The sequence below is a fragment of the Siphonobacter curvatus genome (genome assembly GCF_002943425.1).
GTDB lineage: Bacteria > Bacteroidota > Bacteroidia > Cytophagales > Spirosomataceae > Siphonobacter > Siphonobacter curvatus.
In genome coordinates this window covers 230,685-288,355 of sequence record NZ_PTRA01000002.1, presented here as the reverse complement: position 1 = coordinate 288,355, position 57,671 = coordinate 230,685, and the positions used below count along the sequence as shown (strand labels likewise).

42 protein-coding genes (2 of these 42 cut by a window edge) are annotated in these 57,671 nt (G+C 47.9%); 19 read left to right on the top strand and 23 right to left on the bottom strand.

The window, feature by feature from the left end:
• The 3 genes from C5O19_RS16375 to C5O19_RS16365 form a co-directional block, all read left to right on the top strand.
• Positions 1–2,132, top strand: partial view of a PAS domain-containing hybrid sensor histidine kinase/response regulator gene (locus C5O19_RS16375; RefSeq protein WP_104714479.1) — the 3' portion only. Its footprint begins 1,018 nt before the window's first position; 2,132 of the gene's 3,150 nt are visible here — the last part of the coding sequence; the start codon falls outside the window, past its left edge; it ends in the stop codon at positions 2,130–2,132.
• 605 nt (positions 2,133–2,737) lie between these two features.
• Positions 2,738–5,314: a cation-translocating P-type ATPase gene (locus C5O19_RS16370; RefSeq protein ID WP_104714478.1), complete on the top strand. Its 2,577-nt coding sequence runs from the start codon at positions 2,738–2,740 to the stop codon at positions 5,312–5,314.
• Between the two features lie 586 nt (positions 5,315–5,900).
• Positions 5,901–6,296 carry a barstar family protein gene (locus tag C5O19_RS16365; RefSeq protein WP_104714477.1) on the top strand — a complete coding sequence of 132 codons (396 nt, stop codon included), beginning with the start codon at positions 5,901–5,903 and terminating at the stop codon, positions 6,294–6,296.
• A 117-nt stretch (positions 6,297–6,413) separates the two neighbouring features.
• On the opposite strand, the gene C5O19_RS16360 is transcribed toward C5O19_RS16365, so the two are convergent.
• A complete protein-coding gene (locus C5O19_RS16360) occupies positions 6,414–6,791 on the bottom strand; it encodes a hypothetical protein (RefSeq protein ID WP_104714476.1) in 378 nt (125 codons plus the stop codon).
• 68 nt (positions 6,792–6,859) lie between these two features.
• Positions 6,860–10,306, bottom strand: coding sequence for a ThuA domain-containing protein (locus C5O19_RS16355; RefSeq protein ID WP_104714475.1), 3,447 nt, complete (start codon positions 10,304–10,306; stop codon positions 6,860–6,862).
• 315 nt (positions 10,307–10,621) lie between these two features.
• On the opposite strand from C5O19_RS16355, the gene C5O19_RS16350 reads away from it, so the two are divergent.
• The 3 genes from C5O19_RS16350 to C5O19_RS16340 all read left to right on the top strand — a co-directional run bounded on the left by C5O19_RS16350 (position 10,622) and on the right by C5O19_RS16340 (position 15,257).
• Positions 10,622–11,341 (top strand): NUDIX hydrolase, encoded by a 720-nt coding sequence (locus C5O19_RS16350; protein WP_104714474.1) that lies wholly within the window; start codon positions 10,622–10,624, stop codon positions 11,339–11,341.
• Between the two features lie 230 nt (positions 11,342–11,571).
• On the top strand, positions 11,572–12,366 hold the full coding sequence (locus tag C5O19_RS16345; protein ID WP_104714473.1) for an SDR family NAD(P)-dependent oxidoreductase: 795 nt from the start codon (positions 11,572–11,574) through the stop codon (positions 12,364–12,366).
• 362 nt (positions 12,367–12,728) lie between these two features.
• Positions 12,729–15,257 (top strand): PAS domain-containing protein, encoded by a 2,529-nt coding sequence (locus tag C5O19_RS16340; RefSeq protein WP_104714472.1) that lies wholly within the window; start codon positions 12,729–12,731, stop codon positions 15,255–15,257.
• Positions 15,258–15,317: 60 nt separating this feature from the next.
• Here the strand turns inward: C5O19_RS16340 and C5O19_RS16335 are convergent, their stop codons facing one another.
• The 7 genes from C5O19_RS16335 to C5O19_RS16305 form a co-directional block, all read right to left on the bottom strand.
• The gene (locus tag C5O19_RS16335) at positions 15,318–15,692 is read right to left on the bottom strand and encodes a hypothetical protein (protein WP_104714471.1); all 375 of its coding nucleotides are present in this window, start codon (positions 15,690–15,692) and stop codon (positions 15,318–15,320) included.
• 125 nt (positions 15,693–15,817) lie between these two features.
• A complete protein-coding gene (locus tag C5O19_RS16330; RefSeq protein WP_104714470.1) occupies positions 15,818–16,093 on the bottom strand; it encodes a hypothetical protein in 276 nt (91 codons plus the stop codon).
• Between the two features lie 35 nt (positions 16,094–16,128).
• A complete protein-coding gene (locus tag C5O19_RS16325) occupies positions 16,129–17,457 on the bottom strand; it encodes a hemolysin family protein (RefSeq protein ID WP_104714469.1) in 1,329 nt (442 codons plus the stop codon).
• Positions 17,458–17,647: 190 nt separating this feature from the next.
• The gene (locus C5O19_RS16320; protein WP_104714607.1) at positions 17,648–19,105 is read right to left on the bottom strand and encodes a TolC family protein; all 1,458 of its coding nucleotides are present in this window, start codon (positions 19,103–19,105) and stop codon (positions 17,648–17,650) included.
• Complete coding sequence (locus tag C5O19_RS16315; RefSeq protein WP_104714468.1) at positions 19,095–22,265, bottom strand: efflux RND transporter permease subunit; 3,171 nt, start codon at positions 22,263–22,265, stop codon at positions 19,095–19,097. The genes C5O19_RS16320 and C5O19_RS16315 overlap by 11 nt, the downstream gene beginning before the upstream one ends.
• Positions 22,266–22,475: 210 nt before the next feature.
• Entirely contained in the window at positions 22,476–23,624 is a 1,149-nt protein-coding gene (locus C5O19_RS16310; RefSeq protein ID WP_104714467.1) for an efflux RND transporter periplasmic adaptor subunit, read from the bottom strand.
• A gap of 150 nt (positions 23,625–23,774) precedes the next feature.
• Positions 23,775–24,179, bottom strand: a complete 405-nt coding sequence (locus C5O19_RS16305; RefSeq protein ID WP_133163380.1) for a hypothetical protein — start codon at positions 24,177–24,179, stop codon at positions 23,775–23,777.
• A gap of 277 nt (positions 24,180–24,456) precedes the next feature.
• On the opposite strand from C5O19_RS16305, the gene C5O19_RS16300 reads away from it, so the two are divergent.
• The gene (locus C5O19_RS16300; RefSeq protein WP_104714466.1) at positions 24,457–24,963 is read left to right on the top strand and encodes a DUF4269 domain-containing protein; all 507 of its coding nucleotides are present in this window, start codon (positions 24,457–24,459) and stop codon (positions 24,961–24,963) included.
• A 99-nt stretch (positions 24,964–25,062) separates the two neighbouring features.
• A complete protein-coding gene (locus C5O19_RS16295) occupies positions 25,063–25,488 on the top strand; it encodes a response regulator (RefSeq protein WP_094808500.1) in 426 nt (141 codons plus the stop codon).
• A gap of 280 nt (positions 25,489–25,768) precedes the next feature.
• On the opposite strand, the gene C5O19_RS16290 is transcribed toward C5O19_RS16295, so the two are convergent.
• A complete protein-coding gene (locus C5O19_RS16290) occupies positions 25,769–27,046 on the bottom strand; it encodes a sensor histidine kinase (protein ID WP_104714465.1) in 1,278 nt (425 codons plus the stop codon).
• Between the two features lie 433 nt (positions 27,047–27,479).
• On the opposite strand from C5O19_RS16290, the gene C5O19_RS16285 reads away from it, so the two are divergent.
• The 7 genes from C5O19_RS16285 to C5O19_RS16255 all read left to right on the top strand — a co-directional run bounded on the left by C5O19_RS16285 (position 27,480) and on the right by C5O19_RS16255 (position 40,268).
• The gene (locus tag C5O19_RS16285) at positions 27,480–29,060 is read left to right on the top strand and encodes an ABC-F family ATP-binding cassette domain-containing protein (protein WP_243406420.1); all 1,581 of its coding nucleotides are present in this window, start codon (positions 27,480–27,482) and stop codon (positions 29,058–29,060) included.
• Between the two features lie 482 nt (positions 29,061–29,542).
• The gene (locus C5O19_RS16280) at positions 29,543–29,956 is read left to right on the top strand and encodes a hypothetical protein (protein ID WP_104714463.1); all 414 of its coding nucleotides are present in this window, start codon (positions 29,543–29,545) and stop codon (positions 29,954–29,956) included.
• 157 nt (positions 29,957–30,113) lie between these two features.
• Complete coding sequence (locus tag C5O19_RS16275; protein ID WP_104714462.1) at positions 30,114–31,196, top strand: efflux RND transporter periplasmic adaptor subunit; 1,083 nt, start codon at positions 30,114–30,116, stop codon at positions 31,194–31,196.
• 25 nt (positions 31,197–31,221) lie between these two features.
• Positions 31,222–34,389, top strand: coding sequence for an efflux RND transporter permease subunit (locus C5O19_RS16270; protein WP_104714461.1), 3,168 nt, complete (start codon positions 31,222–31,224; stop codon positions 34,387–34,389).
• The gene (locus C5O19_RS16265; RefSeq protein WP_104714460.1) at positions 34,382–35,818 is read left to right on the top strand and encodes a TolC family protein; all 1,437 of its coding nucleotides are present in this window, start codon (positions 34,382–34,384) and stop codon (positions 35,816–35,818) included. The genes C5O19_RS16270 and C5O19_RS16265 overlap by 8 nt, the downstream gene beginning before the upstream one ends.
• 697 nt (positions 35,819–36,515) lie before the next feature.
• Positions 36,516–38,924, top strand: a complete 2,409-nt coding sequence (locus C5O19_RS16260) for a TonB-dependent receptor (RefSeq protein ID WP_104714459.1) — start codon at positions 36,516–36,518, stop codon at positions 38,922–38,924.
• 12 nt (positions 38,925–38,936) lie between these two features.
• Positions 38,937–40,268: a hypothetical protein gene (locus tag C5O19_RS16255; RefSeq protein ID WP_104714458.1), complete on the top strand. Its 1,332-nt coding sequence runs from the start codon at positions 38,937–38,939 to the stop codon at positions 40,266–40,268.
• Between the two features lie 109 nt (positions 40,269–40,377).
• Here the strand turns inward: C5O19_RS16255 and C5O19_RS16250 are convergent, their stop codons facing one another.
• The 9 genes from C5O19_RS16250 to C5O19_RS16215 all read right to left on the bottom strand — a co-directional run bounded on the left by C5O19_RS16250 (position 40,378) and on the right by C5O19_RS16215 (position 47,774).
• Positions 40,378–41,199, bottom strand: a complete 822-nt coding sequence (locus C5O19_RS16250) for an alpha/beta fold hydrolase (protein ID WP_104714457.1) — start codon at positions 41,197–41,199, stop codon at positions 40,378–40,380.
• Positions 41,200–41,311: 112 nt separating this feature from the next.
• On the bottom strand, positions 41,312–41,827 hold the full coding sequence (locus C5O19_RS16245) for a DsbA family protein (protein WP_104714456.1): 516 nt from the start codon (positions 41,825–41,827) through the stop codon (positions 41,312–41,314).
• Positions 41,828–41,829: 2 nt separating this feature from the next.
• On the bottom strand, positions 41,830–42,291 hold the full coding sequence (locus tag C5O19_RS16240; protein WP_104714455.1) for a redoxin domain-containing protein: 462 nt from the start codon (positions 42,289–42,291) through the stop codon (positions 41,830–41,832).
• A gap of 46 nt (positions 42,292–42,337) precedes the next feature.
• Entirely contained in the window at positions 42,338–42,991 is a 654-nt protein-coding gene (locus tag C5O19_RS16235) for a YoaK family protein (RefSeq protein ID WP_104714454.1), read from the bottom strand.
• Positions 42,992–42,994: 3 nt separating this feature from the next.
• Positions 42,995–44,026: a cupin domain-containing protein gene (locus C5O19_RS16230; protein ID WP_104714453.1), complete on the bottom strand. Its 1,032-nt coding sequence runs from the start codon at positions 44,024–44,026 to the stop codon at positions 42,995–42,997.
• A 183-nt stretch (positions 44,027–44,209) separates the two neighbouring features.
• The gene (locus tag C5O19_RS16225; protein WP_104714452.1) at positions 44,210–46,420 is read right to left on the bottom strand and encodes a hybrid sensor histidine kinase/response regulator; all 2,211 of its coding nucleotides are present in this window, start codon (positions 46,418–46,420) and stop codon (positions 44,210–44,212) included.
• A gap of 66 nt (positions 46,421–46,486) precedes the next feature.
• Positions 46,487–47,182 carry a LytR/AlgR family response regulator transcription factor gene (locus tag C5O19_RS16220; protein WP_104714451.1) on the bottom strand — a complete coding sequence of 232 codons (696 nt, stop codon included), beginning with the start codon at positions 47,180–47,182 and terminating at the stop codon, positions 46,487–46,489.
• Positions 47,183–47,290: 108 nt separating this feature from the next.
• Positions 47,291–47,455, bottom strand: coding sequence for a ferritin-like domain-containing protein (locus C5O19_RS26470; RefSeq protein ID WP_317046498.1), 165 nt, complete (start codon positions 47,453–47,455; stop codon positions 47,291–47,293).
• A complete protein-coding gene (locus C5O19_RS16215) occupies positions 47,436–47,774 on the bottom strand; it encodes a Dps family protein (protein WP_317046497.1) in 339 nt (112 codons plus the stop codon). Before C5O19_RS16215 ends, C5O19_RS26470 begins: the two co-directional genes overlap by 20 nt.
• 340 nt (positions 47,775–48,114) lie before the next feature.
• Between C5O19_RS16215 and C5O19_RS16205 the strand changes: the two genes are divergently transcribed.
• Complete coding sequence (locus tag C5O19_RS16205; RefSeq protein ID WP_165796040.1) at positions 48,115–51,552, top strand: PAS domain-containing protein; 3,438 nt, start codon at positions 48,115–48,117, stop codon at positions 51,550–51,552.
• A gap of 91 nt (positions 51,553–51,643) precedes the next feature.
• Here the strand turns inward: C5O19_RS16205 and C5O19_RS16200 are convergent, their stop codons facing one another.
• Entirely contained in the window at positions 51,644–52,858 is a 1,215-nt protein-coding gene (locus C5O19_RS16200; protein WP_104714448.1) for a hypothetical protein, read from the bottom strand.
• A gap of 173 nt (positions 52,859–53,031) precedes the next feature.
• Between C5O19_RS16200 and C5O19_RS16195 the strand changes: the two genes are divergently transcribed.
• Both C5O19_RS16195 and C5O19_RS16190 read left to right on the top strand, forming a co-directional pair.
• Positions 53,032–53,355 carry a hypothetical protein gene (locus tag C5O19_RS16195; protein ID WP_133163379.1) on the top strand — a complete coding sequence of 108 codons (324 nt, stop codon included), beginning with the start codon at positions 53,032–53,034 and terminating at the stop codon, positions 53,353–53,355.
• Positions 53,356–53,366: 11 nt separating this feature from the next.
• Positions 53,367–53,633, top strand: a complete 267-nt coding sequence (locus C5O19_RS16190) for a hypothetical protein (protein ID WP_104714446.1) — start codon at positions 53,367–53,369, stop codon at positions 53,631–53,633.
• A 6-nt stretch (positions 53,634–53,639) separates the two neighbouring features.
• On the opposite strand, the gene C5O19_RS16185 is transcribed toward C5O19_RS16190, so the two are convergent.
• Positions 53,640–54,230, bottom strand: a complete 591-nt coding sequence (locus tag C5O19_RS16185; RefSeq protein ID WP_133163378.1) for a M949_RS01915 family surface polysaccharide biosynthesis protein — start codon at positions 54,228–54,230, stop codon at positions 53,640–53,642.
• 153 nt (positions 54,231–54,383) lie between these two features.
• Here C5O19_RS16185 and C5O19_RS16180 point away from each other — a divergent pair, with 153 nt between their 5' ends.
• Positions 54,384–55,376 carry a hypothetical protein gene (locus C5O19_RS16180; protein WP_104714444.1) on the top strand — a complete coding sequence of 331 codons (993 nt, stop codon included), beginning with the start codon at positions 54,384–54,386 and terminating at the stop codon, positions 55,374–55,376.
• A gap of 63 nt (positions 55,377–55,439) precedes the next feature.
• Here the strand turns inward: C5O19_RS16180 and C5O19_RS16175 are convergent, their stop codons facing one another.
• Together C5O19_RS16175 and C5O19_RS16170 are read right to left on the bottom strand one after the other, a co-directional pair.
• The gene (locus C5O19_RS16175; protein WP_104714443.1) at positions 55,440–57,374 is read right to left on the bottom strand and encodes a DUF4153 domain-containing protein; all 1,935 of its coding nucleotides are present in this window, start codon (positions 57,372–57,374) and stop codon (positions 55,440–55,442) included.
• Between the two features lie 43 nt (positions 57,375–57,417).
• On the bottom strand, positions 57,418–57,671 hold the 3' portion of the coding sequence (locus tag C5O19_RS16170; protein ID WP_104714442.1) for a hypothetical protein. Its footprint extends 163 nt past the window's final position; only the last 254 of its 417 coding nucleotides appear in the window; its start codon lies beyond the right edge, outside the window — the gene reads right to left on this strand; its stop codon occupies positions 57,418–57,420.

Below are 57,671 nucleotides of genomic sequence, written 5' to 3'. Positions count from 1 at the left end.
AAATAAGTCCCGGTGTACGCGAGACCGGTTTGTTTGAAAAATTTATTCAGGTAACCGAAACCGGTGTTTCCATCAACGATGAACAATACTATGATCGCGAACAGTTTAAGGACTGGTTTCATCTAACTTTGGTTAAAATGGGTGATGGTTTCGTCATGAATACCGATAACATTACCCAGCGAAAACAGGCGGAATTAGAAAATCTTCGGTTAAAAGATGAAATAGCTCAGCGGGCTGAATCGGCCTTACGCGTCAACGAAGAGCGATACCGAGTATTGATTCAGAACTTACCCGATTATGCGATTTTCCGTATTGACGCCAACGGTATCATCGTAGAATGGACGGAAGCAGCCCAGCAAGTACAAGGGTTTGTGACCGAAGAAGTACTGGGTCAGCCCATTGACCTGTTTTATACGCCGGAAGAGCGGGCCGCGGGCCATCTGCAACAGGAGCTGGAAGAAGCTAGCCAGATTGGGCATACCGAAAAAGAAACGCAGCGAATACGTAAAAATGGCGAACGTTTCTGGGTCAATGAAATCACCGTCGCCATTCGCAATGAGCAGGGCCAGTTACAGGGCTTTACTAAAATTAGTCGGGATATTACCTTGCGTAAGCAGGAAGAGGCGGTTCGCCAGCAACTTGAAACCCGCACCCGACTGGCCGTTGAAGCCGCTGAGATGGCCACCTGGGAATGGCACTTACCAACGGACCAAGTATACTGGAATGAACAGCATTATCACCTATTGGGCTTAGAGGTACGATCCGGAATTGAAGAGTCAGGATTGTTTCTAAGCCATATTCACCCCGAAGATCAGGAACCTATTACTTCCCAACTTAATCAAACCATCAAGCAACGAGTACCTTACGATGAGCAGTTTCGAATCGTACGGGAGGACGGACAGGTTCGTTGGATGAGTGGCTACGGCAAAGTTACGCCCGAACACGATGGGGTCCCGGTACAGCTGAGCGGCGTGATGTTCGACATTACCGACCGGAAAGCCGCCGAAGAGTCGCTTCGCGAAGCGGCTCGCCGAAAGGATGAATTTCTGGCTATGCTGGCCCACGAGTTACGTAACCCCATGTCTACCATCCGCAACGGACTTCAGGTGCTTTCCTTAACTACCACCACTGATTCCAACGCTCAGCGTATACTCGAAATGATGAATCGGCAAACGGATCATTTGGTACGGCTGGTCGATGATCTGCTGGATGTAAGCCGGATCAGTCAGGGCAAAATCGAATTGCGAAAGGAACGAGTGAATCTGATAGAGCTAGTGAAACAAGCCGTTGATGCGGCTAATCCGCTGTATCAATCCAAGCAACGTCACTTGCACGTGAGTCTTCCGGTCACGCCAATCTTTATGGAAGGCGATGACACCCGTTTAATCCAAATGGTAACCAACCTTTTAACCAATGGCGTACGGTATACGCTTGCCGAAGGGCAAGTATGGCTGAGTTTAGAACATCAAGGACAGCAAGCCATTCTTCAGGTACGGGATAATGGCATTGGACTCACGCGGGAGCAGCAAGCGTCCATTTTTGACTTGTTTGTACAGGTAGATCATTCGCTGGCCCGCTCACAAGGTGGATTAGGAGTGGGTTTGACCGTGGTTAAACGTTTAGTAGAAATGCACGGGGGTCGAATTGACGTTCAAAGCCCAGGTCTGGGTCAGGGTAGTACCTTTACGATTTATTTGCCTACCCTCGAAATACAACGGACTAAGGAAATCACCCCGCATACGCACGAAGCCGTCACGCAGTATCGAATTCTAATCGTCGATGATAATCCGGATGCCTGTTTGACCTTGCGTATGTACCTGGAATTGAAGGGATACGAAGTACACACGGAGAATAGCGGCCATGCTGGAATTAAAGCCGCTGAACGCGTTCGACCCGACGCCATTCTACTTGACATTGGTATGCCCGGTTTGGATGGGTATGAAACCTGTCGGCTCATTCGCCAACAATCCTGGGGTGAATCCATCCTGCTCATTGCCTTAACCGGATACGGCCAGTTCGAGGATAAACAGCGTACACTGGAAGCTGGTTTTGATGAGCATTTAGTCAAGCCAGTTAAACTTGAATTACTCATGCAACTAATGGAGGACTGGATGAAACGAAAACAGTCCTAATCGGTGTCAAAGAAGATTAGAATGGAGCTGTAGTTACCGGACGCGTAAGACGGTACAGCCTCCTTGTAAAAGGTTTTACGAAAATTATCCTTCACGCAGGAACTTCATTGATTCTTTTCTCCATCCCCTTATGAAAAGTCAAATCAACGAAGGAGGTCCCCAACCGCCATTAAGGTGCCTCAACCTGCGTAAAGAAGCAGAAGACGTACGAGTACTCTTCTGCTGTACAAGTACATAACAAAGATAACTAGCAGATTCTTAACACTTTTAGCAAAAAAGTAACCACTCTAAGACCCCTAAATTTAAGGCTACTACTCCCATAGGCTTTTATAATTAAAGTGTAAACGGGTACTTCGACTACCTTGCTACTAGCTTTTCAGCGGTTTATTCACCTACTCCGTCCAGTCTTTTAAGTACGGGAACTTGCGAATTACTAAAATCATCAACGTAACTGATCAGGATCAGCTCACCGCTAAAGCCTTAGCAGTTGTTTTGTCCCTTTCATTCTTCACCAGCACCGGACATTCCCGGTTTATCGTTTAACCTTGTCTACGAATGGCAGGATTGGTGAGAAGCCGTTCATCTTCGACACGTACGCATTGCCTATGAATAGTTCATCTCTTCCCGCAGCAACTCAATCTCTTTTCACGGAACTTTCGGTTGATCCGGAAAAAGGGCTTTCCCCGCAGGAAGCCCAGAAGCGGCGGGAAGCATACGGCCCTAATGCACTGGAAACCGCTAAGCAGGAAAGCCTCCTGACCTTACTCGTTCTCCAATTCAAAAGTCTTATTGTTTATATTCTGGCTGCCGCCGCTATTTTATCCTTTCTTTTGGGAGATACGTTGGAAGGGTACGCCATTGCGACCATTATTTTAATCAATGCAGGACTGGGCTTAACGTTAGAGTGGAATGCGGGAAAATCGATGCAAGCCCTTCGATCCTTGGGAGATACCAAAGCCAGGGTATGGCGATCGGGGAAAATGCACGAGATTCCATCGCAGGAAATTACCCGAGGTGACCTCCTACTGATAGAAGCTGGCGATGTCATCGCAGCCGATGCGATTCTTTTTGAAATGAACCAGCTGGAAGTTAACGAGTCCATGCTGACGGGAGAGTCGCTACCCGTAGCCAAAAGTCTACAACGCAACAGCGACGAGGAAAACCACCCACCCAATCGTCTGTATAAGGGGACCTTGGTTACGGCAGGCAATGGACGTGCCGTCGTAACGGGCATTGGAACCGAGACCGAATTAGGTAAAATTTCAAACTTAGTGGCCGAAGCCAAGCGAAACGCCACCCCGCTGGAAGCCAAATTGGACGTACTGGCTAAACGACTCATCTGGATTACTGCAGGTCTGGCAGTGGTTTACCTGATCGTTGGACTACTCTACCACCGCCAACCCTTAGAATTAATCGAAACGGCCGTAGCATTGGCCATTGCGGCAATTCCCGAGGGTATGTCGGTCGTGGCTACCATTGCTCTGGCTAACGGCATGTTACAACTCGCCCAAAAGAAAGTCATCGTCAAACGCTTATCTTCCGTAGAAACGCTGGGAAGTACGGGCGTGATTTTTACGGATAAAACTGGTACGCTAACGCAAAATCAGTTGACGGTTCATCAGCTACAGCTCGGCAACTCGATGGATACCTTCGGTAGCAGTGAAACGATCGATCTACCGGCCACGGATTTGTTGCGGATAAGTGTGCTTTGTAATAACGCCTCCGCCTCCGAGGATGAATCCATTGGTGATCCGTTAGAAATTGCTTTGCTCAACTTTGCCGAGCAACGGGGCCTATCCATAGAAGCATTACAAAAAACTTATCCCCGTCGGGCAGAGATACCCTTTAATTCCGATTCTCGGATCATGGCCACTTTACACCAGGTGAAACATTCTTTTTATGTAGTAGCCGTTAAAGGGGCATTGGAGGAAGTACTCAAGCGTAGTACCAACGTTTCCGAAACGGATAAATTAATCCAATTATCCGAATCGATGGCGGCCGAGGGATTACGAACGCTAGCCTTCGCGAAGAAAGAACTTTTTGAAAAACCAGCGAATGATTTTGCCGAAGCCGACCTTACTTACCTCGGCATGATTGGCTTTTTAGACCCAGCCCGAACGGAGGTTACCCCTACGCTGGAAGCCTGCAGAAGAGCGGGCATTAAAGTCATCATGGTTACGGGAGATCACCCTACGACGGCTCTCACCATCGCTACGCAGGTGGGATTACTCACCGCAAACGAAAAACGGGCTATTACGGGCAAAGAGCTAACTGACCTGTTTGCCAAAGCGGATAAAACCGAGCTTATGGATTGCCGGGTGTTTGCCCGCGTGAGTCCCCAACAGAAACTGGACCTTATCGAACTCTATCAGCATACCGGTGCCATCGTAGGCATGACGGGTGATGGGGTGAACGACGCTCCGGCTCTCAAAAAAGCCGATATTGGTATTGCAATGGGACTACGTGGTACGCAGGTGGCCGCCGAGACAGCCGAGATGGTCTTGCAGGATGACTCCTTCACCTCCATCGGAACGGCCATTGCTCAAGGACGGGTCATTTTTGAAAATATCCGCAAATTTGTACTGTACCTGCTGTCTTGTAATCTGAGTGAAATTTTTGTGGTTACCGTAGCGGGATTTTTAAATGTAGAAGCTCCCTTACTGCCCCTTCAAATTCTTTTTATTAACATTGTCACCGACGTTTTTCCTGCCTTGGCTCTGGGTGTAGGTAAAGACAATCGGGATGTCATGCAGCACCCGCCCCGGGACCCGCAAATGCCCTTACTCAGTTCAGGGGATTGGCGTGCCTTGCTAGTATATGCACTCGTGATGACGGCTTCCGTTTTGGGAGTATATTACGCGGGGATTTTTGGTTTTGATTTAAGTCCCCAGGAAGCCAATAACTTAGTCTTTTATACGCTGGCTTTCGCTCAATTGATGCACGTGTTCAATCTCCACTCAGAACGATCTTTCTTTGTCAACGAGATCACTCAGAATCGGTACGTTTGGGGAGCGATTGGCCTTTGTATGCTCCTCTTGATTGCTACCTACACGATTCCTTTTCTTCGGCAGGTCCTCCGTATTGAGCCCGTCCTCGGTACCGAGTTTTTACTGATTCTCGCGGGTGGTTTATTGCCTATACCCATCATTCAACTGATTCAACGACTGGGTATACTCCGCTAGAATAAATTTTACCTGAGGCGAAGCGTTCCGGTTAAATCCAATTAAAAAATTACATTGATGCGTATCAATACGTACGTATCAGCGTAGCTAGAATTTGCACCAGTCCAGTAGTGACCAATATTCCACTAACAATCAGTACTAAGACTGGGTAGGGTTTGAACCGATTTCTGAATTTCGATACTTTTCTTAACCGTTTCAGAGTAAGGGTACGGGCGATTGAAAAAGTGGTTGCATGGATGGGTATAGATCGAGCACTTTTTGTAGTATTCATGATTCTAGTCGATTGATCGATCAAGTAGTAAGAAAGTCATGCCTTACTCAAAATCAATCTGTATTTGTCTAGTAGTGAGATATTTAACTAATAACAAACTATCCTTAGCCTTTCAAAATGAAAAATTCATTTCCACTTTGAAAGGCTAAGGACAGAAAGGCATCCGGTCGGGGCTTCACGGATACAATTGTTTATTAATGAGCCCTTAGCCGTAGAAATGGAATAGAGCCTTTAGGTTGATAGTACTTCTTCACTAACTATACCAGTAACTCTAAAACCGGGTACAAAAGCCTGCTTTTACCCAGCGTAAACGACATGAAAAAACAAATCATCCTAAACGGTCACTCCATCAAAGATCTTCCTTCTTTTTACGAGGAAATCAACCGGGTTTTTATGGCCGATGAAGACTGGGAAATTGGTCCGAGTCTAGATGCTTTGGATGATTTACTGTATGGTGGTTTTGGGGTACTTAAAAATCAGGGAGAAATTCAATTAGTATGGAAGCACATTTCTCAGAGCCGAGAAGCCCTTGGGCACGAAACGACGAAAGCCTACTATGAAGCCAAATTACAGCCGGGTTCACCGTTTAATGTTCCCTTATTTCAAGAAAAACTAAGGGAACTGGAAAGTGGCTCGGGACCGACCTATTTCGATCTGATCCTGGAAATCATTGCCGAGCATCCTACGATTGAACTTATAGCCCTGGATTAATTCTTTGTACTCAACAATTCTGGGTTCTTTGTGATTGCAAGGCTTTGCGTATAACTAATAATGGAGAAGGAACTATCCGTAGACAGTCCTTTCTCCATTATTAGCAAACGCCTAGACTCACTTTACTCTTCGGGCTACGGCCTCAAAGTTAAATACCGAACCTTTCAATGTATCCGGGTCGACTTTCGTCAAACTCAAGGCCAGCTCTCCGGCTTGGGAGGTATCGAAGTACAAGGTCAGCGTATCCCCATTTTCCTCAACTTTTGTGAGTGGCATTTTGGGTTTATCCGGATCCGTAGGGTCCGAAAGTTCGCCCGTCAGTTTCCCGTCTTTCCGTACCAAGTCCGTTACCAGTTTCGCGTCGCCGTTGGGTGTTCCAGCGATGACGATTTCCCATTTCCCAGCAAAGAAATCGCCCGGTGCCGTAGTCTGAGCCCCGCTACCGAAGGCCATGCTCATCAGTATCAGGAATAAAAACATACTCGCTTTCCTCATTGCTATACGCGTTTAGATGGTTATGACATGCAACACATTGGAAACCCTAGAACTGTCCTGCTTTCATCTTATTCAGTACCCGTACCCATCAGAAACTCCGTACCCATCACCACCATCAAACTACCCGTGGCATTACTGGGACTGACAAATACCAGATACACATCCTGTGGTTTGGTTTCCGTAGCCATCGGACCTTTCAAAGGAATGGTCAAGGCTTTGGGTTGAAAATCGAGTTTGTCGGAAGGCTCCAACATTGCCGACTCTCCCAGTAAGGGACCCGTGGGACTATTCAGGCGAAGCTGTACTTTTCCACCCAGAGCATTAAGCTGTGGTTTCGGAGCTACCGCCAAAACCCGGACTCCTGATACGCCATTCAGATGCACCTGTTTAAGGGCCATGTAGGCACCGGATTTAGCGGGAATGGCCAGGTTATTTCCACCATAAGCCATTTTATTGACATTGTCGTAATCGTCGAAATTGTGTACATCCACCTTGGCATTTCTGAGTATGTAGCTTTGTTCAGAGCGTAAGGCAGGCAATCCTTTGGCTCCTTTATCTTCGTAGGAAGCCCGGACGATGTAAACCCCTTTTCCTTTATCTCCCGTGGGCAAATTCGCCGTATAACTTCCCTTCAGCGGTAGCGTCTTCGCTCCGGCCGTCTGATCGGATACACTCAGAATATATTTCACCATTTCGGCCGCATCGGAGGTAGACAGTTGCGGGTGGGCCGCCATTGCGGTTTCACCCCAGACACCGCCACCGCCAGCAATCACTTTCTTCGTCAGCCGCTCTACCGCCGAAGGGTCACCTTTGTATTTTTTGGCTACATCCAGATAAGCGGGTCCGATGGACTTTTTGTTTACACTATGGCAGGCCTTGCAATCACTCGATTCGATGAGCTTTTTACCCGTCGCCAGCAAAGCCCCCGCGTCCGCCGAGCGGTGCCCCTGAGCAATGGCAACTTTGTCATAGCCTTCAGCCAGGTAATCAATGTTTACGGCTACTCGCTCCGGGTTGATGCCTTTGCCTAACGTTCCATCTTCCTTGTCGCTAACCTTCACCTGGTACTGGATAGGCTGGTTAGGCGTAAAAAAGGACTTTTGGGGTAACTCAACCGTGAGTACGGGAGCTTCATTGCCTACGGTGATGTCCAGCGACTGCGAGGCGACACCACCCTTCCCATCATTTACCGTCAGCGTAGCTTTGTAAAGGCCCGTTTGAGCCAAGGTCAGAGCCGCTTCGGGTTGCGTAATGGTTTTACTGAAACCATTTTTAGAAGTGATCTTCCAGGCGTATTTGAGTTCATCACCATCTGCATCCGTAGTGCCTTTGGCGGTGAGTTTTACAGCCAGGGGAGCAGCTCCGCCCAGCTTGTTGGCTGCGACTTGTACCTGTGGCTTACGGTTGCCGCCGTTAAATTCAATCCGAATCAGACGGGCGTCGTCGTTCGCCGTAAACCAGCCGGAACCGTATTCTAGCATGTACAAATCCCCATTGTCAGCGAATTCCATATCCATGGGATTACTGAATTTGTAGCTAGGCATAAAGCGATCCATTGAAACATAATTGCCTACTGAATCCATGGTTACGGCCATAATCCAACCTCGCATCCAATCATAAACGAACAGTTTTTTGTCGTAATAACTAGGAAAGGCCCGCTCTGCTTTCGCAAAATCTTCGGTGTAGAAGACGGGTCCCGCCATGGCGTTTCGGCCACCCGCTCCCACCAGTGGAAACTCTGAAGAGGCCTCATACGGGTACCAGATAAATGCCTTCTGAGCGGGTGGTAAGACCTTCAGTCCCGTATTATTCGGGGAGTTATTCGTCGGTGCACTGACCTGCCATTTTTCACCGGATTTACTGGCGGCGAAGTCATACTTCGTATAGGCTTTATTATCGCCCACAAAATGCGGCCAGCCGAAGTTTCCGGCTTTACGAGCCTGCCCTACTTCATCGTGGCCCGCCGGACCGCGACTGGAATCCGCCTTGGCGGCATCGGGACCTACTTCGCCCCAGTACAGGAAGCCCGTTTTTTGATCGACCGAAATTCGGAAAGGGTTGCGGTGGCCCATGGTGTAAATCTCGGGTCGGGTCTGAGCGGATCCTTTCGCAAACAGATTTCCTTCAGGAATGGTGTAGCTACCATCCGCCTGCGGTTTGATCCTTAGAATCTTACCCCGCAAATCGTTGGTATTCGCTGATGACTTCTGGGCATCCCAGGCCGAACGACCTTCCCGCTCATCGCTGGGACTAAATCCGTTCGAGCCGTGCGGGTTGGTGTTATCGCCCGTTGACAGGTACAAATTGCCTACCTTATCCCAGGCAATGGAGCCGCCCGTGTGGCAGCATTCCTCCCGCTGGGTGGGAATTTCCAACAGGATCTTTTTAGAATCCATTACCAGTTCATCACTTTTCAGCTCAAAGCGACTCAGTACATTTTTCGATTCGCTGGGATCCGAATAGTACAGATAAATCCAGTGATTTTGAGCAAAATTGGGATCTTTACTCAAGCCCAGCAGACCATCTTCACCCATCGATTCCTTGCCTTCTTTGCTTACGTACTTAATGCTTACGGGCAGTTTGGCAATAGTTTTCAGTTCCTTGGTTTTGGTATTGTACAGCCGTACTTCGCCCTTACGTTGGATAAAGAGTACCCGACCATCGCCCAGTATGCTCAGTTCCATCGGCTCGTCAAGCTTCTCTTCCAAGATCACTTTGGTGAAGCGATTTTCTTCGGGCCGGGCCTTCGAAAAGTCCAGGGACCGAGGTGTATCGCCACCCGCCGTGTACTGAATACCCGCCCAGAGGTGATTCAGAAACAAAGGTTCCGAAAAGGTTTCATCGGTATGACCCATGGCGGTATAAAAGGCCCGGCCGCCGTCGAAGGGCTGGTACCAGCTCATGGGGTGGAAATCGGGATTCTTGCCGCCGATGTAACTCTTTTCATCAATCTTGAGGACGACATTGATCTGGGGTGAAATATTCTTGAAGCTGTAAAATTCGTCCGTACGCTCGAATTCATCTGGCATGCCCCGGGTGGCCCAGTGGTTTTTCAGGGTTACGATGAACTTGCCTTTCTGCACATTACTCGGCGTCATGGGGTGATCCAGAAAATATGCCCCCGCCAATCGACCGTACCAGGGCCATTCGTACTCAGTATCCGTAGCCGCGTGAACGCCCACCCAGCCGCCACCCGCTTGAATGTAGCGTTCAAAGGCCATTTGCTGTTGCTCGTTCAGTACGTCACCCGTCGTATTTAGAAAAACTACCGTGCTGTACTTCTTCAGGTTGGATTCGGTAAATTGACTGGCATCCTCCGTGAAAGCAACCGCAAAACCTTTCTCGCCGGCCAGTTTGGTCAAAGCCGTTTTTCCAGCGTCAATGGACGCGTGACGAAATCCGGCCGTTTTGCTAAAAACGAGAACGTCGAAGGTCGGTTTCTGAGCGAAAGCGGCTTGTTGGAGGAGATAGAATCCCAGCCACAGCGAGGTAATTCGAAGAAGTATAGTTTGCATAGGGTAAGTAATCGAGTGCTTGAATGCAGCAAAGCTAGAGAAATACTTTTATTGTCTAATTTTTAGACAATAAATTTTACACAATTATTTATCTGGTTAATACAAATTCGTAACTCTATAGCCAGATTAAGTTATTCCACTGATTCCCTGTAGTTTACACGCTATCTTTTCGCTCTAGGCGAAGCCGTATCACTTACACTACGTTTGCATTTACCAAGACTGTTTTTGATTTGTAGTTTTAGCTATTTCAGGAAAATCAGGGATTGAAGCTATTTTTAGGCCTTTCTTCTAAACTTCCCTTTATACTATTCTCCTATGCAACCGTTACGTGAGCAAGATTATATTCAACAACTCTCTATCGATTGCGTCATTTTTGGGTATGAAGCGGGTGAGCTTAAAGTGTTGGTACCTAAAATGGATTTTCGGGGAGACTTCTGGGCTTTACCCGGAGGTTATATCTTACAGAAAGAAAGTATTGATGAAGCCGCGTACCGGATTCTCAAGTTCAGAACCGGCATCAGCGACATCTTTCTGGAACAATTTTGGGTTTTCGGGAATCAATCGAGAAGCAGTCAGGATTTTATTGACCGCTTGCTAGCCCTGAATACGGACAAACTTGAGCACCCTGATCTCCGGGACTACGCCTGGTTAAGCCGACGTTTTGTATCGATTGGTTATTACGCTCTGGTTGACATGCATCAGGTAAAACCGCAAATTAGTGAACTGGATGCGTCGATTGAATGGATGAATGTCAGGGAGTTACCTCCGTTGATTATGGACCATAACGCCATCGTAGCCAAAGCCCTGGAAACGTTGCGTACCAATCTGGATCAGAAATTGATTGGGTTTAACCTGTTGCCGGAAACCTTTACCATGAAGGAAGTACAGCAGCTTTACGAAGCCATCTTTGATAAACCATTGGCTCGTAACAATTTTCAGAAAAAGATGCTGGATCTTCAGGTACTCGAACGTCTGGAAAAGAAATTCACGGGTGCCGCTAATAAAGCTCCGTATCTCTATCGGCTCGTTCGGTGACCTGGCAAGCGTAGCCTAAAATATATGCCTCTTTTCCATTGCGAAGCATTGCTTTACCGTAGACTTTGTTTTCTGGAATCCTACTGACCCGCTGGCTATCGCACGGTTAAGAAACTAAACCGACCCGTATTCGTTATTCCATCGATTCCAGATCTCGTCAAGCCTCTCCGTAATTCAACAATGGATTAGAGCGAAGGAAACGATCGGTTCATCTTCAAAAATCAAGCATTATGGATTTGCAATTAGCAGGAAAAACAGCGTTTGTGAGTGGTTCAACGGCGGGCATCGGTTATGCCATTGCCCTTGGTCTGGCTAAGGAAGGAGTTACGGTCATTCTAAACGGTCGTACTTCCGAGAACGTAGCCGCTGCTGTGCAGCAGTTACAATCCGAAGTTCCGAATGCCCAAGTCAGCGGTTTTCCCGCCGATTTTGCTCAGGCGGCCGACGTGGAGGCTTTGCTGGCCAATCTGCCTTCCGTAGATATACTGGTTAATAACATTGGCGTGTTTGAGCCCAAAGCATTTACGGAGATCCCCGACGAAGACTGGTTCCGCTTTTTTGAAATTAACGTCATGAGCGGCATCCGACTTTCGCGTCACTTTTTCCCGAAAATGCTGGAGAAAAACTGGGGACGTATTCTCTTTATTTCCAGCGAATCGGCCGTATTCATTCCCAGTGAAATGATTCACTACGGCATGACCAAAACCGCTCAGCTGGCTGTCGCCCGGGGACTGGCCGAACTTACCAAAGGCACGGGGGTGACCGTGAATACCGTTTTGCCCGGTCCGACCAAGTCCCGCGGTGTGGGTGAATTTATTGCTAATCTGGCCAAACAGGAGAATAAAACAGAGGAAGAAATGGAAAAGGTATTTTTTCAGGATTTCCGTCCTACCTCGCTGATTCAACGTTTTGCTAGTCCGGATGAAATTGCTCACATGGTTACGTATCTCTCCAGCCCCTTAGCTTCGGCTACGAACGGGGCTACCTTACGCGTAGAAGGAGGATTATTGAAAAGTGCTTTCTAGCTTTTTATAATCTGAACTAGTAATCCTTAATACACGATTACTAGTTCAGATTAATTTAAAACGTATAGGTATATTTGTTTTAAATTCTTTTCATTATTATTACCTATTCTTCTGTAAATCAACACATTAATTCATTCGTATTTTTTTGTTTTATACCATACCTTCTCTTTCAAATTTAGTCCGTCCCTTTTTCTTGAACTGGTAGTAAATATAGCCTACCCGAACGTTAAGAAGCGTAGGTTTTAATGTTCAAAAAAGCAATGAATAGCTTTCCCCGGTAAGTTTTTATCTAGTTTGATAACATTTATCGTACACTATAGGTTTTCCAATAAGTTTACCCCACTACTTGGATTAATTGTACGATGGCTATCCCTCCTGTATCACCCGAGGAAAACAATCGAATCACTGCCTTGGAAAGCTATTATATTCTCGACTCCTTACCCGAAGAGGATTACGAGGATATTACCCAGTTGGCTTCTGATATCTGCGAAACGCCCATTGCGTTGATTAGTCTGGTTGATAAAGACCGCCAGTGGTTTAAATCCCATCATGGTCTTGACCTGCAGGAGACTTCGCTCGAGCATTCTTTTTGCGTACACAACCTCGTCAGCCCGCAAAAGCCGCTGGTGGTGGAGGATGCCCGGTTGGACGTTCGGTTCGCCAATAATGCCTTTGTTACGGGTTTCCCCAATATCGTTTTTTACGCCGGATCACCTCTGGTCGATCCCAACGGCTATGTACTCGGATCGCTTTGCGTAATTGATCATCAACCGAAACAGCTCACTGAAAAACAATTATCCGCTCTTAAAATTCTGGCCAAACAGGTCATTAAACTCCTGGAATTACGCAAACAGAATCAGGCTCTGAAGGAAAGCGAAGAACGGTATCGACTCGAAAACATTGCCCTTATAACCAACCGTAAGCGATTTGAAACGGTTCTGAAACACGCCCCCATTGGCTTGGGATTACTACGTGGCGATGAACACGTGTTTGAGTTGGTTAACGACCGTATTGCGGACATGGCTGGCCGCCGGGCTGAGGATATTCAGGGAAAATCTTTACTGGAGGCTTTACCCGAATTAAGTCGTCAGGGCCTTAAGGAGATTTTTGACTCCGTCCGTAACACTGGGCAGCGATTCGTAGCTCCCGATATTCCACTCCAAATCCAGCGAAACAATCAGCTGGAAACGGCTCATTTCTACGCCAGTTTTGAGCCCGTTCAGGAGCCTGACGGCACGGTAAGTATCGTGGACTTCAGTATGGAAATTACCGAGCAGCTTAAAGCCCAGCGGGATTTACAAGAGAGTGAATCCCGTTTCCGGGCCATTTTTGAGCAGGCTCCCATGGCGATGGGCCAATTGAAAGGCCGGGACTTGGTGATTGAATTAGGCAATCCCCAACTTTTTGAAGTCTGGGGAAAAGATCCGTCCATTAGGGGAATGCGGCTCATCGATGCCTTACCAGAGATGCAAGGCCAGCCCTTTATTAACATTCTGGAAGGAGTGTTTGATAGCGGAGAACCCTTTTACGGGAATGGCGTCTTAGCACAGCTGTTCCGAAACGGTCGCTTGGAGGATTTGTACTTCGATTTCAGTTATACGCCACTTCGCTCCGCCGATGGCGAAGTAACTGGAATTATGATTATGGCTGTCGAGGTTACAGAGCAAGTATTATCCCGGCAAAAACTCGAAAAAAGTGAAGCTCGATTCCGGGGTTTGATTAAAGAAGCTCCTTTCGCTATTGGAGTCTACGAAACCAATGATCTGATCATTTCCATTGCCAATGATGCAATGCTTCAATTCTGGGGTAGAACACCAGAGGTCATTGGCCAGAAGTTAGCCGAAGCTCTGCCTGAGCTGGAAGGACAACCTTTTATTCCGCTCTTGCACGAGATCCTTCGCACAGGTCAAACGTACCGGGCCACGGAAGAACACGCTGACCTTTTAACGAATGGCCGCTTGCAGCGATACTGGTTTAACTATGTCTATCAGCCCATTTTTGACAGTGAGGGTAAGGTATTTGCGATCCTGAATTCAGCGGTGAATGTTACCGATAAATACTTGGCTCGGCAGGAGCTTCAACAGAGCGAACAGCGGTACCGCGATTTAGCAGCCGAATTGGATCAGCATGTACAGGAACGCACGCAGGAATTGTTACAAACCAATCAGGAGTTGCAGCGATCAAACGAAAACCTGCAGCAGTTCGCTTATGTCGCAAGTCATGACTTACAGGAGCCTTTACGCAAAATACAAACGTTCAGTACCCTGCTTTCCAAACGCTTCGCAGGTCAACTAGATGAACAAGCCTACAACTTACTTGAACGCATTAATACCGCCGGTTACCGGATGTCCTCGCTGGTCAGCGACCTGCTGACGTACTCCCGCTTTGCGACGCGACAACAAAGTTTTGATGAGGTTTCGCTGGAGGCGGTTTTAGCAGGCGTTCTGGATGCCCTTTCGCTGACGATACGCGAACGCAAAGCCCGTATTCAGACGAACGCTTTGGCCTCTGTGAAAGGCGATGCGGTACAGTTACACCAGTTATTTCAAAACTTAATATCGAATGCCATCAAGTTTACTCCACCTGAAAAACAGCCTGAGATACAAATTCAGTATGAGCTGATCAGACGTAATGAACTACCCCCCGAAAGTAAACTGACCGGACCAGTCTTTCACCGCATCAGTGTATCCGATCAAGGCGTAGGGTTTGATGAACAATACCTTGACCGTATTTTTATGGTTTTTCAACGTTTGCACAACAAGAATGAATTTCCGGGTACGGGCATTGGATTGTCCATCTGTCAGCAAGTAGTGGAAAACCACGGGGGATGGATTACGGCCAAAAGCCAGCCCGACGAAGGAACTACCTTCTTGGTGTATCTTCCTGCCTAAGCGTATACAACTAATCAAAGGGAATTGGAAGGTCTCACGCCTGATCTTTAGGCATCCTACTCATTTACGCATGGCCGCCTTAAAGGCTGCCAGATCCTGAGCGGTGGGAGGAAGAATTTCGGCTACTTCAGCTCCCCGATTCATCGTTGAGTGCTTAAAAACTTTTGCCCGCACGGGTGTACGCTTCTTCTCCGCGGACCGGATCGCTTTCACATACTTCTCACTGTTTCTAAGCTTCATATCCAGGAAAAATACCTGAGCACTCGGGTAGAGGGCGAGCCATGCCGTGTCATTTTTGATGCTCCGCAGTTCGGGCAGTACGGCTCCGGTTTTGTAGGTATCACCCTGTTTAATCACCTTTCCATCGGAGTACTCGTTTTTATGACAGGCCGAGCAAACCAAGAGATAAGTCAGGAGTAGCAGTAAGCGATTCATGGCTTCAAGGTTGATAGATTTCTTTTGTTACTACTGTAACGTTACTCGTGTACAACAGCGTCTACGAATCAATCATCGATTTTACAGAAACTATATTTTCCAAAACGCCTATCTCTTGGCAATCCTTATCCCCTCTTTTTTAAGCCGTTATAAGCCAGCAGAATCAACAGTTCAAAAGCATAAATAACAATCACTGGAAGCAGGTACGCTTCGTCCGTCATGTCAAGAAAATGATACAATCCCCACGTAACGAGAAAACCGAAAAAGAGCATCAAAAACGTGGAAACTGTCACTTTCTGACCATAACGGAATTTATTGATGATGTGTACTAACAGCAGTCCCTGAATAAGCAGAAAGAAAAACAGACAGACAACCGTACCAAACTGATGAACAAAGATCATGGGCTTGCGTTTTTCCAAAGAGCACTCAAACGCAATTATTCTTCATCGGAAAGGGGTTCTTCACCCAGATCTTTGAGCAGTACCAGTCCAATTGCGTTATTTTCAATACTTTCAATTTTGATTTCGTAGCGATCCACTGTTGCCATTTGTCCTACGGCAGGCAGGCGGCCAAATCGCTCAACCAGAATTCCCGCCAGGGTTTCATAACCAGCCCGCTTCTGAATGGGCCGGGGCAACAGTGCATTTACGTCCAGGAGCGAACTGGTAGCCCGGAGCCGATAGCGATGTTCATCCACCTGTTCTACAATCGGCCGTTCTTCGTCGGATTCGTCCTGGATTTCGCCCACCAGTTCTTCCAGAATATCTTCCATCGTGATAAGCCCTTCCGTACCACCGTATTCATTAATTACAATGGCCATTTGCTGACGACTTTGCTGAAACTCCCGCAACAAAGGACGGATTCGCTTCGTGGAAGGTACGAAAAACGTGGGTTTAATCAGCGAACGAATATCGATGCCTGGGCCCTCCTGAAGCTTCAACAGGATTTCCTTTAAATACACAACTCCCAATACATGGTCCAGGTTTTCTTCGTAGCAGGGAATGCGGGAATAATTTTCTGCGATGATTTCGTCCAGAATGGCCTGATTGAACTCCAGTACATCGATACCAAAGATCTGCGTCCGGGGCGTCATAATCTGGCGTACGCTCCGCTCGGAAAACTGAAAGGCCTTCTCCACGAGGGTCAAATCCGAACCCTCGGTATGATCTTCCTTGGCCTGATAATCCTGCTGGCTCTGATGAACCAGATACTTCAATTCATCCGCACTGTGTACTTCCGTACTATGGCTCACCGTAATACCAAAAAGTCGGAGCACCACAGCTGCAATGCCATTTAACAGCCAGATTACGGGACGGAAAATGAGAAAGAAAAATTGCAACGGGTACGAAACAGCCAATGTTGTTTTTTCGGCCTGCTGGATGGCCAGCGATTTGGGAGCTAACTCCCCAAAAACAATGTGTAGAATGGTAATAACCACGAAAGCAACGGGCAGGGCAATCTGGTGAGCCAGTTTTTCGTCTAATTCCAGGCCCACAGCGTGCATACCAGCGATTAGAATTTTGGATACAACCGGCTCGCCGATCCAACCCAGCCCTAAACTGGCCAGGGTGATGCCTAACTGTGTAGCCGCCAGATAGCCATCCAGATTTCCTAAAATTCGGGTGGACAGGCGGGCGGCGGCGTTTCCGGCCTGAGCTTTCATTTCCAACTGCGAGGCTCGTACTTTGACAATCGCAAACTCAGCCGCCACAAAGAAACCATTGAGTAAAACTAGAAGCAGCGTGATTAAAAAGTTGAGTAACATGGTTTGGTTGAATTAATAAACATAAAGAGGGAAAGTGTGGGGATTAAAAACCTAGGATACGCCCTCGTTAGACTTGCTGCAAAAATCCATTGCCAGCCCCAATTCGGAAATCCGGTGATGCCGTTGAACAGCTTGCACACAAAGCGTTTGAATATACGCACGTTTCTTTGCATACAAGCTGTTTTCAGGCTTATTGCCAGCCGCCGCCCAAGGCCCGGTATAAATCCACCAGGGACAAAAACTGAGAACGTTTGGTATTGATCAGGGATAATTCCGATTCCAGAACCGATCGCTGGGCCGTAATCACTTCCAGATAGGTAGCGTAGCCCGTAGCAAACAGGTTATCCGAAGTCGTAGCGGCCTGCTTCAATACATCCACCTGTTGCGTCTGATAATCGGCTACGTTGCGGAAGTTTTCCAGGCCTTTCAAACTTTGTACCACTTCCGAAACGCCCCGTAAAATGACCTGCTGATACGCTAGGAAAGAGCGATTCCGTTCGGCCTCGGTCACCCGTAAATTACCTTTGATGAACCGACGATTCAGTACAGGGGTCGATAAACCGCCTAAAATACCCGCCGTCATGGACTCTACATTTCCCAGTACACCCAGCCGGAATGCATTCAAACCAACATAGGGCGTCAGATTCAGCGAAGGCAGAAATTCGGCCCGGGCCACGGCTACGTCGATGTTGGCGGCTTCTAGCTCCCGTTCAACCTGACGAATATCGGGACGGCGGCTCATGAGCTGAGCCGGTACCCCCGCCGCGACCGTCGCGGGGAGTTGTTGCTCACGAATCGAGATGCCCCGCTGGATGGGTTGCGGATACCGGCCCAGTAAGACGTTGATCTGGTTTTCGGCCTGAAGAATTTGCTGGCGTACGCCGCCTTCCAGGCTTTTTGTATTCAGCAACTGAGCGTTAAACTGCTGCACGGCCAGTTCGGTAACCCGCCCCGCCGCCTTCTGTACTTCAACCAGCGACAGGGCCTGCTGCTGTAATTCAACGTTATCCCGAATGATTTCCAGTTCCGCATCCAGCGACAGCAGCGTGAAATACAGCCGGGCCACCTCGGCTACCAGATCCGTTACGATGACATTACGCCCTTCCTGACTGGCCAGTACCCGATTATACGCAGCTCGTTTGCGGTTACGCAGTTTTCCCCAGAGATCAATTTCCCAAGAGCTACGAAAGCCCACAAAATAATCCGGTACAGGGTTGGGGATGATGCTGGAACCCGTAACGTACTCCGAAAAATTGGTATCGTAATTTCCTACGCCATTGAGGGTATAACGGCCGTAACGGTCCACACCCGCCGAAACAACGGCATCTACCTGGGGCCGCAAGGCGGCCTGACTGATGCCGTACTGGGCCCGGGTTACTTCCAGGCGTTGTAGAGCCATTTTTACGTCCAGATTCCGGGCCAAAGCCGTATCAATCAACGCCACCAGATTAGCATCGGTAAACAGACGGTTGTAGGGATCATTCCCAATACTCAGGGAATCCGTATTGGGGTCGTTTAAACTGCCCGCGTAGGCCGAGGGCACGGGCACCGGAGCAAGGGTCGCAGGCGTATGCCTTACCCGACAACTGCTTAAACTCAATAGCCAGACTCCGGCTAGTATAGAAAGAATTTGACGTTTACGATTCATGAACATACGTAGATTCAGTGGGGGAAGAAACCGAATCGGCCTCTGATTTAGAGCCCATTCGCTCCGCAAGTTTGGCGAAGATGACGTACAGACCGGGTACAACGACTAGGCCGAAAATAGTACCAATCAGCATACCACCCGCGGCAGCCGTACCAATCGAGCGGTTACCTAAGGCTCCGGCACCCGTAGCAATACACAGCGGAATCAGACCCGCAATGAAGGCAAAGGACGTCATGAGGATCGGACGTAGGCGGGTCACGGCACCTTCCATGGCTGCTTTCACAATACTCAGCCCTTCGCGTTGTCGCTGACTGGCAAACTCCACAATCAAAATGGCGTTTTTACCCAACAATCCAATCAACATGACCAGGGCTACCTGAGCATAAATGTTGTTCTGTAAACCGGCCAGTTGCAAACACAGGAATGAACCAAAAATCCCCGTAGGTAAGGAAAGTAGTACGGGCAGAGGCAACAGCAAACTTTCGTACTGGGCAACCAGCAACAGGTAGACAAACAGCAGACACAGCATGAAAATATAAATGGCCTGATTGCCCGAGAGTACCTCCTCCCGCGACATGCCCGACCAGGCAAATGAGTACCCTCGTGGTAATACCTTGGCCGCCACTTCTTCCACGGCTTTCAGGGCGTCGCCACTACTATAACCCGCGGCGGCATCCCCATTGATCAGGGCCGAGGTGTACATATTATAACGGGTGAGTTGCTCGGGACCGTAGACGCGTTCCAGCCGAACGAAATTGGAATAGGGCACCATTTCGCCTTTTTCATTTTTCACGTGCATAGTGAGTACGTCTTCGGGCTTAGTCCGGTATTCGGGCGAGGCCTGTACCATCACCTTGTACATTTGTCCGAAACGAATGAAGTTGGAAGCGTAGAAACTCCCCATCAGGGTTTGCAGCGTACTCATGGCATTGTCTACCGAAATACCCTTCTGGGCCGCTTTATCGTAATCCACGTGCAGCATGTACTGCGGGAAAGTGGGGTCGAAACTCGTAAAGACCTCACCCAATTCCGGCCGTTTCCGCAGGGCGTCCATGAAGGCTTCGGTAACTTTTTTGGTGGCTTGCAAGTCCCCTTTCCCCGTTCGATCGAGCAATCGAAGCTCAAAACCACTGGAGTTACCAAATCCGGGTACGGTTGGGGGTGGGAAATACTGAATGCTGGCTCCCTGAATATGCCGGGTTTGTTTGGTCAACGCCGCAATGACGTCGTCTACCGTTTCCTTCCGTTCCTCCCAGCTTTTGAGGTTGACCATTGCCATTCCGTAGGAAGAACCCGAGCCATCGGTCATCAAACTAAAACCAGCCAGAGTCGATACGTTTTCAACGGCGGGCATTTTCGCCGCCACTCCCTGAATCTGATCGAGTACTTCTTCGGTTCGTTTCACCGTAGCTCCCGCGGGGGTCGTCACGTTCACGTAAATCATACCCTGATCTTCCGTAGGAATAAAACCGCTGGGCAGAATGGTATTGATTCCCCACGTACCCGCTACGAAAATCAGTAATATACCCACCGTTACGACCCGTCGGCTGATGATGCGTTTCAGCAAGCTCTGGTAACGACCCGTCAGACGGTCGAAGCCTCGGTTAAAAGCATCAAAAAAGCGATCTAATAGATTCTTCTTCGCACCTGCCGCGTGTGGACGCAGCAGCAAGGCACACAAAGCAGGCGTGAGCGTCAGGGCGTTCAAACCCGAAATCAAAATCGCTACGGCCAGCGTCAGCGAGAACTGTCGATAGAAAATCCCCACGGGGCCGGACAAGAACGCCACGGGAACGAATACGGCAGACATCACCAGCGTAATGGCAATCAAAGCCCCGCTGATTTCCCGCATAGCGGCAAACGTTGCCTGGCGGGGTGATAAATGTTCCTGCGTAATTTTAGCGTGGACGGCTTCTACGACAACAATCCCATCATCCACAACAATACCGATGGCCAGTACCAAAGCGAACAAGGTCAGCAGGTTAATCGAAAAACCGATAACACTCATGAAGGCAAAAGACCCTACTAAAGCGACCGGTACTACCAGGGCACAAATCAATGTCGATCGCCAGTCCTGTAAGAAGAGGAAGACAACAATAAATACCAGCACGAACGCTTCAAACAGGGTCCGCACCACTTCGTGAATGGAGGCATCGAGGAAGCGGGAAACATCGTAGGCAAAATTATAGGTCATGCCCGGCGGAAACGTCTCTTTCTTGAGCTCAGCCATCCGCTGTTTGACGTTGGCGATAATCTCGCGGGCATTCGAGCCGGGACGTTGTTTGAGCATGATGGCTGCGGAAGGACGTCCATCGGTTTTGGAAAGCACATCGTAATCCAGGGAGCCAAATTCTACATCAGCTACGTCTTTCAGCCGCAGGATCGAACCGCTGGGATCGGCCCGCAGGACAATATTTTCGTACTGTTTGGGTTCAAAAAATTTACCCGTGTAGCGAAGTACGTACTGCAAAACCTGCGGAGCCCGGTCGGCACTCTCCCCGGCTTTTCCCGGAGCGGCCTCCACGTTCTGCTCCCGAATTGCTCGTATGACTTCTTCGGGGGAAAGGTTATAAGCCGTAAGCCGGTCGGGTTTAAGCCACACCCGCATGGAGTATTCCCGGGAACCCATAATATCGGCAAAGCCTACGCCGTCGATGCGTTTCAGCTCGGCCAGAATGTTGATATCCGCAAAATTGTAAATGAACTTTTCATCGACGGTAGAATCGTCACTGAAGATATTCAGATACAATAGCATACTGTTCACTTCCTTCTCCGTAATTACCCCGGCTTTGATTACCTCCTCGGGCAACTCATCCAGCACGGCCGTTACGCGGTTCTGCACATTCATGGCGGCCAGATCGGGGTCGGTACCTACTTCAAAAAAGACCTGAATCAGGGTAGTACCATCGTTCCCGGAAACGGAGTTCATGTACACCATACCGGGTACGCCATTAATGGCCCGTTCAAGCGGTGTAGCAACGGCCTTTGTACAAACTTCGGCGTTGGCACCCGTGTATTTCGTGGTGACGGTAACCGATGGGGGAACAATATCGGGAAACTGCGTCACAGGTAAAGCCGTCAGAGCCAGTACCCCCAGTAGCGTAATAACTACGGAGATAACCGACGACAGCAGTGGCCGTTTAATGAATATATCAAACATGAGTTCATTTATTTTTTATGATCGTTTCATGGGCAGGTATCTCTTCCCTTAAGCACAGTTGGCCTTTTAATTCCTTGATAGAATTGTCAGCGTCGCATGTGATAGGAGGCGATTTGGCTAGTTGTTCTTTCGGCAACAACTTCTTTGAACCAATCCCTACCAGCCATCAACTCTTCATTCATTAGTCATCAGCGTACGAAAACCATACGTTTACATCACCTTGACGGCGTTTTCCTGCGAAATACCGAGGCTATCGCTGGAAATGGGTTTGGGGGTAATTTCTTCACCATCCCGAACATTCTGAATGCCTTCAAAGACGATGCGTTCGCCGGGCTGTAACCCCGAGCTGACAATGTAATGCTTGCCGACCCGGCCCCGGGGAACGAAACTGCGGGATTTCACTTTCCCTCCCTGATCTACCACAAAGACGTAGTTCTTATCCTGTACTTCAAAAACGGATTTTTGCGGGACGAGCAGGGCATTGGAAACCTGTGTACTGATTCGGATTTTACCGGAAGAACCGTGCTTTAAAAGTTGCTTGGGATTAGCAAACCGGGCCCGGAAGGCAATCGTACCGGAACCGCCTTCAAACGTACTTTCCATCACTTCGATGTGACCTTTGTAAGGGTACAGGGATTCGTCGGCCAGCAGCATTTCTACTTCTTTGCCTCCTTTACCCAGCAGATTCCGGTTGTTTTTGATGAAGCCCAGGTACTCGCGTTCCGATACGTCGAAATAGGCGAACACCTCGTGAATGTCCGAAACGGTCGTTAGCAGAGCCCCTTCCTCAATTAGACTACCGATTTTAAAGGGAATCCGGTTGATGACACCGTCGAACGGAGCCCGGATCTGAGCCTGCGTCAGTTTCAGGGCCGCCGCCTGATGTGACGCCCGGGCCTCGTCGATTTCGGCCCGTGCCGCTTCCAATTTGGCCTGAGCCAACTCCATCTCCGAGGGCGATACCACTTTGCTAGCCAACAGCAACTTTACTCGCCCTACTTCTACTTCGGCGGTTTTGGCTTGTGCCTGGGCAATTTTCAGGGCGGCCTTTGCTTTGTCGGCTTCTACCTGATATTCGGCGGCGTTCAGACTAAAGAGTACCTGTCCTTTCTGAACCCGCTGTCCTTCATCCACGTGAATTTTTTCGAGAAAACCTCCTACACGAGCCCGAATCTCTACATTACGAACCGCCTCAAGCGTACTCACATATTCGCGTTGCAATTCCGTAGATTGCTGAGTAAGCTTTACGACGGGCAAGGTCAGTTTTTCGTCCGTTTGATCGGACTGCTCCTGCTTGGTCTGACAACCCGTCAAACACGCACCGAGCAGCATGGCCCCAAAGCCTATGCTCTTTTTCATAATAACAAGCGGTAAATCGTCCGTAGACTGCACTCGTTGAGTCAACATCCTACGAAACCAGTGAAGAAAGAATGGAAAAGAAACGCAGCCCGTCCAGACAGCACGGTATAAACGTACTGCCTCAACGTTCGCTGAGTGAAGGAAAAGAATTTATGCAGTCGCCTGGGGGGGAGGCAAAGAAATTTCCATCATGCAGTGCAGCAACTCAATAGAAGGTTCGGGGGTACGAACTTGGGGTAAGGTTACTACCGTAGGAACCGGCGGTACTAATCGAAAGACCGGAACAAAACAGTAGTCTTGCTGGAATTTAGCGAGGTCGCTATCCTCATCGGGATCATCGTGTTCGGGAATGACATCTTCGAGTCCGAGGCCTTTTTCAAGCACAAACTCAATGAGACTTTCCATGTCGTTGATCGTCGGATCTTCGTGCGTTTCACCGCTTTCCGAATGGATTACGATATGGTCGGGCGTGTCAATGCTCAGGTTGATGACGTGTAACGCCATCACCAGACAAAACATCTGATACAACCACCAACTTCGTTTTCTTTTTTTCATTCGGTCCAATCAACCCCATACAAAACTAAATCTAAACTAGCCCTAATGCTCAAAAAGTGGATAAATCTTAAAACAAATTGTTTATATCCTACTATTACTTGTTGATTTAATGATATTCTAATGCTAGTCACTAGGGAAAGCTATGTTTTGGTGTATAGAAAATGTGGGGCGATTTTTGCCGATTGCGTTAACGATTCATAGCCTTTTCAGCGAAAAACAGGATTCGCATGGCTCAAAAATCGCTTACTTTTGTTCCCAGAGCTTCTCTCTTAACGTCATGCATTTTGAAACTCTTGCGTACTTACAAACCGGTACGCCTCGCCAACAGGAAGCGTATCGCGTACTTACGCAGTATCAGGTTTTAGAAAAACTCAGCGGGTACGATCCACTGCTGGTCGGAACGATCCCCTTGAATATCGATATCGAAAGCAGCGATCTGGACGTGATCTGTTACTGGCAGGATCAGCAGGAGTTTATCGATACAGTACGAGATTCGTTTAGCAGTTTGAAGGATTTCCGAATTCGTGAAAAGCGAGAAATCGTGGTCGCGACGTTCAGGCTGAATACGTTTGACATTGAAGTTTTTGGACAGAATCTTCCTACTCGCCAACAATTGGGCTACCGCCATATGCTCGTGGAAGACCACTTGCTACGGCAATACGGCGAAGACTTCCGCCAACAGGTCATTGCTTTGAAACGCCAGGGTTACAAAACGGAACCTGCGTTTGGTAAACTACTCAAACTTACCGGCGATCCCTACGAGCAATTACTACGCTTTGAATGATCTACGCTTGCATCGCGACGTTAATATGATTGATCAATACCTTAAAAATTAACATGTGGTATACTTCTTTAGCGTAAATTTTACTCACATGTATACCCTATGAATCAAGCTATGATATGCCCGTTGATCCTGGTTGTGGAAGACGATAAAGAGTACCAGGAGTTACTGGAAAGAGGCCACAAGAGAAGCCAAATTTCTTGTGAGTTTAAGATAGTAGATTCGGCGGAAGAGGCATTTCAGTATCTGGAAAATCATCATACGATTCCCAATCTTATTTTGCTGGATTATGATTTGCCCGGCATGGACGGCCTGCAAATGGTAGAAGAGCTGAAAAAGTCGTCTTATCGGGCTCTGCCCATTCTTATGTTTTCCGTGCACAATCGTCCTCAACTTATTGAGCAGGCCTACGAAAAAGGAGTGAGTTCGTTCATTCCTAAACCCGATGGTTACACCTCGATTATCGAACTTTGGCATAGCATCTGTACCTTTTGGGGTGAGTATGCCAGTTTGCCTACGCTTACTTAACTTACAAGTATAGATTTACAATACTTTCTGCTGTATCCCGCGTGATGTAAAAAGCGTATTCTGTAGTGAATCGTTTGTTTCTCTCCAGATTTACATACCTAGATTTGGGTGAGCCTGAAAAGATTACATCGCTAGTAGCTCAACCCATACTAAGGGCTTGAGTGAAGTACGGACTTCTTCTAATCGTCTATCTTCTTCCATAAGGCATCAAAGGCGGACAGTTCATGAGTGAGCAGTAACCGTTAACTCTGACTATTCATACCCATACAAAAGGCCTGATTCAGGAATGGCTTTCCTGTTTCTGGTTGATTAACAGACGAATACGAATCAGAGTACCTTTTTCGCTGGTTTCAATTTCCATGTTCGCTTTTAATAGCTCACATAGACGTTTGACAATAAACAAGCCAATCCCTTCCCCGCTGTTTTCACTGCTTTGTTTGTTACTCAATCGGGTTGCAGGAACTTCCGGATCCAGAATTTCTACCTGTCTATGCGAGCTGGTTGAGTGTACGTAAGGCTGCAGCTGCTGGGCTAACAGAGAAACGACTCCTTCTTTGAGGCCAGGACCTGTATCCTGCACACTTACCTGCCAGCGGGAGTCCGTTTCCTGTATCCAGGTCACGTTTACCCATCCTTTTTCCGTATACTTGAGGGCATTGAGTAAGAGATTCTGAATGATCCGTTCTATCTTCATGGGGTCGCCCACTACTAATAATTTCGGTGGACCATCAACATTTAGCTTCAGCTTTTTGGTTTTTGCCAGCCCTTCAAACCTTTTAATGATTTTCTGTAATAATTCACTAGCATCGAAAGGCTGGTTCTCAATTACTTCCTGACCAGCTTCCAAGCGAGCGTAATTCATCAACTGCGTAAGCATATCTTCGGCCGCTCGTATATTTTTCGCCAGCATTTCCAGAAACTTTTGCCGATCCGACTCCTTCTTGGGCAGCTGTAAGGAAGCCGTAGCTCCCGAAATTAGTCCCAGATTACCGCGTAAATCATGCGAAACCTGGCGCAGGTGTTCGCCCCGTTGTTTTGTAATTTCCTCCAGGTTTTTCAGGGCATTTTCCAAGGTTCGTACTTGTTCAGCGGCGGCCGTTTGGCGAAGCTGATCAAAGTACAAAATGCTTCCTAAATTTAAATCTTTAGCTAACTGAAGAAGCTGGCGATGAGCATGCGTCATTACCTGTACTTGCGTATCCGGATACTGGTCCAGAAAGGCTTGGAATCGCTCCTGAATGACTTCGTATAAATGACTCAATTCCCGCGACAATTCACTGAGGGAGTATCCACTTTGCCAGCGATGAAGCCCGTGCTCTTCGGAAAACTCAAGAACGTTGTTGTTTTTTTTCTCGCCTTTGATGCGTTGCGATAGATAGTTAAGCAGACTCGGAATTTGATCGTTGAATTCTTCCCGTGAGAAGTTGGTATGCTTAGGAGAGGCCGGATCACTGGCACACCGCATCCGCCAAGCGTTCAAAATAGTTTCCCGATTAGCAAAGAGATAATCTGTTAATAAATCGAGCTGGGTACTGTATTCCGAGTTCTGTTTAGCCATTGGCTGGAAGATCTGATGGATCCCTTGATTTGCTTAATAAACCTTGAATGGACGAAAGAGTTTTGCATTCACGGATTTGAATCATGGCTGGCGGAACGGATTAAACCCCAGTCCTTGATTTTTTACGCCTATCTTTAGCATTAATCGAATGCTCGTGCCTATCTTTGTCGCATCTTAAAGATCATTTCCATGTTATAGTTAAGTAAATCGGACGGGTACTACCCCTTTATCACTTCTCTTTCACGAAGTTTAGATAGTAGTCCAATTCACCCCTACGCCTTGGTAGTGGGTTCTTACTTAGCCCTTATGTGATTCATCGTTTTTCTTCTTAGGCCGTAATCGAGCCATCCCTACCCAACGTTTCCGCCCCGCAGCCGGGCCCGGATCGTCAATTCTTTTTATTTTTTTAAGACTTACCTTCATGAGTATAATCGTGAACGCACTTTCCTATGTGCATGCCAACGGTGACGCCCTACTGGACTCGATCAGTCTTTCAGTTGCTACGGGGGAAAAAGCCGCTCTTGTCGGCAATAATGGCGTAGGAAAATCTACTCTACTACAAATCATTGCAGGCCAGCGGCAAGCCGCTTCGGGAGAAATAGTCCTTTCCGAAAAACCCTATTACGTACCCCAGCATGTAGGTCAATATGATTCATATACCGTTGCCGAAGTACTGGGCGTGGCAGAAAAGCTGAAAGCCCTACGGGCCATCCTTTCGGGCGACGCAGCTGAAGCACATTTTACGACATTGGCCGATGACTGGGAACTGGAAGAACGCCTACAGGCGGCCTTTGAATCCTGGCACATCAAAACCCTCGATCTCGACCAAACCCTTGGAGGGCTAAGCGGTGGCGAAAAAACCAAGGTTTTTCTGGCGGGTCTGTTTCTGCATTCGCCCGGTATTGTACTCTTAGACGAGCCGACGAACCACCTGGATGGTACGAGTCGTCTACGACTGTACCATTGGCTGAGTCAAAGTAAAACTACCGTACTCATTGTCAGTCACGATCGGGCTTTGTTGAATCAGTTGGATACTACTTTGGAACTTGGCAAGGGCCATCTGGAGGTATACGGAGGGAATTACGATTTTTACCAGGAACAGAAACGAACCCAGCGGGAAGCGTTAAAAGCACAGGCTGATGAACATGAAAAAACCCTTAAACAGGCACAGCAGAAGGCTCGTGACCTAGCTGAGCAACGCCAAAAACAGGAAAGCCGGGGTAAAGCCCAGGGGCAGAAACAGGCACTGCCTCGCATCATTGCCGGTGGTCGAAAAACTCAGGCCGAACAAAGCACGGCCAAGCTCAAAGAGGTCCATCAGGAAAAGCTACAGGACTTATCCGGTCAGCTTCGCTCGGTACGTACACAATTGCATCAGACTCAGCCCTTACATTTAGTACTGGAATCTTCTGATTTGCACCATGGAAAGCTGCTCATCGAAGCTCAGCATCTCAACCAGCATTTGGGGGAATCCAGTCTTTGGCCAGAGCCCTTACAGTTCCAGATTTGTTCCGGCGACCGTATTCGAATTCAAGGGCCCAATGGGTCGGGTAAAACAACACTTTTGAAACTGGCAACGGGTCAGCTAACGCCTTCCCAAGGAGAAGTAACACGAGCGGATTTTTCGTACGTCTACCTTGATCAGGAATATTCACTACTGGCCAGTGAACTGACGGTTTTTGAGCAGGTTCAACGGTTCAACAACCGACAATTACTGGAACATGATTTGAAGAATCTCCTACACCAGCATCAATTGCCGCGGGCAAGTTGGGATCGTACGTGTGATAGCTTGAGTGGCGGGGAGAAAATGAAACTGGCCCTCTGCTGTTTGCAGGTTAGTCAAAACCGACCCGATTTGCTGTTACTGGACGAGCCTACCAATAACCTGGACTTAACCAGTCAACAGATTTTCACGCGGGCTGTAAAAGATTTTAAGGGCTCCTTACTCGTGATTTCGCACGATGAATACTTTATTGAAGAAATCCAGGTGAATCGTACGCTTTCGTTAGCTTAAACAAAAGCTCAGGTGGTCAGCTAACCACCTGAGCTTTTACTGACCATAAATTACTCCTGGCTATTTTATGCCTTCTTACGAACAGCCCTGCACATCCGCTTAGCAACGTACGTTAGCTAACGGCTCTGATCGGTTCAATTCTTGATAAAACCTGATCCATATAAGAAAAAGTCAATTCATTCTTCTGTATAAACTAAAAAATAGGCTTAAAAGGGATTTTAAGCCCTTTTTAATACAATATGCAGGGTCTTATTTCTTAAATGAATCTAATTTTGGTCAACCAAGCAGACGGTATTCCCCAGTATCTCTGATGTATAGCCCACTAGGATAGACTTTCGATCGAAACTTCCGAACTGCTTCCTGCATCTCAAACTTCGTAAAACGCCTGATCGGTACTCATTACAACGAGTAAAATGGCTGAATAGCCTAAAGTTAGCCGGTTAGCCAACAAACGTGAGCCGGTGTGATTTTAACCAACGAGGATGAAGATTCGATTTTTCATATCGCTTTGTTTTCTCCTGTGGACAGGATGTAGCTCCTTATATGCGGCAACGTTTAAGGATGCTCTCCGCTATTCATCCCTTTCCGTCGCCGGTTTCTGTGAAACGGCTCAGCCCGACACACCCGCCAATCTTCAAACGCTCCAATCAACCCCTTCCGAGGCTCGGCACGGTAAAGCCAATCTGGAAGCAACCGAACTGAAAGAAGAGAAAGAAGATGAAAAAGGACAGTGGTCGCCTCACTCCATCGGTGCAGCTAGTGCTTTTATTGCCGTAGCGTATCTTCCTTTCTTTCGCTGGTTTATTCGTTCTGAAACTGCACAATACCTTCAGGATCAGCAGGTTTCCTATAATTTCTCAGACCGTTACCTTTTCCTTCGCGTACTTCGCTTATGAGCTTAATCGGGTTTCCTAACTGAACCTGACCTTACATATCCATTACCCTCCATTTCAATTAGCATCCCGCTCAGGGGATGTCCCTGGATTGTATTGTTTACACCTTCCATAATAACTACTTAGTAACCCGTATTCCGCTTTAAAAAGCAATACCCCTATGAATCGAATGCTCCTGCTGATGAGCTTGTGTGGCCTATTGTGCCTCGCAAGCTGTGAATCCAAACACGAAGAAAAGGAAGAGGAAACCAAATATTTGGTGACCAGTCCCGCCCAAATGGATACGCTGATTACGCAAAATTACGTATGCCAAATCCACTCCATCAGCCACATTGAACTTCGGGCTCAGGAAAAAGGCTATCTGCAGAACATCTACGTGGACGAAGGAAAGTTCGTAAGAAAAGGACAACTTCTGTTCCGTATCATGCCGAACCTGTATCAGGCCGAATTCCAGAAAGCTCAGGCCGAAGCCAAAGCGGCCCAGATTGAAGTAGACAACGTTAAGCCCTTGGCTGATAAAAACGTAGTCGCCAAAAATGAACTGGCGATGGCGATGGCGAAACTCGAAAAAGCCAAAGCCGAACTTTCCCTCGCTCATACACATCTTGATTTTACTGAAATCCGGGCTCCTTTTGATGGCATCATCGACCGTTTTCAGGTACGGTTGGGTAGCTTAGTCGATGAAGGACAACTCCTTACCACGCTCTCTGATAATCGCCAGTTGTGGGTGTACTTCAACGTACCGGAAGCCGAATACCTCAATTTCAGGGCTCACAATCAAAACCAGGATAAAATTAAGGTGAACCTCTTAATGGCAAACAATGAATTGTTTGCTCATCCCGGCGTGGTCGAAACCATTGAAGCGGACTTCAATAACGAGACGGGTAACATTGCTTTCCGGGCCACTTTCCCCAACCCTAAAGGTCTGCTTCGCCACGGCGAAACGGGTAATATTCAAATGGCCGTCCCGCTGAAAAACGCCATCATCATTCCGCAGAAAGCCACGTTCGAGGTACTGGAAAAACGATACGTATACGTGGTGGGTAAAGACAACAAAGTACACTCGCGTGAAATTACCGTCGGAGCCGAGATGCCCGACCTCTACGTAGTCAAAGAAGGTTTAGCGGCTAATGACAAGATTCTTCTCGAAGGTATCCGTAAGGTACACGACAATGATAAAATCGCTTATAACTACGAGGACCCCAAATCGGTGATCCCGAAATTAAAAGTGTATACCGAGTAGTAGAAGCATTTAAAATATTCAGCGTATGTTTCGTCAATTCATTCATCGACCCGTACTGGCAATTGTCATTTCACTGGTCATTATATTAACGGGTATACTGGCCATCAACAGTCTGCCCATCTCCCAGTTCCCGGAAATTTCTCCCCCAATGGTTATCGTACGGGCGTCGTATCCCGGAGCGAGTGCCAAGGTACTGACCGAATCGGTGCTGATTCCGATCGAGCAGGCCATCAACGGGGTTCCAGGCATGAAGTACATGACTTCCGATGCTACGAGTGCCGGGGAAGCCAACGTTCAGGTCGTATTTAACCTGGGTACGAACCCCGATCAGGCGGTTGTCAACATCAATACCCGGATTGCTCAGGTACTCAACCGGCTACCCATTCTGGTCCAACGCGAAGGGATCATTGTGAACCGGATCGTGCCGAACATGTTGATGTACGTCAACCTGTATAGTAAGGACCCGCACGCCGACATGAAGTTCCTCTTCAACTTTGCTGGGGTAAACATGTTACCCGAATTGCAGCGTCTGGGCGGGATTGGTCAAGCCAGTATCCTAGGTAGCCGTCAGTACGCCATGCGGATCTGGCTGAAACCCGACCGGATGCGGGCCTACAACATTTCGGCGGACGACGTGATGGAAGCTCTTAACGAGCAAAGCGTCATCGGATCGCCGGGTCGTTTGGGTCGAAGCGACGGCAAACGGGCCGAAGCTCTGGAGTACGTACTGACCTATCAGGGCCGCTACAATGATGTAGAGCAGTACAAAAATGTGATCGTCAAGTCGAATCCGAACGGAGAAATTCTGTATCTGAAAGATGTAGCCAGCGTAGAGCTGGGCAGTGAATACTACGATATTTACTCCAACCTCAACGGCTATCCTTCGGCGGCTATTGTCCTGAAACAAACGTACGGTAGTAATGCCAGTGACGTAATCAAGGAAGTAAAAGACAAACTGGAGGAGCTGAAGAAAACGTCCTTCCCGCCGGGCATGGATTACAAAATCAGCTACGACGTTTCCAACTTCCTCGATGCTTCCATTGAGGGGGTAATTCACACCCTGCGGGATGCGTTTATTCTGGTGGCTCTGGTGGTATTCATCTTCCTGGGCGACTGGCGTTCAACGCTGATTCCGACCATTGCCGTACCCGTATCGTTGATCGGAGCCTTTACCTTCATGCAAATGTTTGGGCTGACCATCAACATGATTACGCTGTTCGCTCTGGTACTCGCCATTGGTATCGTAGTCGATGATGCCATTGTAGTCGTCGAGGCCGTGCACGCCAAGATGGAGGAAAAGCATTTATCGCCCTATAAAGCGGTAAAAGAAGTACTGCATGAAATCAGCGGTGCCGTAATCGCCATTACGCTGTTAATGACGGCGGTGTTCGTTCCGGTTGCCTTCATGACGGGTCCCGTAGGGATTTTCTACCGGCAATTCTCGATTACCATGGCTACGTCCATCGTACTTTCGGGTCTGGTTGCTCTGACGCTGACGCCGGTACTCTGTGCCATGATTTTGAAGAATAATCACGGCAAGCCTCGTAAGAAAACGGTACTGAACCGGGCTCTGGACAGCTTCAACCGCGGTTTTGATAAACTAACGGGTAAGTACACTGGCCTGTTACGTATGATCGTGAATCGTCGGGTGGTGACCTGGGGTATTTTGCTGGTCTTTGGGTTGGGCATCTTCGGTATTTCCAGTACACTTCCGTCGGGTTTTATTCCCAGCGAAGATCAGGGGATGATTTACGCCATCATTCAGACGCCTCCAGGTTCTACCCTTGAACGTACCAATGACATTGGCCGTAAGCTTCAGTCTATTGCCGAAAAAGTAGAAGGTATTGAGTCGGTTTCTGCTTTGGCCGGTTACGAGGTATTGACGGAAGGTCGGGGTTCCAACGCCGGTACCTGTTTGATTAACCTCAAGCCCTGGTCAGAACGTCATCAAACGGTGACCGAGATCATCTACGAACTTGAAGAAAAAGCCAAAGCCATCCCCGGAGCGACGATCGAATTCTTCGATCCCCCGGCCGTACCGGGTTACGGTGCTGCGGGTGGTTTCTCGCTCCAGTTGCTGGACAAAACCAACAGCGGGGATTATAACCAGTTGCAGAAAGTCACGAACGACTTCATGGCTGAGCTGAAAAAGCGGAAAGAACTGATGGGTCTCTTCACGTTCTACAGTGCGAACTACCCACAGTACGAACTGGAAATTGATAACAAACTGGCCATGCAGAAGGGTGTCTCCATCGGCAATGCCATGAATACGCTGTCCATTCTGATCGGTAGTACGTACGAGCTGGGCTTCATCAAATTCCAACGCTTCTTTAAAGTATTCGTACAGGCCGCTCCTGAGTACCGTCGCTTACCGGACGATCTGTTGCAGTTGTACGTGAAAAATGATAAAGGTGAAATGGTACCCTTCTCGGCCTTCATGAAAATCAAGAAGACGCAAGGAGCCAACGAGATTAACCGCTATAACATGTATACGACGGCAGCCTTCCGGGGTGCTCCAGCCAAAGGTTACAGTAGTGGTGAGGCCATCAAAGTTATCAAGGAAGTAGCGGCCAAAACGCTGCCGAAAGGATATGACATTGACTGGGCCGGTCTTTCGAAAGATGAGGTAATGCGGGGGAACGAAGCCATTTACATCTTCCTCATCGTATTGGTATTCGTTTACATGGTACTCGCTGCTCAGTACGAAAGCTTTATTCTGCCGCTGGCGGTTATTTTCTCACTGCCCGCTGGTATTTTCGGCTCCTTTGCTCTGATTAAAATGATGGGTCTGGCCAACGACATCTATGCTCAGGTGGGTCTGGTCATGCTGGTTGGTCTGCTCGGTAAAAACGCCGTATTGATTGTGGAGTTTGCCGTACAGAAACACCGCGAAGGGATGTCGGTTTTCAATGCCGCCATCGAGGGAGCCAAGGCTCGTTTCCGCCCCATTTTGATGACTTCTTTCGCCTTTATTGCGGGACTGATTCCGCTGGTGATTGCTACGGGCCCCGGTGCCATTGGTAACCGTACTATTGGTTCATCCGCTCTGGGCGGGATGCTTTTCGGAACGGTATTCGGCGTGATTGTTGTACCGGGTCTGTACTACATCTTCGGCAGTATTGCGGCCAAGCGTAAACTCATCAAGCACGAAGAGGAAAATCCCTTAACTGAAGAAATTGAGCATCATGTTTAGAAATCGAATCATTCAGTACGCGGGCCTGATTCTTTTTTGCCTGCTGTACACCACGGCGTGTAAGGTACCTTCGCTGGTGCCGAAAACCGAAAATAAAAAGTTACCGGGCAGCTACGGCTCTTCCGAGGATTCCACCAACACCGCTCAGCTTAAGTGGCGGGAGTTTTACAACGACCCCAATCTGGTAGCCCTGATTGACACGGCCCTGAAGAATAATCAGGAATTGAATGTGGTCTTGCAGGAGATTGAGATTTCCCGGAATGAAATCAGTGTCCGCCGGGGGGAATACCTCCCCTTCGTGGGCCTGAGAGCCGGAGCGGGTTTCGATAAAGTACCCCGGTATACCAATATCGGAGCCATGGAAGCCACTACGGATATTAAACCGGGCAAACCCATGCCCGAGCCCGTACCCGATCTTGGCTTAGGGGCCTATGCTCGCTGGGAAGTGGATATCTGGCACAAACTGCGGAATGCTCAGAAATCAGCCGTGAAACGGTATCTGGCTTCCAGCGAAGGTCGGAACTTCGTCATCACGAACCTGATTGCCGAAGTAGCCAATAATTATTTCGAACTATTGGCTCTGGATAATCAGTTGGCCATTCTGAGACAGAACATCGAGATTCAGACCAATGCACTGGAAATCGTGCGACTGCAGAAGCAGGCTACCCGCGTGACCGAACTGGCCGTACGTCGATTTGAAGCTCAGGTATTGAATACCCGCAGCCTTCAGTATGACATCCAGCAACGGATTACGGAAACGGAAAACCGGATTAACTTCCTGCTGGCTCGCTATCCGCAGCCCATTGCCCGGAATGACGATGCCTTTAATACCATGATTCCCAAAACGATTCAGGCGGGCTTACCCTCTCAGTTGCTTACCAATCGTCCGGACATACGCCGGGCAGAGTTTGAGTTGGCCGCGGCCAAGCTGGATGTACAGGTAGCCCGGGCTCAATTCTACCCTTCGCTGGGTATATCGGCTTCCTTGGGATACCGGGCCTTTAGTCCTGCGTATTTGTTCAGCACGCCCGAATCGATTCTGTACTCATTGGCGGGTGAACTGGTGGGACCCCTGGTCAACCGACGGGCAATTACGGCTACTTACGCCAACGCTAATGCTCGCCAGACGCAAACGGTTTACAACTATGAGCGGGTCGTTTTGAATGCGTATTTTGAGGTAGCCAATCAACTGGCCAAGATCAATAACCTGGAAAGAAGTTATGATCTGAAATCGCAGGAAGTACAGGCCCTGACCCAGTCGATTGGCATCTCCAATGATTTGTTCCAATCTACCCGGGCGGATTATATGGAGGTATTGCTCACCCAACGGGATGCCCTGGAATCACGATTTGAACTGATCGAGACTAAAAAGCAGCAACTTAATGCCATGGTGAATATTTACCAGGCTTTGGGAGGCGGTTGGAATTAATACATAAGTCAAGGAGTACACCAACAAAAAAGCCCGGATTCAGTTGAATCTGGGCTTTTTTGTTGGTTCAGAAAACGCTCTTACTGGAGAAACCGCTCTTCAAATGCATGCAAGCTTAACGCATTTCTAGAGAACTTCCTGGAGTAACCTGACCCCAAGCAGCCTTACCGATCCAAGCAAGTGAAAATCCTATGGTTCAATAGGAATCATTAAACAAATTTTAATATATATTAAACTGAGGTTAGTCTTTAAAAGCTGGTTTTCGAATAAAATTAAAACTTCCCCATCATTTTTTAGCTTCGCTTTTTACTTGCCGTTACGGCTGGCAGCATATTCTTCTCAGGTCTCTTTCCTCGAAAGTTTACGTCTTTCACTATCTGTTATTCAGGTAATAAATAAAGTATCAATAATTTCATTATCAAATACAAAACCCTATTTATCAATAGATTACACACTATAAATAATCAAAAGAAGAGGCATTCATTTCATACTATCGGTCATTCGTAGAAGTACATCTGAGGAAGAATGACAACCTGGCCTACAGACTAGCAGCCGCTACTGATTTCCTTATCCGCTCCATTGTAATCTTTAGCATTTTTAAAAACGGAGTTCGGAATTTTAATCCCGTTTTTATATTTTCGCATCACCATTTATTTAGTCTTGGTCTAAATAACATCCCATTGAAATTTTACCACGCATGAAATATATCTATCTGGTGTCCTTACTGCTGGCCAGTTGTTTGGCTTTTGCTCAAACCAGTCCGCTTCAGGTCGCTACCGTGAAAGGCAATATTCATTTCGAAGGAGGTACTGGAGTAGAGCATGTTACGGTTCGCATTAAGAATAGCAACGTAGTAACCATGTCCGATCAGCAGGGCGGTTTCGAGCTAAAGAACGTACCCTACGGACACCAGGAGATTCTGATTACATCGGTAGAAATTCAGCCCAAGAGTTTAAAACTCAGCGTTCATAAATCGTCCCACAGCGTATCCGTTCTCGTTAATAAGGCCATCCAGGATCTGGCTGAAGTGCAGGTGACCCACAAAACCGAAAAGAAAGAGCTGGAAACCCAGGGTTTTGCGGTCAACGTAATCGAGACCAAGGATGTCGCCACCCGCAATTTTCAAACCAACGAAATGCTGGATCGCACCGTTGGGGTACGCGTTCGTCAGAACGGGGGTCTGGGTTCCGCGGTAACGTATAACTTGAACGGGATGTCAGGTGAATCGGTACGTATATTTATTGACGGCATTCCTATTTCCACCTACGGAGCTTCGTTCAGTTTGAACAGCATTCCCCCAGCCTTAATCGAGCGAATTGAAGTATACAAGGGCGTCATTCCGGCTCATTTGTCGGACGATGCCCTGGGCGGAGCCATCAACGTAATCCTGAAAAAAGGAATGAGTAACAATCTGACGGCCTCAGTTTCCTACGGTTCCTTCAATACGCTACAGGCCAATGTCAGCGGTACGCACTGGTCAGCCAAAAGTGGGTTCACCGTAAAAGCATCGGGTTTTTATAATTACTCGGATAATGATTACGAGGTGTGGGGAAAATTCGTTCGGAATATTCTTCCGAATGGTCGTTATGATTACGTTCGAGCTCGTCGCTTTAACGATGCCTATCGCTCCGTGGGCGGCCAGATTGAACTGGGTTTCACGGATGTAAAATGGGCCGATCAGTTTTTCATTGGCTACAATGGTTCCAGCGATTACAAGGAAGTGCAGCACGGAACGTACATGTCCATTCCCTACAAAGGGCGTTTTACGGAATCCGAAGCCCACGTATTTAGCCTGAATTACCGCAAGAAAAACTTCGTGGTAAAGGGCTTGGAGTTAACCGTAAGCGGGATGTCGAGTATGCGGAAACAGGTGGTTGTGGATACCGTAAAATGGAATTACAACTGGTATGGTGAACGTAGCGTTGGACTGGACGGCAGACCCATTTTGCGTCCCACCGGTGCTCAGCAGGGTGCTCCTACCATCAATCACATCAACCGAAACGTGACGACCTTCCGGGCGGGGGTTAACTATGATTTTCACAAAAATCACCGCTTGGTTGTCAACCATATCTACTACAACATTGACCGGGATCAGCAGGATTTTATGCGATCCGTCGTGGAGCGGGAATTTATCGGAACCCGTAATCTGGCCAAACATATCACTTCGGTAGCGTACGAACTGAAAGCACTAGATTCCAAGTTACGAGCGAACATTTTCGGTAAATATTACCAACAGAAAATTGACCGCATGGATCCTGTACTGGTAGAAAACAACCGGCGGGAAAACCGCACGTCGAGTAATAAAACGACAACTGGTTACGGAGCAGCTCTTTCCTACGCGGTCATTCCCAATCTGTACCTGCTTACTTCTGCCGAACGGGCCGTACGCCTTCCCTCTGAAAATGAAGTCTTTGGTAGTCCAGGCGAAAACATTGTGGAGAATTTCGGAATCCGTCCGGAAATCAGTAACAACCTCAACGTGGGTTTCCGAGCCGGTACGTACACGTCTGGCTCAAACAAGTACAACTTTGCTCTGTCCGGCTTTATTCGGGATACCCGGGATAAGATTGTCCAACGGGTGAACCCGCGTCTGAACGATGCCGTACAAACTGATCCTTTTGAAAACTTGGGCAAGACGAAATCGATTGGTTTTGAAGTCGAGGGTAACTACATCTATAACAATAATCTGACCATTGGACTGAGTGCTTCAAAATTCAATTCGGTCTTCAATATGCAGTACGACCCGAATGGTCGGGAATATGATTACTACCGTCGTCAATTGCCCAATGAGCCTTTCTTCACCATTAACAGTACCGTTCAGTATTCCTTCAAAAATGTGCTGAAGTCAAACTCAAGACTGAATATGTATTACGGATTTCGTTTCGTAGAGCGGTTTTACACCACCTGGATGATCATTGAGGATTTCCGCACCCCGCGTCAGTACATCCAGGATCTGGGAGCGAGTTACATGTTCCCTAACAAACGCTTCATCGTGAGTGCCGACGTCAAGAATATGTTCGACCGACAGGCGTACGACAATTTCGCCGTTCAGAAGCCCGGTCGAGCCTTTTACCTGAAGTTAAATTACACTATAAACAATTTTTAATCAATCGCTTCCATGAGAAAACAAGGTCTGAATCTTTCCCTGTTAGCCGGTCTTTTGATGACGGTTGCCCTGACGGGTTGTAAGGATAGTAATACGGGTACCGACCCAGAAACCGACCCTAATGCGGATCGTTGGATTACGGTAGCAGGAGCCTTGATGGGCACTACGCCCGGTGATGGAAACGGGGGTACGATGGTGTATTCCGTAAGCAAAGAAGATGCCAAAAACCCGAACGTATCCATCAGTGTTTACGATAACGGTTTCGGTGTAAAATCAACGCGTACCGCTCGTTTACAAGCTTCCGAAGATGGCAAGACGCTTTTCAACATTGCTTACAATGGTGATAATGGCGGTGAATTTGCCCGCTATAAAGTAGAAGGTGCCGGAAAATACACGCAGGAAGATGTAACGGTGAACATCTCGCAGTACGCCAGTGCAACCCCACGCTGGGTGAAGCTTTTCGATGGTGACAAAACGGGTATCGCCGTAAACGTAACGACGCCTACGGCTAACAACGCTTCAAGTGGTCCGACTCCATCGGCTCCCTTCGCGTATTTCCGTGGTACCGCGACGATCCTGGCTCTGAACTTACAGGACGTTCTGATTACGGGTTACAAGCAGTATCAGATTCCTTTAACGGCGGCCGAAGAATTACAGGGTCACACGATTTTCCGTCTGGATGCTCCGGTACTGAACAAAGCTCAGAACAAACTGATCGTGGGTACCTGGATGCAGAAAAGAAATCCGGCAACGGGTACTACCGAAAGCAACTTTACGCGTCTGGGGAGTAAAGCTGTAATCGTTGATTATCCTTCCCTAGAAAATCCGAAAGTGATTACTTCAACCGTAGGCTTTGGGGATAATAGCGGTTACCGTAGCCACAACTCATTCTTAGCGGATGATGGTAACATTTATCAAGCTACGCAACGTGATTCGAAAGGTTCACACATTCTGAGAATCAACCAGAGTAACGAATACGACAACTCCTATGTATTCAGCTTAGACGCTGCTCTGGGCGTGAAAAACGTATACGTGGATTGCTGGAAATATGCGGGTAATGGCATAGCGTATGCTTTGTATAGCCAGGATGGTTCGGATCAGGGTTACGTAGCTCGTCTGGACTTGAACGCGAAAACGGCTACGAAAGTAGATTTGCCCTACGAAGATGGTCTTGATTTTGGTCAGTATCAGGGCATCCTGGTGAGCGGTGACGAAGTATACATTGCCTTCACTCCCGTAGGAAAAGATGGCAATATTTACATCATCAACCGTACGTCCGGTGCCGTAACCAAAGGGGCTAAATTGGTAAACAAAGCCGGAAACCACTACATCGGTATTTTCTAGTACTCTTTCGCACGAGCACTAACAAAAAAGCTGTTTCCCATTGAACAGGAAACAGCTTTTTTGTTGATTAAGCCCGTAGGTAACTCCCCCTACCAAGAGCGGGCTTCAGTTACGCCTGAATAAAGGCTAATATATCGGCATTAATGGTTGGGGCTTCAGTTGTAGGCATACCGTGCGGAAATCCTGGGTAGGAAATGAGTTTTCCGTTTTTGAGTAGCTTCACCGCTTTTTCACCTGAGATAGGGAAGGGTACGATCTGATCGTCTTCGCCGTGCAGTACCAGGACGGGAATATCCGCCGCTTTTAAGTCTTCCGTAAAATCCGTCTCCGAGAACACTTTGATACAGTCATAGTGAGCTTTGATCCCGCCCATCATGGCCTGCCGCCACCAGTTATCCTGAATACCCGGCGAAACGTTCGCTCCTTCGCGATTGTATCCGTAAAAAGCCGTCGTAAAATCTTTAAAATACTGGGGTCGCTTCGTGGCGGTTCCCTCCCGGATTTCATCAAAAACCGATAAGGGTACGCCATCGGGATTATTTTCGTTTTGAACCATAATGGGCGTAACGGCACTGATCAAAACCGCCTTGGCTACGCGATCTTTTCCGTACTTGGCTACGTACCGAATGACCTCACCCCCACCCGTGGAATGCCCGATGTGGATGGCATCTTTCAAATCAAGAAAAGTAGTAAGCTCGGCGACATCGGCTGCATAGGTATCCATGTCGTTGCCGGTATCGGTTTGCGTAGACCGCCCGTGTCCCCGACGATCATGGGCAATCACTCGGAATCCCTTTTCTAGGAAAAACATTAACTGAGCATCCCAATCATCACTCGACAGAGGCCAGCCGTGGTGAAACACGATGGGTTGACCCGTTCCCCAGTCTTTGTAATAGATTTCGGTGCCGTCTTTAAGCGTTAATTTACTCATGGTTTTTGGGATTAAAAGGTTGTTCACTATTCAGAAAATACTAGAAATTTAAGCGGTTTACTACAAGCTTTTTCAGAAACCAGCTATACGTATTGGGGAGAAAGACCCGATTTTAGCTAGCGTTTGATCGAATGAGATCGAGTAGATTTTCGGCTCCCCCATTAAACTTTTGACCGTTCACAAAGAAGGAAGGCGTACCATTCACGCCGCTACGCATCCCACTTTCAAAGTCAGCGTCTACTCGTTCTTCCACCGAATCCTGCTTTAAATCACTTTGCAATTGGGTCGGATCGAGTCCCAGTTGATCGGCCAGTTCAAACAGAAAGTCGGTACTTAGTGATGATTGGTTTTCGTAAATAGCGTCGTGCATTTCCCAGAATTTCCCCTGCAACGCGGCGGCCTCGGCTACGAGTGCTGCTGGACGAGCAAAGGGGTGAATTTCAGATAAGGGAAAGTTTCGGAACACGAACTTGATTTGATCCCCGAATTCACGCATTAATTCTTTCAGAACCGGATACGCCGCTCCACAATAGGGACATTGGTAATCCCCATATTCGACGATTACCAGATTGGCATCTGCCTTGCCAATTGCGTGGTCTTGACTGCTAACGGATGGTTTTAATAGCATGGCTAGTGATTGGTTAGAGATTCCAGAGCATCCAAAATTCCATCGGCACCGGGGTTTATTGCCGTCGGTGACCGATAACTCCAGGCAATGACGCCGTCCTTACCGATGACAAAAAGAGCCCGATCGCATTCACCCTCGGCCTCGTTATAGACCCCGTATTGCTTGGAGATGTCTCCCTTCGGTTCAAAATCGGCCAGTAGCGGGAAGTGTAAATTTCTGGATTGAGAGAAGGCCAGATGACACCACCTACTGTCTACCGAAATACCCAAGATTTGGGCATTGTACTTTTTGAAATACTTCAGCATTTCATTGTACAAGGCCATTTGGTCACTGCATACTGGACTCCAGTCGGCGGGGTAAAAGGCCAGGACAACATTACTACCTCTAAATTCGCTCAGACTAACTTTCTGATCGGGGGTGGCGAACAAGGTGAAATCCGGAGCTTTGTCATGAACAGTCAACATAAGCAGTAGAGGTTAAGATAACGTGTTGGCCCGTAGGCTAATTACTTCACAAACGAGTATAGATATACGACAAAAACCATACTATTCCAGCCGGTACGCACAATATCCAAGAATGAAAGGCCTGTAAACAGAGCACTGCAAGTCCCGCTCCGCCGGTAAAACCCAGCCAAATCAGTAACAGACGCAGAGCGTTCTTTTTGCTTTGCTGCTTATCAGCAAAGGTTTTTGCCGCAGTAAACAAAGCCATCTGACGGGCAATGGTACTAAGCGTACCCGTTACAAAATCGGTATTGACCGCCTGTTTACCCACCGCAGTAATGAGGGTATTCATCAGCCCCATCGCCAAAGCAATAACTCCTACGGAGATTATTGGGATGAGGGTAAGGACGTGCGATAAAAATACGTAAAAAAACAGAATGCCGGAAATCACCCGAAAGAGTCTGATTCTCGTACGTTCATCTCCGCCAATCAGGCCGTAAGTTCCCGCGTATACGCCCGTCGTAAAGCTTACAATGGCCGTCATACAGGTAAGCACGATGTCGTAGTTTTCTTGAGTAATCGAAAAACCAGCCTGCGTCGTATTGCCACTCATGAACGATACGTACGTTTTCCATTGCAGGAAAGCCACGGCATCGATGAATCCTGCCAGCAGGGCCAGCATAACAGCCAGTCGTTGCTGAGCCGCCAATGACGCTTGCATACTTTAGGGAATCAGGAATTTCTGCGTATGCGGGAATTGATTCACGATCTCCGCCCCTACTCCGAAATTACCTTCCAGCAGGTCTACAGGGTTGCCCTTTAGCCACATACTCAAGTCGATGGCTTCATAGTGACCACTGTTGAACCCGAGCAATACAATCAGTTTTGTATCACCAGTGTTTTTAATGTAATGGCCCGCACCCATGGGTACGTACCCCACATCTCCCGCTTCGAAGTCATCCCGAACAAAGTTTCCTTCCGCCAGGAATACGCCCATTTCGGCCTTGCCCTGGATAAAGTACTGCCATTCATCCGCATTCGGATGCCAATGGAGTTCGCGTAACCCGCCGGGTTCAATTTCGAACACGGTTCCGGTAATTGTTTTTGCAATGGGAAACTCGGCCTGCGTTACGACTCGCTGGGTTCCGCCGCCCGGAACGATACGGGGCTGTTGGGCTCCCAGTGGATACCGGTGTGGGGAAGTCAACGTGGCGATAGGGCTTGGTAATCCAATGCCTGAGCTGACGGATGGCACTTGCCCCTGAGCGAAGTAGACTTCTTTGTGCGGAAGCTTGACTACCTCTTCCACGCTGATCCCTAGATTTTGGGCGGCTATTTCAGGAGGTACCGAAGAAATAAAGTCAGTAATACTAAAGGTGTGGTCTTCTGAGAAGTTACCATTATCGAAAATGAGAATGAAGTGACATTGTTCCGTGCCGATGCACTGGAGCACGTGCCCGTATCCCCTGGGAAAGTACCAGACGTCCCCCGGTGAAAAAAGGTCTACGTGTGTATTGCCTTGCGGATCAACTACGGTGGTACGAAGGTTACCCGAGATAACATAGGCCCATTCGGCGGCGTTGGCATGCCAGTGAAGTTCCCGCATGGCTCCAGGGTCCAGTCGCATGGAAACGCCCGCCAGACCGACCGATACCGGAAAATCCACTACGGATGCTCCCCGGGTAATTCCACCATCACCGAGCCGAGGTTCTTTTTTCTCCAGTTCGTATTTAAAACTAATTTTCCCCTGAGCCATGATTGATTAGACAAGAGGTTGTTTTGTTTTCTGAATTAAAAGTATCACCCTTCCAGGTCTGAACCCAGGATGAATCGTTGAACAGGCAAAAGCAATCGTTGAAATCAAGAGCCGGATCGTTCAGATTAAAAAAGCCCCGGATGTCACAGGACAGCGGGGCTTTTAGGCAAATAAACAGAGCTACTAAGGGTGATGGGCGTAGTAATGCATGGCCTCTTTCAGGGAAGTTTCAAGAATGGTCTGAACTTCCTGTAGTACCTGCGGTATCTCCGGGACAGGCTGGGATTGATGTTCCAGAAAATCCAGTTGGTCTTCCAGCAAGGGCAGTATCCCCATCATCGAAACGCTGGTCTTTAAATCGTGAGCCATGTGATTAACTAATGGATAGTGGCCCGATTGATACGCCTGTATCAATTGTTTTAGAGCTTGGGGTACCTCCTCGATGAATTGCAAGGTGACTTTTTTCTCAAAATTTTGGTCGCCACCGCTGATTAATCGCATGTAACTCAGATCAATCTTTTCGTACGGGCCAGGAATGACTTCGGAAGCCGCTACGGGTTGTTTCGGTTTCAAAAAGCCGAATCGCGAGATTACGTTGAAAAGTTCTTCTTCATTGATAGGCTTGGAAATGTATTCATTCATGCCTCGACTAAGGCATTTTTCCCTTTCCCCAGCCATTGCATGAGCCGTCATGGCAATGATGGGTATATCCAGTTGAAACACTTCCCGGATCTGCTGGGTAGCCGTGTAGCCATCCATGTGCGGCATCTGAATATCCATCAATATCAAATCGTAGGTACTATCCCGCAGCTTTTCCAGGGCCTCTAAACCGTTACTAACTGTATCAAATGCTACATTCCATTGTAGTAACAGATGCTTCATCAGACTCTGATTCGTCGCATTATCGTCAACAACCAGAATAGACAGCGGCATGTAGGTTTTGTCTTTCAAATAAATAGCCTCCGAAACGGGCTTTTGATCCAACTGCTCTTCGGCCACTTCATACGGAATGTAAAAGTCGAAGGTGGTACCTTTTCCCGGTTTACTTTGAACCGTAATCGCCCCCTGCTGTAAGAGAATGAGATTTTTAGCGATGGATAAGCCTAGGCCCGTACCACCGTAATTTCGGGTGGTTGAGGCTTCGCCCTGATTAAACCGATCAAAGATTTCTTCGAGTTTTTCACTTTCAATGCCGATGCCAGTATCCGTAATTCGAAAGCCCAGTTGAATGATCTTATTTCCTAACGATTTGTTATATACGTCAATACTAATATGGCCTTGCTGCGTAAACTTGATGGCATTACCAATCAGGTTGACTAAGACTTGCGTAAGTCGGGTAGCATCGCCGATTAGCGTGTCGGGAATGGCAGGGTCGATTGTTACGTACAGTTGTAACCCTTTTTCTTTCAGTCGTTCACCGAATAAGGTTTGAATCGAGTGTACTAACCCATTTACGCTGAATACGCCGGGTGTAATCCGCATCATTCCAGCCTCAATTTTGGATAAATCGAGAATCTCATTGATAATGGCCAGCAGACTTTCACCTGACTTTTGAATGGAATGCACGAACGCCATGGATTCAGCATCCAGCTTTCTTTTTTGCAGTAAATTGGTGAAGCCTAACATACCACTGAGGGGCGTACGAATCTCGTGGCTCATATTCGCCAGAAAATTTTCTTTGGCCTGAGCGGCAACGGAGGCTTTCTTCTCCGATTCATTCAGCTCCTGGATAAGCTGGTTTTGTCGCTGAAACTGTCGGACAATGAAGAAACAAATGACCCCGCCGCCTGCTAACAGTAGAATCAAAATCGACAGATCGTACCAGCGGGCCTTGTTCCCCCGTTCTTCGCTTTCCTGACTCAGTTGCATCATTTCGTACTGCCGGCTTTCGTAGATTTTAGCCGTTGTCGCCGTAATTTCATCCGAGATTTTCCGGGCTCGGGGATTGGCAATTGAACTGGTTTCATTCATGTTCCCCTTTACCAGAAAACGACTCAACAGCCTTTCTTTGGTTTTTTTCTTTTCCAGTGCCAGCACACTCAATCGACGGATCATCCGATGAACGGCCGTATCCGTTGTATTGGTTGAAAGCGAATCCAAGAACATTTCCACCTTATCGATATTCTCATCCACCCCTTTCAGGTGCGAGGTGTCGTTAGTAGCAATGGATGCCCTGATTCGACTTTCTACGCTTAAAATATCCCGGTCTATTTCGCGGAGGTAATTCCCGGCCCTCAGCTCTTTGAGCAGCGTTGTATTCGTGTTAATCAGCTTCACCGTGTTACGGGTTGAATTGATTTGTAAGGCCAAAAGCAACACAGTACCGGCAATAAATGCCAGCAAAATGAAATAGGCGAAACGCTTATAACCCATTACCGAAGAAATAATTGTCATTGGAAGCTCTGGGTATGCATGAGGATAAGTCCATTACGTTTATGAATTGACCTTTTCCGAAGGAGATCAAAACACATTCATTCGAGCATTAAGGCTTTTTCGGTACGCATCGGCTACGGGCAGAAATTTATCCCCAATCGTCACACCGCCATCCTGAAGCGTATCGATTTTATTAACGGACACAATGTACGACCGATGAATCCGGATAAATTGGGTAGAGGGTAGTCGTTCTTCCGCCGTTTTCAGTTTCCCGTGAATGGCAAACATCTTCTGGGCCGTATAAAACTTTACATAATCCCCCATAGCTTCCGCGTACAGAATATCCTCGAACCGTAGCCGTCGGATGATCGTGGTATCCCGAACAAATAAAAACTCATCGTTTTCATAGTGCACATTTTCTCGTTTGCTATCGACAATGGATTTTGCTTTAGTAATCGCCTGAATGAATCGAGCCGGTGTAACGGGTTTTAGCAGATAATCGGCAATGTTCAGTTCAAACGCCTCCAGTGCATACTCCTTTTTTGAAGTCGTAAATACGATAACCAGATTTTTGCCTACTAAATTTCGGGTTAACTCCAAGCCCGTCATTTCGGGCATTTCAATATCCAGAAACAGCAGATCTACTTCCTGCTGCTGCAGGTGGTTATATGCATCCATTGCGTTGGAATACTCTCCTACAATCGTCAGGCCATTTACCTGTTTGGCAAGCTGACTTAGAATGGATCTGGCAATGGCATTATCGTCGACAATTAGGCCGGTCATAGCGGGGATTCGGTTGTTGCTTTCAAATATATTTGATTCCCTATCATGCTCGTTCTTTTCAGCCGCAAAATTGCCTCTTGGGTTGCTAGCCTAATAAAAAACAGCAATCTACCGGAAATAAGACCGCAACATCCAGGCCATTTGTTCGTGTTTTTCCATCAGGCCCGTAATGAAGTCACTGGTGCCGTAATCTTTGTATTGCTCCGCAAAAGGCACGATGTTACCCCGTAGAAAAGCAATGATACTTTCGTGATCAGCCAGTAAATCTTTCATAAATCCCCGAAAATCCCCGACCATCATTAGTATGTTCGGTGTATTCGGTTAGGTGGGTTAATTGCAGAAACACTTTCATACTGGCGGGAGCGTAATGACCAATCTGACGAATGCGTTCGGCTACACTATCGATGAGTTCATCGAGTTGCCGATACTGCGTTTCAAAAAAGAGATGCATGGCGTGAAAATCATCGCCGGTTACATTCCAATGGGCGTTACGGGTTTTCGTGTAAAGCAGATACTCATCGGCTAAAACCTTGGTTAACTGAGCGGATACGGCGTGCGTATGGGGTTCGGAAATACCAATATTTACTTTCATGATCGTAGCGTTTTTATGTGTTGACAAAACTATAATTCCCGATCAGAATGCAACAGCGAGAATCGTTGGATGGGTCAACTCAATCGTTGAATCAGCCTTCTTGCCCTACGAAAGCCCTCTAAATCTTGGATGGATTAATCAACTTTTTACAGTATTTCAAAAGTCGTTAGTTAGGCTTACCCCTACACGAATGAGTACCCTAAAAAAATCTACTATTGCAACTCTAGAAAAAAAGTTAACATCGTCTTTTTATACCTATATAAGAGCAAATAGACTTATCTTGGTGCTTGTACTCCAGCTATAAGTTTCCCGCCAAATGCACTATCTGAGACAAGAACTTTTGAAATTACTAGTGAACGATGACCGCATTTTTGATTTTTTTCAAGATGCGGGCATCTGGACCTGGGATTTAGTCAATCCCGACAATCAGTGGATGAATCATACCTTCTGGAAAACGTTAGGTTATGAGGCTGACGAGATGCCCGAAATTTTCCAAGGCTGGCGAACCCTGATTCATCCGGATGATGTCAAATCGGTTCAACATTTGTTACAGACCCATCTAGCGGACCCCTCGCAACCGTTTGAAGCCATTATCCGGTATTTGCATAAAAATGGCTCCTTGGTATGGATTCGCTGCCGGGGCATTGCGTTACGTGACCAATCGGGTAAAGCGATCCGCATGCTGGTCTCGCATGTAGACATTACGAAAGAAAAAGAAGCTGAATTAAAAGCCCGCCGGGAGTCGCTTCTCTATCAATATATTACCAATAGCGAAGTTCTATACATTGCCAAGACGGACTTAGAAGGCAGATACACCTTTGTGAGTGAGTATTACGCCAAAGTTTTGGGGCACACGCCGGAATACCTGCTGGGCCGATTTGCCAGTGAAGATGTCATTGAAGAAGATTTAGCCATTGGACAGGAAGCATACCAAGCTTGTATTCAACAACCGGAAGTACCCATTACGATTTTATTAAGAAAAAGAACCTATCCAAATCAGGTAAAAGCTTACGAATGGACGTACCTGGGCTTGACGGATGGGAAAGATTGTCAGGTATCAGAAATTCTTTTTTTAGGCCGTGACGTTTCCGAAAGCGTAAGGACCGAAGCTGATTTATCGGTTCTGCTTTCCAGCATGAGTGATATTTTTTTCATGAGTACGCCCAAGGGTTTCATTACCTATTTGACTCCCGTCTGGACTCGCGTACTGGGCTATGAGGTAGAATCTTGTTTAGGCCAACAACTGGATGCATTTATCCATCCGGAAGACATGGCTGCGTCTTGGGAGGCGATGCAACAAGCTAACACGTCGGGACGAGCCCGCCTGATTCAGCGACTACGGCACCAGGACGGTCATTATGTATGGATGCAAACGCAAGCAAATCGGCACGAAGTAAGCGGAGAAATCGTCTGGACCAGTGATGACATAACGGATCGTAAAGAGGCGGAAGAAGCGTTGCTACGGACGCAACAGCTTTTAGAACAAACCGCTCAGATCGCTCGGGTGGGAGGCTGGCAGTACATTGTCAGTACGGGGAAAGTATATCGCTCTTTGGAAGCCCAGGCCATTTACGAAATAGAGCAGAGTGAAATTTCGGATACTGATAGCGTTTTTCAAGCTTTTACGGATGTAAACCTCCGTCAACAGGCTAGGGCTATCCTTCTACATGCGAGGGACACGGGTACTACCTGGGATTTCGAGGGCGAGATTTTAACCGCGAAGGGCAATCGCAAGTGGATTAGAAGTCAGGGAAGAGCTGAATTTAAAAATGGTACGTGTGACCGCCTGATTGGTACTACCCAGGACATTACCGAGCAAAAAGCCGCTCAAATAGAGTTATTACGAACGCAACAATTTCTGGAAGATACGGGCCGGATGGCCAAAGTCGGCGGCTGGGAATTAAGTCTGCCCAACGAGCAGCTCTACTGGTCTTCGGTTACGAAAGAAATACACGACGTATCTCCGGAGTTTGAACCCACCTTAGCTGCCGCACTTAGTTTTTACGCCACGCCTCAAGACCAAGAACTCGTTCTGAAGGTGGTACAAGAGGCCATAAAAACGGGTAATCCTTGGGATATGGAAGCCCGCATCCGAACGGCTAGTGGCCAGCTCAGGTGGGTCCGGTCGAAGGGTCGGACTGAATTTGTGAACGGACAGTGCGTACGGGTATTTGGAACCTTTCAGGACATTGATGACCGCAAACATACCGAGGCCGAAACCGAAAAAGCCCGCCAGCAGGCCGAAGCAGCAAGCCGGGCTAAATCGGAGTTTCTGGCCAATATGAGCCACGAAATCCGCACTCCCCTGAATGGGGTTATCGGCTTTACGGAACTTTTACTAAAATCCCGACTTGACGAGACGCAAGTACAGTACCAGCAGATGGTGCTGCAATCAGCCAATTCCCTGCTGGACATCATCAGTGACATTCTCGACTTTTCAAAAATTGAAGCGGGCAAACTGGCTCTCAATCCCGATAAAATAAATCTGTGGCAACTTACCGAACAGGCCTTAACGATCATCACTTCGCAAGCCCACCAGAAAGGCCTGGAAGTTCTCCTCAATATTGATCCAGCGGTGCCAAGCTGGATTTGGATCGACGGTGTTCGTTTACGACAAATCCTGGTCAATCTGCTGGGAAATGCCGTTAAATTCACCCTCAGCGGTGAAATTGAGTTGAGTATTAATGTGATCAAAACCGAAGGTAATCAGGCCACTTTACGCTTTTCCGTTCGAGATACAGGCGTGGGGATCGCCTTTGAAAATCAGCAGAAAATCTTCGAAGCATTCACGCAGGAAGACCTTTCCACCACGAAAAAATATGGCGGTACGGGCTTAGGACTGACCATTTCAAGCCGCCTCTTACGACTGATGAACAGTGCCTTTGTTTTGGAGAGCACGCCCAAAGGCAGTACCTTCAGCTTTGATCTGGATGTACCGATTGAATCCCAACCCCGTAAAAACTGGCCTAACTTAAAAGCGATCCGCTCTGTATTAATTGTGGACGATAATGCCAGTAATCGGCTCATCCTGGAACGGATGCTTCTGCTCGAAAATATTGCCAGTACGCAGGCGAAAGACGGAATAGAGGCTCTAACGTTAGCCGCTCGTCAGGATTTTGATGTGATCATCTTGGATTACCACATGCCTTCGCTCAACGGTTTGGATACCTTGACGCAACTGCGAACGTACAGTCGCAAAGCTCAGCAACCCTTTGTGATCATGTACAGCTCTTCCGACGATGAGCAGTTGGAACGGATTTCGCCGGATTTACAGGTAGCCCAGCGGCTCATTAAACCCGTACGAACGCATCAATTGTTTAGCGTACTTTCAAGCTTGTTTGAACCGCTCCGAACTCCCGCTGGGAATACTTCTATCGCGTCGGAACAAGACACAGCAAAGAGCTTTTCCGTACTGATTGTCGAAGATAATCCGGTCAATCTTTTATTGGCGAAGAAGCTCATCGGCTCCCTTAGACCCGATCTGAGACTTTACGAAGCAAAGGATGGCTTACAGGGCGTGAAAGCGTATCAAAATTACCAGCCGGATTTGATTCTAATGGATATTCAAATGCCGGAAATGAATGGCTACGAAGCTACGCAGGCGATCCGGGCCTTAGAGGCCTCGAGGGGCACTCACACACCGATCTTAGCCCTGACCGCGGGAACCTTACCCGGCGAACGCGAACGGTGTCTGGCGGCGGGTATGGATGAGTACCTGACCAAACCCGTTGCACGAGCAGTCCTGGAAAAAGCCCTGAATGAGGTTTTACCTCGTTGAGTTGATTAAAATACGGTAGTAGTTCCGTTCCAGGTATTCCGATTTCAAATCAGTACCTGGAACCGTACAAACCCTACGCTTAACCTACTGCTTATTCCATACGAGTGAGCTTGTAATCGTGAATAACCTTTCCTGCTGGTGATACCACTAGTACGCCGTGGACGTAATCCGCTTCCGGGCCCCGGCGGTACTCGATGGCAAATCCCTGTTTACATTTCGCCGTACTTTGTAAGGTGAACGTGTCGGGTGCTAATGCCCATAAAATTTTTCCCGTTTGTACATCGATTCGCTGAATCGTGATGGGCGGATTGGGGGCAGGTGTCGTATTGACCACAATCAGCAATGCTTTATCATCCTGATACAGAACTTTGGGAGCAAAGTATTTTCTTCCGGGGGTCAGATTTTGCCGCTTTACTTCGCCCGTAGTTTTGGAATAATGCGTTTCGATGAGCTCATACTCCCGGTTTTTATCGAAGGGACCACCCAGGTAACCAAATTCGAAGAAATGGCGGTCGAACTCCGTTTTCCATACCTCCTCCGCCTGCTCTACTGTTTCTACCAGTCGCCGAATCGTTGGGAAATAGTAATAGCTTTTCCCTTCGTTGTTCATCACCTTGATCATCGCTTTAGCGTAATCAAAGTCCAGTCGGGCTACGCCTGAACTCAGGGCAGGGAAGTCTTTAAAAACTTCCTGCGTCACTTCTTTTAACTCATTATGCTCGACATCGAGTTGTACCAGTTGCGTACTACAACCAATGGCGTAGATCAAATGGGGAGCATAGGTTTTGAAATCCAGAGCACACCGCTTTGTACCAAATGTTTCGTCGGTGATTACGCGGTCTATCAATAATTTTCCGTCCATTACTCGATTAAACTGAGCGTGTACTTCCTGCTTTCCGGTACCGTTCCCCTGGTCGATATGATCCGTCCCCAAACGCAGATAGACCGGGTCGCCCGTGAGGGCGTTGGTGTACACGAAGCTGTCGTAGTACATGCGGGGCGGCTTATACGTAGAAACCGTATACGTGGTTGCTTTTTTGGATTGAAACCCAATCACCATACCATACACGATCAAAATGCCCGCAATAAGACCAAGCAGCAGGAACATTGGCAGCCGACCATTCCCTGGAGGTGCGGAGCTGGGCCGGGATGGCACCGGATCGTAGTGGTGATACACATGGGTATCGTTGCTATCCAGGTAGTATTCCGTACGGCAATTCTGGCACTGAAATAGGTTTGGTTTGAGCTCAATTTTGAGCGTACTGCCGCAATGCGGACAATGGATTGCTTTGATTTGTTGGGCCATGCGTGGATAAAAACAATCGGAACCTGGATTAGGTTTTAGGAAAAGTAGGTCGGTTTGGGAGCCCCCTTTCTGCCATCCCTTCACGTTCTGATCTAACCTGAACCCGTATTATTAGTACGCGTATGCATCGTTTCGCCACCGGATTCTTGCTCGGATACGGGGCCTTGGTTCTGATGGTTCACGTCAGTATCGACTATTTTCTGGATTTGCACACGTTCACGGATTCCGGTACGGTGGCACTCGTTGCCGGTGTGGCGGTATTGCCATTGGCGGTGTATACCCTCTTTCGGCTCCTGCCTAGCCTCGAATGGCCGTGGTACGGTACTGTGCTCATTGCTTTCGCCATCGTCGGTTTTTACGTTCTATCCGCCTATTTCACCGTCAAAAACTGGATCTGCTCTGGAGTGTGGTTACGCGGCCCGGTACTGAACAACAGTGACCGATCGGTGCCGTCGAAAAAGTTTTTGCCGGACGGGCGGGCTTCGTCCATACCCTAGTTACGCTACGGATGAATCAGAAACCGATCCATCTGGAAGCCTCCCGAAGTAGCTATTTTTGGTTGAAAAACCGAAAAACCATTCGTGGAAAAGTAAGTATCTCCGGTCTCAACGAATATGTGATACGAGATCTAGACGTAACCGCCCACGAACGCTGGCAAGCCCGGGGAGCGTACTGGCAGGACTGGTTTCAGCGGTATCGGTGGCTGGGTGTGTTGTTGGTCTTGTACGTGATCTGGCAATTAATTAAAGCCCGATTTTTCACGAAGACGCCCTAGTCTTATTCATTCCATCACTTCCACCAGATAGGCCTTCCATAGCTGCTCGGCATACCTTTCAAACGTACTCTTTCGAAAGCCATTGCTGGTCATGATTCCGCCGTCGGGTTGTACAGCATTGCCCACTTTCAGTTTGCCCATACCCCGCATTGCGTATTTCGTAGTGCCTTCGTGCATGATGATTTTCAGCTCACTGGGACTCACATCTCCCCGGCAACCGATCCGATACGCTACCCATAGTTCCGCCTTCCCATTTTTGTTCAGATCCGTAACTTTAAAAGAACCAGGTACAAAGACAGCGACCCGATCCAGCGGACAATCGCTTATACCATCACGTAATTGCCAGAGCATTGAAGCGTTGGACGTATACACATACGCAGCAAGATGAGCCTGATCTTCCAACGTAGTCGTTTCGGTAGTAAGGGCTACGTAATCGCCCGTTTGATCCTGAAACTGAAGGGCCTGTAAGGGCTTTCCCTTATATACCAGGCCAGCAGGTAAGGCGGTAAGTGGTACTACTTTAGACTGTACTTGTCCCCACACGATAGACTGAATCGAGACGATGAAAAGGGTACTCAGCAAGCGTAGAAGTATCATAATTCGGTAAGACCTAAACTTAGTACAATCTCGTAGAAAGAAGTGCTTCAAGGAATGAACGGCGTTTTCAGTTTCAATAGTAGCGATCCATTTCTTCAGAAAACCATTTTACTAGCCGAAAGTTATTGTTAAAACCTTTTTCAATCTATTCCTATGTCTTTGAAAAGTCTGTCAAAAACCCGCTGGAGCCTTGAACCACAGCGGGTGGTTATTTACCCGTACGGAGTATTTTACCTATTTACGATTGTCTTTGCCTTGTTTGCTACGGGACTCCTGTTACTTTACGTCACCTATCAAAACACCACGTTTACCGAATCGCTTCCTTTTGTGCTTTTTCTACTCCTGATCGTGGCGATGTTTTGGGGTCACGCGAGTACATTCGTCGAATTTGATCACAACAAAGGTCACATGCGTAAGATGCTCTTGGGATTTATTCCAACGACTACTACGCCATTATCCAAACTCCAGGGAATCAATGCGGTAAGTAATCTCGCGGGCAGCTACAATTACCGGCTATTTCGTAAAGATTCCCGCTATGGGAAGGGCTTGGTTGTTTCCTGCGGGTATACAAAATCTAATGACCCAAATGCCCTGGCTTTTGTCGAGGAAGTCGTACCAGTGATCCACCAGTTCCTGGATCAATACGATACGCCCGCTGATTATGTAAAGGTACCGCTTACTTCCTATCAATTTTTTACGAAGGAAGGGCCTGTTTTTACGATTAAAAACGCTAAAACCGGAGCAATCATAATTGGCTTAATTTTCATAGCCATTGGTATTTCGCTGCTAGGACTGGAAACCAACGGTCTATTGGCGAAAGTGGTAATCATCGCGATTATGCTGGGACTCGGATTTATTTTCTTCAATGCCGCCTACACCCAAACGACCTTCAACACCGATACGCAGTTGATCGAACGAACCGGATGGATCAAGGCTCTGAACAAAAAGTATCACTTTGGAACTTTCGCTGGACTGCAAACCGTCCGTCAATCCATTAATTTCGTGTACACGGGCACCTCCATTAACATGCATTTTCACGTACCCGGCAAGGCCGATCGGCAGGACGTGTTTGCCGTAGCTAGTTTGCGGAAGAGTGCTCAGGTAGAACGTTTCGTCGATGAGCTCTACCAGATCATGGAAGGTTAAAAGGGAAACGTAGGTAATCCATCAGTAGCCATCGGACGAAGCAAGGCCTTGCTTCGTCCGATTTTATTGGGAGGCCCGCTGGTCAACCGTACGGGTTTGCTTGATGAAATACAATACGCGAAAGGAAAGGATTTTGGGGCCTTGCTTCTTGGCGTATTCGAAATTCAACTCCTGAAGCTGTGCCATCACCCGGAAGCCTTCTTTCTCCTGCATTAACTGCAACATCTCCTTCGGCAGCGTATAATTTCGATTCAGGGCCTGCGAACTCGCCTGATTTTCGTACGCTTTCAATTGCTTTTCCTGCTGTACGATTCGCAAGGCCAGTTCGTTCGTTGGGAACACAAAGCGGGTTTTTCCGATCATAAAAGTCAGGCTATAATCAACGCTATCGCTATACGTAATTACAGAACCAGCCAGCGTATCCGATAGACTGGTATCCAGAAACATGGACCTATCCAACATATAATCATAGCCTTTCAGGCTGGATACGTTACTTCTCGTGCGAATGAAGTAGCTGGTAGTCAGTTCAGGTGTATTCTCTTCTTCAGCCTCGTACGAGCGGTACTCATACCCACTCAGGCCCAAATAGTTTTGTACCCAGGCAGTACCCGCCCATCTGATTTCCTGCTCAGAAGGCATGTAATCCCCGCTCTTCTTATACGCTCGGCGGAGTGAATCCTCCTTCTGGGCTAAATCAATACTAAGAATGGGTTGCAAAGCCGTAAACTCGTAATTCTTTAAAATATATCCCAGAGCACTTGCCATCCGTACCGCCGTGCGGGGTTTCAGGGTAGTAGCATCAACCGGAACCAGTTTTTCTTCACGCACGGCCTTTGCCTGCGTGAACAGATCTACGAGAATGTTCTTCTGAGAACGGAAACTGACGGACGTCGCACTCTGCGGACCGTACGTAATCAACAGAATCGCTAAGGCGAGCGAAACGGGAATTGTTTTAATAGTTGCTTTTTTATATCCTAGAAAGTATACGGTTAGAAAGGTAAGCCAGGCCGCTAGCACTATCAGAAAGTACCGATGCTGGGTGATGCCGTACGTAGTCACTCGCTTGGTAATGGCCAGTACCAATAGGATCAGCAGAGGAATCAGACCTACGTAAAAGTATTGACTATAGGCATTGATCCAGCCGCGGCCCTCCTGCTTGCGGATGGGATATACTAACAAAAGTGCCAGCAACCCAAGACCCGCATAACCCAGAATAAGTCCCGAAACCAATCCTTTCGGCAATTGCCATTCGATCAGTATTTTCAACTCGTACGCTAGTAGAATAACCAGATACACCAGGGCCAGCGGCACCAGAATGTACTGGCTGAAAAATTGCAAAGCTTTGGGATACGACTCGGGATTTTCATCTTCCCGGAGCTGCTCGGGAATTCCACTTAGAAAGAACAACGTATTGAACAAGCCAAAGATCACCGCCCAGATTTTGTACAGGTGATGCCAGGCCATATTCAAACCAAATAAGGAATTAACGGCCGTATAAGCAGTTGTTAATCCAATCACCAGCACCAGACTGTACAAAACAGCCGTCAGAAATCGGATAAAGAGCGTTTTGTTGAATTGCCAGAAAAACAGCGTATCACCCGTACCCGTAAAACCCGCAAACGAAACCAGCAGGTGTGTGGCAACGAATAGTAACCCAAAGTGTACCACATCCTGCGGGTACGCTTCCGGCCGAAGTATCCAGAAAAAGAAAAAAGCGATCGCCGCGGCTAAACCCTGTACTATCCATCGGCGTTCCTGGGGCCAGCCTTTACTCTGCCCAAGCAGCGACGCCGACAAGCAAAGCGGCAGTCCCAACGCAGCCATCATCACCAGGCGAATGTACTCGTCTCGAGTCAATGGGCCCGCGGGCTCATCTGCGGTTAGAATTGCCGCTGCTACCGTGCCGATGAGAGCGAAGGTACACTCCAGCGGATAACGTCTCAGGGTATGAACCGTGTTCTGAAAGAGAACGGTGGCAGTTGGGAGCTTAAGAGCCATAGTACTGATTAAGTTGAAGGTTGGATAAAAGCTATCGGATCAGCTAGAAGAAAATATCAATGTAATCGGTAGTGATGCGGTCGCAGTTGAGCTTCTCGAACAGCCGCCAGTACTTGCGAGTACCCGTAGCCCGAAATACCTGAGGTCCCACGCGTTCGCAGGGTTTTCCTTCGTTGATGTATTCGATTCTGGAAACGATTTTTCCGTCAAACAAAAGTTTTCGTTCGGCTACTTCAAGTGTTCCTTTAATGGTTACGTATTCGTTTCGAGTCGGGTCCCGCTGTTCACCTTCAATTT

Bases quoted from the DNA above. Each gene is read 5' to 3' on its own strand.
- C5O19_RS16250 (WP_104714457.1), bottom strand. From the start codon at position 41,199: ATGAGTAAATTAACGCTTAAAGACGGCACCGAAATCTATTACAAAGAC.
- C5O19_RS16365 (WP_104714477.1), top strand. From the start codon at position 5,901: ATGAAAAAACAAATCATCCTAAACGGTCACTCCATCAAAGATCTTCCT.
- C5O19_RS16360 (WP_104714476.1), bottom strand. From the start codon at position 6,791: ATGAGGAAAGCGAGTATGTTTTTATTCCTGATACTGATGAGCATGGCC.
- C5O19_RS16175 (WP_104714443.1), bottom strand. From the start codon at position 57,374: ATGGCTCTTAAGCTCCCAACTGCCACCGTTCTCTTTCAGAACACGGTT.
- C5O19_RS16255 (WP_104714458.1), top strand. From the start codon at position 38,937: ATGAGAAAACAAGGTCTGAATCTTTCCCTGTTAGCCGGTCTTTTGATG.
- C5O19_RS16215 (WP_317046497.1), bottom strand. From the start codon at position 47,774: ATGAAAGTAAATATTGGTATTTCCGAACCCCATACGCACGCCGTATCC.
- C5O19_RS26470 (WP_317046498.1), bottom strand. From the start codon at position 47,455: ATGAAAGATTTACTGGCTGATCACGAAAGTATCATTGCTTTTCTACGG.
- C5O19_RS16300 (WP_104714466.1), top strand. From the start codon at position 24,457: ATGCATTTTGAAACTCTTGCGTACTTACAAACCGGTACGCCTCGCCAA.
- C5O19_RS16345 (WP_104714473.1), top strand. From the start codon at position 11,572: ATGGATTTGCAATTAGCAGGAAAAACAGCGTTTGTGAGTGGTTCAACG.
- C5O19_RS16195 (WP_133163379.1), top strand. From the start codon at position 53,032: ATGGTTCACGTCAGTATCGACTATTTTCTGGATTTGCACACGTTCACG.
- C5O19_RS16185 (WP_133163378.1), bottom strand. From the start codon at position 54,230: ATGATACTTCTACGCTTGCTGAGTACCCTTTTCATCGTCTCGATTCAG.
- C5O19_RS16280 (WP_104714463.1), top strand. From the start codon at position 29,543: ATGAAGATTCGATTTTTCATATCGCTTTGTTTTCTCCTGTGGACAGGA.
- C5O19_RS16220 (WP_104714451.1), bottom strand. From the start codon at position 47,182: ATGACCGGCCTAATTGTCGACGATAATGCCATTGCCAGATCCATTCTA.
- C5O19_RS16370 (WP_104714478.1), top strand. From the start codon at position 2,738: ATGAATAGTTCATCTCTTCCCGCAGCAACTCAATCTCTTTTCACGGAA.
- C5O19_RS16310 (WP_104714467.1), bottom strand. From the start codon at position 23,624: ATGAAAAAGAGCATAGGCTTTGGGGCCATGCTGCTCGGTGCGTGTTTG.
- C5O19_RS16200 (WP_104714448.1), bottom strand. From the start codon at position 52,858: ATGGCCCAACAAATCAAAGCAATCCATTGTCCGCATTGCGGCAGTACG.
- C5O19_RS16240 (WP_104714455.1), bottom strand. From the start codon at position 42,291: ATGTTGACTGTTCATGACAAAGCTCCGGATTTCACCTTGTTCGCCACC.
- C5O19_RS16260 (WP_104714459.1), top strand. From the start codon at position 36,516: ATGAAATATATCTATCTGGTGTCCTTACTGCTGGCCAGTTGTTTGGCT.
- C5O19_RS16180 (WP_104714444.1), top strand. From the start codon at position 54,384: ATGTCTTTGAAAAGTCTGTCAAAAACCCGCTGGAGCCTTGAACCACAG.
- C5O19_RS16330 (WP_104714470.1), bottom strand. From the start codon at position 16,093: ATGATCTTTGTTCATCAGTTTGGTACGGTTGTCTGTCTGTTTTTCTTT.
- C5O19_RS16295 (WP_094808500.1), top strand. From the start codon at position 25,063: ATGAATCAAGCTATGATATGCCCGTTGATCCTGGTTGTGGAAGACGAT.
- C5O19_RS16245 (WP_104714456.1), bottom strand. From the start codon at position 41,827: ATGCTATTAAAACCATCCGTTAGCAGTCAAGACCACGCAATTGGCAAG.
- C5O19_RS16315 (WP_104714468.1), bottom strand. From the start codon at position 22,265: ATGTTTGATATATTCATTAAACGGCCACTGCTGTCGTCGGTTATCTCC.
- C5O19_RS16340 (WP_104714472.1), top strand. From the start codon at position 12,729: ATGGCTATCCCTCCTGTATCACCCGAGGAAAACAATCGAATCACTGCC.
- C5O19_RS16290 (WP_104714465.1), bottom strand. From the start codon at position 27,046: ATGGCTAAACAGAACTCGGAATACAGTACCCAGCTCGATTTATTAACA.
- C5O19_RS16190 (WP_104714446.1), top strand. From the start codon at position 53,367: ATGAATCAGAAACCGATCCATCTGGAAGCCTCCCGAAGTAGCTATTTT.
- C5O19_RS16305 (WP_133163380.1), bottom strand. From the start codon at position 24,179: ATGAAAAAAAGAAAACGAAGTTGGTGGTTGTATCAGATGTTTTGTCTG.
- C5O19_RS16270 (WP_104714461.1), top strand. From the start codon at position 31,222: ATGTTTCGTCAATTCATTCATCGACCCGTACTGGCAATTGTCATTTCA.
- C5O19_RS16320 (WP_104714607.1), bottom strand. From the start codon at position 19,105: ATGAATCGTAAACGTCAAATTCTTTCTATACTAGCCGGAGTCTGGCTA.
- C5O19_RS16325 (WP_104714469.1), bottom strand. From the start codon at position 17,457: ATGTTACTCAACTTTTTAATCACGCTGCTTCTAGTTTTACTCAATGGT.
- C5O19_RS16350 (WP_104714474.1), top strand. From the start codon at position 10,622: ATGCAACCGTTACGTGAGCAAGATTATATTCAACAACTCTCTATCGAT.
- C5O19_RS16225 (WP_104714452.1), bottom strand. From the start codon at position 46,420: ATGACAATTATTTCTTCGGTAATGGGTTATAAGCGTTTCGCCTATTTC.
- C5O19_RS16355 (WP_104714475.1), bottom strand. From the start codon at position 10,306: ATGCAAACTATACTTCTTCGAATTACCTCGCTGTGGCTGGGATTCTAT.
- C5O19_RS16265 (WP_104714460.1), top strand. From the start codon at position 34,382: ATGTTTAGAAATCGAATCATTCAGTACGCGGGCCTGATTCTTTTTTGC.
- C5O19_RS16230 (WP_104714453.1), bottom strand. From the start codon at position 44,026: ATGGCTCAGGGGAAAATTAGTTTTAAATACGAACTGGAGAAAAAAGAA.
- C5O19_RS16335 (WP_104714471.1), bottom strand. From the start codon at position 15,692: ATGAATCGCTTACTGCTACTCCTGACTTATCTCTTGGTTTGCTCGGCC.
- C5O19_RS16235 (WP_104714454.1), bottom strand. From the start codon at position 42,991: ATGCAAGCGTCATTGGCGGCTCAGCAACGACTGGCTGTTATGCTGGCC.
- C5O19_RS16275 (WP_104714462.1), top strand. From the start codon at position 30,114: ATGAATCGAATGCTCCTGCTGATGAGCTTGTGTGGCCTATTGTGCCTC.